Annotated in this window: 52 protein-coding genes, 1 tRNA gene and 1 pseudogene (1 of these 54 only partly in view); 33 read left to right on the top strand and 21 right to left on the bottom strand. The window is 63.5% G+C overall.

Annotated elements, in window-relative coordinates; all coding sequences use genetic code 11:
* The 3 genes from AC0L28_RS07055 to AC0L28_RS07045 form a co-directional block, all read left to right on the top strand.
* Positions 1-733, top strand: partial view of a LacI family DNA-binding transcriptional regulator gene (locus AC0L28_RS07055; protein ID WP_287072773.1) — the 3' portion only. Its footprint begins 290 nt before the window's first position; the window shows 733 of its 1,023 coding nt (coding positions 291-1,023); the start codon falls outside the window, past its left edge; its stop codon occupies positions 731-733.
* Positions 730-1,713, top strand: a complete 984-nt coding sequence (locus AC0L28_RS07050) for a 2-hydroxyacid dehydrogenase (RefSeq protein ID WP_287343644.1) — start codon at positions 730-732, stop codon at positions 1,711-1,713. Before AC0L28_RS07055 ends, AC0L28_RS07050 begins: the two co-directional genes overlap by 4 nt.
* A gap of 82 nt (positions 1,714-1,795) precedes the next feature.
* On the top strand, positions 1,796-2,191 hold the full coding sequence (locus tag AC0L28_RS07045; RefSeq protein ID WP_473476415.1) for a hypothetical protein: 396 nt from the start codon (positions 1,796-1,798) through the stop codon (positions 2,189-2,191).
* Between the two features lie 17 nt (positions 2,192-2,208).
* Here AC0L28_RS07045 and AC0L28_RS07040 read toward each other — a convergent pair whose 3' ends face one another.
* Positions 2,209-2,982, bottom strand: coding sequence for a gamma-glutamyl-gamma-aminobutyrate hydrolase family protein (locus AC0L28_RS07040; protein WP_473476412.1), 774 nt, complete (start codon positions 2,980-2,982; stop codon positions 2,209-2,211).
* 290 nt (positions 2,983-3,272) lie between these two features.
* Between AC0L28_RS07040 and AC0L28_RS07035 the strand changes: the two genes are divergently transcribed.
* Positions 3,273-4,382 (top strand): TRAP transporter substrate-binding protein, encoded by a 1,110-nt coding sequence (locus AC0L28_RS07035; protein ID WP_023796809.1) that lies wholly within the window; start codon positions 3,273-3,275, stop codon positions 4,380-4,382.
* Between the two features lie 61 nt (positions 4,383-4,443).
* Here the strand turns inward: AC0L28_RS07035 and AC0L28_RS07030 are convergent, their stop codons facing one another.
* The 4 genes and pseudogenes from AC0L28_RS07030 to AC0L28_RS07015 all read right to left on the bottom strand — a co-directional run bounded on the left by AC0L28_RS07030 (position 4,444) and on the right by AC0L28_RS07015 (position 9,018).
* Positions 4,444-5,466 (bottom strand): zinc-dependent alcohol dehydrogenase family protein, encoded by a 1,023-nt coding sequence (locus tag AC0L28_RS07030; protein WP_473476408.1) that lies wholly within the window; start codon positions 5,464-5,466, stop codon positions 4,444-4,446.
* A 19-nt stretch (positions 5,467-5,485) separates the two neighbouring features.
* Positions 5,486-7,258: a TRAP transporter large permease gene (locus AC0L28_RS07025; RefSeq protein WP_473476405.1), complete on the bottom strand. Its 1,773-nt coding sequence runs from the start codon at positions 7,256-7,258 to the stop codon at positions 5,486-5,488.
* Positions 7,255-7,838: pseudogene (locus AC0L28_RS07020) on the bottom strand (TRAP transporter small permease subunit). The gene AC0L28_RS07025 and the pseudogene AC0L28_RS07020 overlap by 4 nt, the downstream one beginning before the upstream one ends.
* Before the next feature lie 274 nt (positions 7,839-8,112).
* Positions 8,113-9,018 carry a branched-chain amino acid ABC transporter permease gene (locus tag AC0L28_RS07015; RefSeq protein WP_473476402.1) on the bottom strand — a complete coding sequence of 302 codons (906 nt, stop codon included), beginning with the start codon at positions 9,016-9,018 and terminating at the stop codon, positions 8,113-8,115.
* Positions 9,019-9,118: 100 nt separating this feature from the next.
* Here AC0L28_RS07015 and AC0L28_RS07010 point away from each other — a divergent pair, with 100 nt between their 5' ends.
* The 10 genes from AC0L28_RS07010 to AC0L28_RS06965 all read left to right on the top strand — a co-directional run bounded on the left by AC0L28_RS07010 (position 9,119) and on the right by AC0L28_RS06965 (position 21,219).
* Complete coding sequence (locus AC0L28_RS07010) at positions 9,119-9,727, top strand: CGNR zinc finger domain-containing protein (protein WP_473476398.1); 609 nt, start codon at positions 9,119-9,121, stop codon at positions 9,725-9,727.
* Positions 9,720-10,259 carry a hypothetical protein gene (locus AC0L28_RS07005; RefSeq protein WP_091592717.1) on the top strand — a complete coding sequence of 180 codons (540 nt, stop codon included), beginning with the start codon at positions 9,720-9,722 and terminating at the stop codon, positions 10,257-10,259. Before AC0L28_RS07010 ends, AC0L28_RS07005 begins: the two co-directional genes overlap by 8 nt.
* Positions 10,260-10,479: 220 nt before the next feature.
* Positions 10,480-13,959: an indolepyruvate ferredoxin oxidoreductase family protein gene (locus AC0L28_RS07000; RefSeq protein ID WP_473476395.1), complete on the top strand. Its 3,480-nt coding sequence runs from the start codon at positions 10,480-10,482 to the stop codon at positions 13,957-13,959.
* 132 nt (positions 13,960-14,091) lie between these two features.
* Entirely contained in the window at positions 14,092-16,404 is a 2,313-nt protein-coding gene (locus AC0L28_RS06995) for a putative bifunctional diguanylate cyclase/phosphodiesterase (RefSeq protein ID WP_128168379.1), read from the top strand.
* A 146-nt stretch (positions 16,405-16,550) separates the two neighbouring features.
* On the top strand, positions 16,551-17,330 hold the full coding sequence (locus tag AC0L28_RS06990; protein ID WP_023796800.1) for an N-acyl amino acid synthase FeeM domain-containing protein: 780 nt from the start codon (positions 16,551-16,553) through the stop codon (positions 17,328-17,330).
* A 128-nt stretch (positions 17,331-17,458) separates the two neighbouring features.
* Positions 17,459-17,608: a DUF3096 domain-containing protein gene (locus tag AC0L28_RS06985; protein WP_473476392.1), complete on the top strand. Its 150-nt coding sequence runs from the start codon at positions 17,459-17,461 to the stop codon at positions 17,606-17,608.
* A 199-nt stretch (positions 17,609-17,807) separates the two neighbouring features.
* Positions 17,808-18,032 carry an aa3-type cytochrome c oxidase subunit IV gene (locus AC0L28_RS06980; RefSeq protein ID WP_023796798.1) on the top strand — a complete coding sequence of 75 codons (225 nt, stop codon included), beginning with the start codon at positions 17,808-17,810 and terminating at the stop codon, positions 18,030-18,032.
* A gap of 86 nt (positions 18,033-18,118) precedes the next feature.
* The gene (locus AC0L28_RS06975; protein ID WP_473476389.1) at positions 18,119-19,390 is read left to right on the top strand and encodes a Re/Si-specific NAD(P)(+) transhydrogenase subunit alpha; all 1,272 of its coding nucleotides are present in this window, start codon (positions 18,119-18,121) and stop codon (positions 19,388-19,390) included.
* The gene (locus AC0L28_RS06970; protein WP_029347614.1) at positions 19,390-19,815 is read left to right on the top strand and encodes an NAD(P) transhydrogenase subunit alpha part 2; all 426 of its coding nucleotides are present in this window, start codon (positions 19,390-19,392) and stop codon (positions 19,813-19,815) included. Before AC0L28_RS06975 ends, AC0L28_RS06970 begins: the two co-directional genes overlap by 1 nt.
* Before the next feature lie 6 nt (positions 19,816-19,821).
* Positions 19,822-21,219 carry an NAD(P)(+) transhydrogenase (Re/Si-specific) subunit beta gene (locus AC0L28_RS06965; RefSeq protein ID WP_473476387.1) on the top strand — a complete coding sequence of 466 codons (1,398 nt, stop codon included), beginning with the start codon at positions 19,822-19,824 and terminating at the stop codon, positions 21,217-21,219.
* A gap of 46 nt (positions 21,220-21,265) precedes the next feature.
* Here AC0L28_RS06965 and AC0L28_RS06960 read toward each other — a convergent pair whose 3' ends face one another.
* From AC0L28_RS06960 to AC0L28_RS06950, 3 genes are read right to left on the bottom strand one after another with little or no spacing between them, the layout of a single operon-like run.
* Positions 21,266-21,685, bottom strand: coding sequence for a DUF1284 domain-containing protein (locus AC0L28_RS06960; protein ID WP_473476385.1), 420 nt, complete (start codon positions 21,683-21,685; stop codon positions 21,266-21,268).
* The gene (locus AC0L28_RS06955; RefSeq protein ID WP_419695755.1) at positions 21,682-22,260 is read right to left on the bottom strand and encodes a biotin transporter BioY; all 579 of its coding nucleotides are present in this window, start codon (positions 22,258-22,260) and stop codon (positions 21,682-21,684) included. The genes AC0L28_RS06960 and AC0L28_RS06955 overlap by 4 nt, the downstream gene beginning before the upstream one ends.
* Positions 22,261-22,295: 35 nt before the next feature.
* Positions 22,296-22,598: a hypothetical protein gene (locus AC0L28_RS06950; RefSeq protein ID WP_419695756.1), complete on the bottom strand. Its 303-nt coding sequence runs from the start codon at positions 22,596-22,598 to the stop codon at positions 22,296-22,298.
* Between the two features lie 11 nt (positions 22,599-22,609).
* On the opposite strand from AC0L28_RS06950, the gene AC0L28_RS06945 reads away from it, so the two are divergent.
* Together AC0L28_RS06945 and AC0L28_RS06940 are read left to right on the top strand one after the other, a co-directional pair.
* Positions 22,610-22,849, top strand: a complete 240-nt coding sequence (locus tag AC0L28_RS06945; RefSeq protein ID WP_473476383.1) for a hypothetical protein — start codon at positions 22,610-22,612, stop codon at positions 22,847-22,849.
* A 162-nt stretch (positions 22,850-23,011) separates the two neighbouring features.
* On the top strand, positions 23,012-24,133 hold the full coding sequence (locus tag AC0L28_RS06940) for a hypothetical protein (protein WP_473476381.1): 1,122 nt from the start codon (positions 23,012-23,014) through the stop codon (positions 24,131-24,133).
* A gap of 86 nt (positions 24,134-24,219) precedes the next feature.
* On the opposite strand, the gene AC0L28_RS06935 is transcribed toward AC0L28_RS06940, so the two are convergent.
* Together AC0L28_RS06935 and gyrB are read right to left on the bottom strand one after the other, a co-directional pair.
* Positions 24,220-25,137, bottom strand: coding sequence for a hypothetical protein (locus tag AC0L28_RS06935; protein ID WP_473476378.1), 918 nt, complete (start codon positions 25,135-25,137; stop codon positions 24,220-24,222).
* A 245-nt stretch (positions 25,138-25,382) separates the two neighbouring features.
* Positions 25,383-27,854, bottom strand: a complete 2,472-nt coding sequence (gene gyrB, locus AC0L28_RS06930) for a DNA topoisomerase (ATP-hydrolyzing) subunit B (RefSeq protein ID WP_091592734.1) — start codon at positions 27,852-27,854, stop codon at positions 25,383-25,385.
* Between gyrB and AC0L28_RS06925 the strand changes: the two genes are divergently transcribed.
* Complete coding sequence (locus tag AC0L28_RS06925) at positions 27,853-28,107, top strand: hypothetical protein (RefSeq protein ID WP_128244511.1); 255 nt, start codon at positions 27,853-27,855, stop codon at positions 28,105-28,107. The two genes, gyrB and AC0L28_RS06925, sit on opposite strands and share 2 nt — an antisense overlap.
* Positions 28,108-28,201: 94 nt before the next feature.
* Positions 28,202-29,572 (top strand): cytochrome P450, encoded by a 1,371-nt coding sequence (locus AC0L28_RS06920; RefSeq protein ID WP_473476374.1) that lies wholly within the window; start codon positions 28,202-28,204, stop codon positions 29,570-29,572.
* A gap of 144 nt (positions 29,573-29,716) precedes the next feature.
* Here the strand turns inward: AC0L28_RS06920 and AC0L28_RS06915 are convergent, their stop codons facing one another.
* From AC0L28_RS06915 to AC0L28_RS06885, 7 genes are all read right to left on the bottom strand, one after another.
* A complete protein-coding gene (locus AC0L28_RS06915; protein WP_473476372.1) occupies positions 29,717-30,691 on the bottom strand; it encodes a complex I NDUFA9 subunit family protein in 975 nt (324 codons plus the stop codon).
* A 117-nt stretch (positions 30,692-30,808) separates the two neighbouring features.
* The gene (locus AC0L28_RS06910) at positions 30,809-31,261 is read right to left on the bottom strand and encodes a DoxX family protein (protein ID WP_128172920.1); all 453 of its coding nucleotides are present in this window, start codon (positions 31,259-31,261) and stop codon (positions 30,809-30,811) included.
* A gap of 219 nt (positions 31,262-31,480) precedes the next feature.
* Positions 31,481-32,479, bottom strand: coding sequence for an Ldh family oxidoreductase (locus AC0L28_RS06905; RefSeq protein WP_128168368.1), 999 nt, complete (start codon positions 32,477-32,479; stop codon positions 31,481-31,483).
* Positions 32,480-32,571: 92 nt separating this feature from the next.
* Positions 32,572-33,381, bottom strand: a complete 810-nt coding sequence (locus AC0L28_RS06900) for an ABC transporter permease (RefSeq protein ID WP_128172921.1) — start codon at positions 33,379-33,381, stop codon at positions 32,572-32,574.
* Positions 33,381-34,103 carry an ABC transporter permease gene (locus tag AC0L28_RS06895; RefSeq protein WP_473476369.1) on the bottom strand — a complete coding sequence of 241 codons (723 nt, stop codon included), beginning with the start codon at positions 34,101-34,103 and terminating at the stop codon, positions 33,381-33,383. The genes AC0L28_RS06900 and AC0L28_RS06895 overlap by 1 nt, the downstream gene beginning before the upstream one ends.
* A gap of 159 nt (positions 34,104-34,262) precedes the next feature.
* Complete coding sequence (locus tag AC0L28_RS06890; RefSeq protein WP_473476367.1) at positions 34,263-35,057, bottom strand: transporter substrate-binding domain-containing protein; 795 nt, start codon at positions 35,055-35,057, stop codon at positions 34,263-34,265.
* Positions 35,058-35,106: 49 nt separating this feature from the next.
* Positions 35,107-35,919: an ABC transporter ATP-binding protein gene (locus AC0L28_RS06885; protein WP_036261459.1), complete on the bottom strand. Its 813-nt coding sequence runs from the start codon at positions 35,917-35,919 to the stop codon at positions 35,107-35,109.
* Positions 35,920-36,137: 218 nt separating this feature from the next.
* Here AC0L28_RS06885 and AC0L28_RS06880 point away from each other — a divergent pair, with 218 nt between their 5' ends.
* The 3 genes from AC0L28_RS06880 to AC0L28_RS06870 all read left to right on the top strand — a co-directional run bounded on the left by AC0L28_RS06880 (position 36,138) and on the right by AC0L28_RS06870 (position 39,432).
* Positions 36,138-36,986: a dimethylarginine dimethylaminohydrolase family protein gene (locus tag AC0L28_RS06880; RefSeq protein ID WP_128244757.1), complete on the top strand. Its 849-nt coding sequence runs from the start codon at positions 36,138-36,140 to the stop codon at positions 36,984-36,986.
* A complete protein-coding gene (locus AC0L28_RS06875; RefSeq protein WP_473476365.1) occupies positions 36,983-38,563 on the top strand; it encodes a 5-guanidino-2-oxopentanoate decarboxylase in 1,581 nt (526 codons plus the stop codon). Before AC0L28_RS06880 ends, AC0L28_RS06875 begins: the two co-directional genes overlap by 4 nt.
* Positions 38,564-38,724: 161 nt before the next feature.
* Positions 38,725-39,432: an SDR family NAD(P)-dependent oxidoreductase gene (locus tag AC0L28_RS06870; RefSeq protein ID WP_091592748.1), complete on the top strand. Its 708-nt coding sequence runs from the start codon at positions 38,725-38,727 to the stop codon at positions 39,430-39,432.
* Positions 39,433-39,579: 147 nt separating this feature from the next.
* On the opposite strand, the gene rpsA is transcribed toward AC0L28_RS06870, so the two are convergent.
* From rpsA to aroA, 4 genes are all read right to left on the bottom strand, one after another.
* Positions 39,580-41,277: a 30S ribosomal protein S1 gene (gene rpsA / locus AC0L28_RS06865; RefSeq protein ID WP_473476363.1), complete on the bottom strand. Its 1,698-nt coding sequence runs from the start codon at positions 41,275-41,277 to the stop codon at positions 39,580-39,582.
* Positions 41,278-41,480: 203 nt separating this feature from the next.
* The gene (gene cmk, locus AC0L28_RS06860) at positions 41,481-42,131 is read right to left on the bottom strand and encodes a (d)CMP kinase (RefSeq protein WP_287344923.1); all 651 of its coding nucleotides are present in this window, start codon (positions 42,129-42,131) and stop codon (positions 41,481-41,483) included.
* Positions 42,128-42,454 carry a hypothetical protein gene (locus AC0L28_RS06855; protein WP_473476359.1) on the bottom strand — a complete coding sequence of 109 codons (327 nt, stop codon included), beginning with the start codon at positions 42,452-42,454 and terminating at the stop codon, positions 42,128-42,130. Before AC0L28_RS06855 ends, cmk begins: the two co-directional genes overlap by 4 nt.
* Positions 42,454-43,812, bottom strand: coding sequence for a 3-phosphoshikimate 1-carboxyvinyltransferase (aroA, locus tag AC0L28_RS06850; protein ID WP_473476357.1), 1,359 nt, complete (start codon positions 43,810-43,812; stop codon positions 42,454-42,456). The genes AC0L28_RS06855 and aroA overlap by 1 nt, the downstream gene beginning before the upstream one ends.
* 196 nt (positions 43,813-44,008) lie before the next feature.
* Between aroA and AC0L28_RS06845 the strand changes: the two genes are divergently transcribed.
* The 12 genes from AC0L28_RS06845 to AC0L28_RS06790 all read left to right on the top strand — a co-directional run.
* Positions 44,009-44,395, top strand: coding sequence for a TIGR02300 family protein (locus AC0L28_RS06845; protein WP_023796772.1), 387 nt, complete (start codon positions 44,009-44,011; stop codon positions 44,393-44,395).
* 170 nt (positions 44,396-44,565) lie between these two features.
* Positions 44,566-44,641, top strand: a tRNA-Ala gene (locus AC0L28_RS06840).
* Between the two features lie 663 nt (positions 44,642-45,304).
* Positions 45,305-45,904, top strand: coding sequence for an ANTAR domain-containing response regulator (locus AC0L28_RS06835; protein ID WP_023796771.1), 600 nt, complete (start codon positions 45,305-45,307; stop codon positions 45,902-45,904).
* 2 nt (positions 45,905-45,906) lie between these two features.
* The gene (locus tag AC0L28_RS06830) at positions 45,907-47,145 is read left to right on the top strand and encodes a CmpA/NrtA family ABC transporter substrate-binding protein (RefSeq protein WP_287180502.1); all 1,239 of its coding nucleotides are present in this window, start codon (positions 45,907-45,909) and stop codon (positions 47,143-47,145) included.
* A gap of 360 nt (positions 47,146-47,505) precedes the next feature.
* Positions 47,506-48,822, top strand: coding sequence for a CmpA/NrtA family ABC transporter substrate-binding protein (locus tag AC0L28_RS06825; protein ID WP_473476354.1), 1,317 nt, complete (start codon positions 47,506-47,508; stop codon positions 48,820-48,822).
* A gap of 60 nt (positions 48,823-48,882) precedes the next feature.
* Positions 48,883-49,779: a nitrate ABC transporter permease gene (gene ntrB / locus AC0L28_RS06820; RefSeq protein ID WP_128172929.1), complete on the top strand. Its 897-nt coding sequence runs from the start codon at positions 48,883-48,885 to the stop codon at positions 49,777-49,779.
* Positions 49,780-49,790: 11 nt separating this feature from the next.
* A complete protein-coding gene (locus tag AC0L28_RS06815; protein ID WP_023796767.1) occupies positions 49,791-50,588 on the top strand; it encodes an ABC transporter ATP-binding protein in 798 nt (265 codons plus the stop codon).
* 397 nt (positions 50,589-50,985) lie between these two features.
* Positions 50,986-51,177 carry a hypothetical protein gene (locus AC0L28_RS06810; protein WP_128168358.1) on the top strand — a complete coding sequence of 64 codons (192 nt, stop codon included), beginning with the start codon at positions 50,986-50,988 and terminating at the stop codon, positions 51,175-51,177.
* Between the two features lie 115 nt (positions 51,178-51,292).
* Positions 51,293-52,534 (top strand): MFS transporter, encoded by a 1,242-nt coding sequence (locus AC0L28_RS06805; RefSeq protein ID WP_473476685.1) that lies wholly within the window; start codon positions 51,293-51,295, stop codon positions 52,532-52,534.
* Between the two features lie 19 nt (positions 52,535-52,553).
* Positions 52,554-55,004: a nitrite reductase large subunit NirB gene (gene nirB, locus AC0L28_RS06800; RefSeq protein WP_473476349.1), complete on the top strand. Its 2,451-nt coding sequence runs from the start codon at positions 52,554-52,556 to the stop codon at positions 55,002-55,004.
* Positions 55,004-55,339, top strand: coding sequence for a nitrite reductase small subunit NirD (gene nirD / locus AC0L28_RS06795; protein WP_208602492.1), 336 nt, complete (start codon positions 55,004-55,006; stop codon positions 55,337-55,339). The genes nirB and nirD overlap by 1 nt, the downstream gene beginning before the upstream one ends.
* Positions 55,340-55,342: 3 nt before the next feature.
* A partial coding sequence (locus AC0L28_RS06790) for a molybdopterin-dependent oxidoreductase (RefSeq protein WP_473476346.1) occupies positions 55,343-57,084 on the top strand: 1,742 nt, incomplete at its 3' end.

Below are 57,084 nucleotides of genomic sequence, written 5' to 3'. Positions count from 1 at the left end.
GTCGAACCATTACGACCAGCTCGAAAAGCAGCGCACCTTCATAGACACGCTTTTGCAGCTTGGCGCCGACGGCGTCATCATGTCGCCGGCCATCGGGACGCCGCCCGAAGACATCTTCATGGCCGAGGAAAACGGTCTGCCGGCGGTGCTGATCGCACGCACCGTCGAAGGCGCTGACGTGCCGGTGTTTCGTGGCGACGATGCCTATGGCACCGGGCTAGCGACCAACCATCTGATCTCGCTCGGCCATAAACGCATCGCCATGATCGGCGGCACCGACCAGACCTCGACCGGCCGCGACCGCTACCAGGGCTATCTCAACGCCATGGAGGCGGCAGGGCTGGAGGTCAGACCGTCCTGGCGCATCCCCGGGCCGCGCACCAAACAGGCTGGCTTCGAGGCCGCCGGGCAGTTCCTGGCGCTGAAGGACAAGCCAACCGCGGCCTGCTGCTGGAACGACCTCGTCGCCATCGGCCTGATGAACGGCATTGCACGCGCTGGGCTGGTGCCGGGCATTGACATATCCGTGACCGGCTATGACGATCTCGAGGAAGCGGCGATCGCGACGCCGGCGCTGACCACCGTGTGGAATGGCCAGCGTGAAGTCGGTCGCCGCGCCGCCAGCGCGCTGCTCGACAAGCTCAATGGGCAGATGGTGCGACCATCGCAGGAACTGATCAAGCCGGAGCTGCATGTGCGCCAGTCAACCGGCAAACCAGTGGAACGTGCATGACGAAAGCCGAACAGCAGCAAGCAGTCGCCATTCTGGTGCCGGGCCAATTCAACGACCACGCGGTCGGCCGCATCGACCGGACGTTCAGCCGCGCCTGGATCGAACGGCCTGATGCGTCGCTGGTCACCGACGAGATGCGCCGGACGGTGCGCGGCATTGCCGCCTTTGGCGGGATCAACGCAGCCCTCATCGACGCGCTGCCGAACCTCGAGATCATCGCCAATTTCGGCGTTGGCTATGATTCGGTCGATGCCCGTCACGCAGCGCAGCGCGGCGTCATGGTCACCAACACGCCGGATGTGCTGACCGAGGAGGTCGCCGATACGGCGATCGGGCTTTTGATCAACGCCGTCCGCGAGCTGCCGCGCGCCGAGACCTGGCTGCGCGACGGCAGTTGGGCACGCAACGGCAACTATCCGCTAAGCCGGCTGACCTTGCGCGGCCGTCGTGTCGGTATTTTCGGCATGGGCCGCATCGGTCTCGCCATTGCGCGCCGGCTGGAGGCCTTTGGGCTGCCGATCGCCTATCACAACCGACGCCAGGTCGAAGGTTTGCCCTACGAATACCACGGCACGCTGAAAGGCCTTGCCGAGGCGGTCGATACGCTGATCTCGGTGGCGCCCGGCGGCGCCTCGACGGAAAAGGCGGTCAACGCCGAGATCCTGTCGGCGCTCGGCCCGAATGGCGTCTTCGTCAACATCGGTCGCGGCAGCACGGTCGACGAGGCAGCTCTTGCCGCGGCGCTTGCCGGCGGCACCATCGCCGCTGCCGGGCTCGACGTCTTCGCTGACGAGCCGAACGTGCCGCCGGCGCTGCTCGCCGCCCCCAACACTTCACTTTTGCCGCATGTCGGCTCGGCTTCGGAACATACCCGCCGTGCCATGGCCGATCTGTGCGTCGACAATCTGATTTCCTGGTTTTCGAAAGGGAGGGCGTTGACGCCGGTGCCGGAAACGGAAAAGCTCAAGGCGCGCAGCTGAGCGGCACGCTTTCCTATTTGTTAACCACGGTTTAACGCTTTGAAATCATCTTTATCTATCGCCAAACACCCGGAGAACGCAGATGAAAGCACTTGCTGCATTGATAGCGGTGGTCGCGCTGTTCGGCAGCGTTCAGCTGTTTCACAGCGGCCGAGGCGAAGGCCGCACAGCCGATGAGTCAGCGCAGTCGCCCGGCGACTACCGGCTGGTGGCCAATGGCGACGAAGCGTCCTGCGCGGTCAAGCGCGGCACTGAGGTTGCGCATGGCCTGTCGTTGTTGACGGTCACTGCGAATTGCCACCGTGTCTTGCCCGGCATCGAGCGCGCGAAATTCTGGCGTGAGCAGGATGACGGCACGGTCACCTTCAGCGCGAACGGCATCGACCCGATCGTCACTTTCGGCGTCGCCGACGGCGACGGGTATGAATCCTACGCACCAGCCCTGCCGCTGCTGTCGCTGGCGGCCGGCAGCGATTGACGTTGACGTCCGACGAACTATTCCGCGGCGGCCCACGCGCCGGATTTCGCCGCGGCGTGCAGGCGCACCGCGTCGCCGAAGGCGCGGAATATCCTTGCTGAGACGCTGTCCGACTTGACCCAGTATTCGGGATGCCACTGGACGCCGACGGCGAAAGCGCGGGCGTCGCGCACCGAAGCCGCCTCGACCGTGCCGTCGCTGGCGACCGCCTCTATCTGCAGCTTCGGGCCGAGCCGGTCGATGGCCTGGCGGTGCACCGAATTGACCATGATGTCGCCTGCCCCGAACACGTCGGCGAGGCAGCTTCCGGGCTTGATCGAAATGGTCTGGCGGATGGCGAAGCGTTCGTCTTGATTGTCGCTCGCCGGTGCCCGATGGTCCAGCGATCCCTCGCGCTCCTGGATTTCTGTGGCCAGCGTGCCGCCCAGCGCCACATTCATCTCCTGGATGCCGCGGCAGATGGCGAGCAGCGGCACGCCGCGCTCCACTGCCTTGCGGATCAGCGGCAGCGTCGTGGCGTCGCGGGCAGGATCGTAGGGGCCGTTGGCTTCGCTGGCATCGCCGCCATAGAGCGAGGGATGAACATTGGACTTCGAGCCGGTGATCATGACGCCGTCGACCGATGACAGGAGCTCATCGAAATCGAGCCGGTCGCCGAAGGACGGCACCAGCACCGGGAACACGCCGGCCGCCGAAAGCGCCGCCTCCAGATATTGCTGCGGAGCGGCATGCCAGGTGTAGTTGTCGAACTGGCGGACATCGGTCGATATGGCGACTAGCGGCTGCTGCATTTTTGATCCGGGTCCATTCAGTGCAAGGATATGTTCTGCCTTTTAAAATAGGCGATCCGACGGCGCTTTGCCATGACAAGTTCGGCATCTCGCATGAGCCACGGAAAGGGCGTTAGACTTAAGTTGCAGGAGGCGTGTTCGCGCCCGCGTATTTCGCGAAAACGCCGCCGGCAAAACCGGCTCCCATGGCTGGACTCGACTTCTTGCCCGTGTATTGTTTGCCGCGAAGCCGATCCGGGGCACAGAGCATCTCCCGAACGTCGGTCTGTTGATCCAATAGGGAGGACTTCATGGATCGTCGATCATTCATCCGCAAGGCCGGCGTCACCAGTGTCGGCGCTGCGGCGGCTACGGCGGCGCTTGCCGCGCCGGCTATCGCCCAAACCAACCCGAAAGTGACATGGCGCCTGGCGTCGTCCTTCCCGAAGTCTCTCGATACGATCTATGGCGGCGCCGAGGTCTTTTCCAGGATGCTCTCGGAGGCGACCGACGGCAACTTCCAGGTGCAGGTCTTCGCTGCCGGTGAACTGGTGCCCGGCCTGCAGGCCGCGGACGCCACCACCGCCGGCACCGTCGAGGCCTGCCATACGGTGGCATATTATTATTGGGGCAAGGACCCGACATGGGCACTAGGTGCCGCGGTTCCGTTCTCGCTCAACGCGCGCGGCATCAATGCCTGGCATTACCACGGCGGCGGCATCGACCTGTTCAACGAGTTTCTCGCCACGCAGGGCCTTTTTGGCCTGCCTGGCGGCAATACGGGCGTGCAGATGGGCGGCTGGTTCCGCAAGGAGATCAACACCGTCGCCGACCTTTCGGGCCTCAAGATGCGCATCGGTGGCTTTGCCGGCAAAGTGGTGGAAAGGCTCGGCGTCGTGCCGCAGCAGATCGCCGGCGGCGACATCTATCCGGCGCTGGAAAAAGGCACCATCGACGCTGCCGAATGGGTCGGCCCTTATGACGATGAGAAGCTCGGCTTCTACAAGGTCGCGCCCAATTACTATTATCCCGGCTGGTGGGAAGGCGGGCCGACCGTCCATCTGATGTTCAACAAGGCGAAATACGAGGAGCTTTCGCCGGCCTACAAGGCGCTGGTGCGCACCGCCGCGCAGGCCGCCGACGCCAACATGCTGCAGAAATACGACTTTCTGAATCCGGCGGCCGTGAGGCGACTGGTGTCCGCGGGCGCCAAATTGCGCCCGTTCAGCCCGGAAATCCTGGCAGCCTGCTCCGAAAAGGCAAACGAGGTCTATGCCGAGATGGAAGCCTCGAACGCGCCGTTCAAGAAGATATGGGACTCGATCAAGGCGTTCCGCAAGGAGCACTATCTCTGGGCGCAGGTGGCCGAGTACAACTACGACACCTTCATGATGGTCCAGCAGCGCAGCGGCAAACTCTGACAACAGTTTCGGCGCCACGCGTTCTTCGGACGCGTGACGCCGAAGCGATTCTATTTTCTGATCAGCCCGGTACCACCAGCACCTTGACCTCGCCTGGCGCAGGCGGATTGGCGATCACCGCAGCCGCATCCTCAAGCGTCACCTGCCGGGAGATGAGCTTGTCGATCTCGATCGCACCCGAGGCGATGAGATCGGCAGCCCGGCGATGCGTAAACGGATTGAGGAACGACCCCAGCACCCTCAATTCCCGGAACAACAGGTCGAAAGGCTCGAATTCGGCCTTCATGCCTTGAGGCATCACGCCGACGACGACAACCGTGCCACCGGCCCTGGCGAGCCGCATCGATTGCTCGACCGTGTCCCTTACGCCGGCACATTCGAACACCACATCGACACCACCCGGCAGGAGGCCCGACGGACCGACGACCGTGTCGATGATGTCGCAAGCGGTTGGATCGACCGTCGCTGTTGCGCCCAATTCTTCTGCAAGGGCACGCCGCGAGGCCTGGCGCGTCGACAGGATGATTGTCGTCGCGCCGGCAAGCCTCGCCAGTTGCACGGTGAGCAGGCCGATCACGCCGCCGCCAAGCACGGCGACCGAGGAGCCGGGTCTGATCTGCGCCAGGTCCACGCCATGCAGGCAGCAGCCAAGCGGCTCGCAGAACGCGCCATGCGTCGGCCTCAGGTCTTTCGGGAGGAGGAAGGCCTGCTTGTGAGGCAGCACGACATATTCGGCGAAGCCGCCGTCGCGGCGGATGCCGACGGCAACCAGATTATGGCACAGATTGATGCGACCGGCGTGGCAGTGCGGACAGTGCCCGCAGGCGATGTTGGGATCGCCGGTGACGCGATCGCCGACCGAAAAGCCGGACACGGCGGTTCCAATCGCCTCGACGATCCCGGAGAATTCATGTCCGAGCGTCACCGGCGGCGTACAGGGAAATTCGCCATGGAAAAGATGCCGGTCGGTGCCGCAGACGCCGCAGGCCTCGATCCGTACCAGGAGATCGTCCGGCCCGGCCACGGGCTTGTCGACCTCCCGAAGGGCGATGCTGCCGACGCCCTCCAGCCGCACCGCTTTCATGTCTGTAGAGCCTCCGGCGTCAATTGAAACTCGGTGGTTGGGACAGATTGGGCGCTGGCGCTGCCGGCTTGGCAGCCGGCGTTTCACCGAAATTCGGCGGCTGCGACAGATCCGGTGCAGGCGCAGTCGGCGCCGTGCCGCCATCCGCAGGCGGAACGCCGAGCGGCGACAGGCTCGGCGTTTCCGGCACCTGGTAGTCGATCGTGCCCGGGTCCGCTGCCGTGCCCTTGTAGTGCATCACCATTTGCGGGAAGGCGATGGTCAAGCCGATCATGATCACCTGGATGCAAACGAAGGGCACCGCCCCCCAATAGATCTGGCCGGTGGTTACCGGCGCGATCTTTTTGCCGGTGAGGCGATCGAGATAGGGCACCCGGGCGGCGACCGAACGCAGGTAGAACAGCGCGAAGCCGAATGGCGGGTGCATGAAGCTGGTCTGCATGTTGACGCCGAGCAGCACGCCGAACCAGATCAGGTCGATTCCGAGCTTGTCGGCGGCCGGCGCCAAAAGCGGCACGATGATGAAGGCGAGCTCGAAGAAATCGAGGAAGAAGGCGAGCAGGAAGACGAGGATGTTGACGCCGATCAGGAAACCGATCTCGCCGCCCGGCAGCGATGTCAGGAGGTGTTCGACCCAGATATGGCCGTTGACACCGTAGAAAGTGAGCGAGAACACTCGCGCGCCGATCAGGATGAACAGCACGAAGGAGGATAGCCGCGTCGTCGACGCCAGCGCCTGCTTGATCACGTCCAGCGACAGCCGTCCCTTCATCGCTGCCATGATCAGCGCGCCGACAGCGCCCATGGCGCCGCCTTCGGTCGGCGTGGCGATGCCGAGGAAGATGGTGCCCAACACCAGGAAGATCAGCGCCAGTGGCGGGATCAGCACGATGATCACCTGCTGAGCCAGCCGCGACATCATGTTGATCTTCAGGCGCTGGTCGGCGATTGCCACGACATAGATGGAGATCACGCCGATGGTGGCGCCGAGGATGTCGGCGTTTTGGCCCTGCGAGGGCGCCAGATAGCGATAGGCCGCGTAGGAAACCACGATTGCCGCCAGCACCGCGACCAGCAGCGACAGGACACCGTGGCCGAGGGTGCGGGCCTCAAGTGGCAGCGCCGGCATCGACTTCGGCCGAATGATCGACATGATCACGATATACATCGTATAAAGGCCGGTCAGAACCATCCCCGGGATCAGCGCACCCGCATACATGTCGCCGACCGAGCGGCCGAGCTGGTCGGCCAGAACGATCAGCACCAGCGACGGCGGAATGATCTGGGCGAGCGTGCCCGACGCGGCGATGACGCCGGATGCCACACGGCGGTCATAGCCGTAGCGCAGCATGATCGGCAGCGAGATCAGGCCCATGGCGATGACGGAGGCAGCCACCACGCCCGTGGTTGCGGCAAGCAGCGCGCCGACGAAGATCACGGCATAGGCGAGGCCGCCGCGGATCGGCCCGAACAATTGGCCGATCGTATCGAGCAGGTCCTCGGCCATACCCGATCGTTCGAGCACGATGCCCATGAAGGTGAAGAACGGGATGGCCAGCAGCGTGTCGTTCGACATTACCCGACTGCCGTAGAAATTGTCCGGCAGCGCGTGCAGCAGCGGCCAAGCGAGATTGATCGATCCGCCCGAATAGGGTGACAGCACAACACCGATGAAGAAGAACAGCAGGCCGTTGGCGGCGAGTGAGAAGGCGACCGGGTAGCCGATCAGCAGGAAGATGACCAGCGAGGCGAACATGATCGGCGCCATGTTCTGGGCGATGAACTCGATCACGAGCGCACCTCTTCGGCAAGCGCCTTGGCTTCGAGTTCGGCCTGCTCATGCACCGATATGAACGGGGTGGGATCGTCCATGTCGCCGCGCATGATGGCGATCTTCTTGATGATCTCCGAGACGCCCTGCAGCGCGAGCAGGAAAAAGCCGGCCAGCAGGATCGCCTTCGCCGGCCAGATGATCAGCCCGCCCGAATTGTTCGACATTTCGCCGCTGCGAAACGACAGCGACACATAGGGAACGAAATAGATCACCATCAGCGTGACGAACGGCATCAGGAAAAAGAGGTGACCGAAGAGGTCGATCCAGTGCTGCACGCGGCGCGAGAACATGCCGTAGACGACGTCGATGCGGATATGGTCGTTCTGCTTGAGCGTGTAGGCGGCGGCCAGCATGAAGGCGGCGCCGAACAAATACCACTGCAGTTCCAGCCAGGCGTTCGACGACATGTCGAACGTCTTTCGGATGACCGCATTGCGGCACTGACCAGCACTGCCAGCAGGATCAGCCACGACACCCATTTGCCGATGAACTCGTTCACACGGTCAATGGTTCTGGATAGAGTGAGAAGCCCTGCCATACATTCCTCCCTTTACGCATCGGCCCGAAAATCGGTCTCGATTTTCGGAAAGCACGGTGCGTGACTCAAAGAATTAGCGGCGCGCCGATTCCCGCTTGTTTTCCGCCGCTTTGATGTGGCCCAACGGTATGCCGTGCGTGGCCCGACGGGTCAACACAGGGCAGACCGAGTAAAACAATCTTGTGGGATGGGGAAGGGGCGAAACAGCCGCGGAAGGGGTCATGCGCAAAAATCAAAGTGATGTCTGCAGCCAACGCTACCCAGGTTGGCGCAGTCAGACGATCTTGCTTTGGTCTCGCCCGGCGCCGATCAGCACCAGTATGGCGACGAGGAACAGATACATCCAGGCGTCGCGCCACTCGACCGGGAAATAGCCGGCCCACAGCGATTCGGCCATGCCGAAAGCGGCAGCGCCAAGTGCTGCCCGCAACGGCGAGAGATAGCCGCCCACCGCCGTCACGAACAGGATTTTCAGCCCGTAGACAAGGCCGGAGCCGAAGCTGATGTTGCCATAGTAGAGGCCGGCGAGGACACCGGCCAGCGCCGCGCAAAGGCCGCCGGCGAGCACCGCGTGCCGAAACACCGCGCGCACGTCGACGCCGCACATGGCGGCGGCTTTGGGGTCGTCGGACACGGCGCGCCAGCGCCGGCCGAAACTCGAGCGGGCGAACGCCCAGGAGGCGAGCACAATGGTTGCCACGACGATCCCGCAGTCGAGCAATTGGATAAGCGTCAGGGTGGCATTGAAGTTGGCCCCGTTCGCAAAAATGATGGGCTGGGCCAGCATTGGCGGCAGCCACAGATCATGCGTGTCAGCGGCGATGCGGCTTGCCTCCGACAGCAGCATCAATATGCCCAGCGTCGTCACCACGATCGCATTGGGCGTGCGGTCGGCCAGCGGTTCGAAGATGCTGCGCGACAGGACATGGCTGATCAGCCCCGCATACAGGAACGCCGCGACAATACCGAGCGCGACGGCCGCGAACAGGGTCAGCCACAGGGCCTGATAGCCGAAGGCCGCGGTGAGGATCATCGTCTGTCCGCAAAAGGCGAACAGCGCCCCATAGGCGAGGTTCGTCCGGTGCAGGATGCCGTTGATCAGCACATAGCCGAAGGCGAGCAGGGCATAGAGCGCGCCGGAATGCAGCCCGTTCAGCACCTGCTGGAAGAAATAGAGCATGCCAATGTCCTTGGATCGCGGAGAACCGCGTCCGTGCGGAGCAGATTTGCATCGGCAATCTAACTTGTCAAACGCAGCTTATCGGTTAGAAATGGCGCCCATGACGGTTTCCTGGACCCCGCACCGCTTCACTGGCGGCCTTCTTGCGCTCGACACGGCGAACACCGTCGTGCTGCGCGGCGATCCCCGGAAAACCTTCGACCGATTCAAAGATCCGGCGGAGATCGCCCGTTTCGCCGACGCGGCGAGCGTCTTTCGCGCCGCCGAGCTTGGCGGCAGGCGGCTCGAAGCGCCGTTCCCGGACAAGATCGCGCCGGTCGTGCTGGCGATCCGCGAGACGACCGACCGGCTGTTTCGTCGTGCGGTGTCGAAGGGCGCGGTCACTACAGGCGATCTACCGGGCTTCCTGAAGGCCTGCGCCGACGGTCTCGCGGACGGCCGCACCGAGATCGGTGCGCCGGGACGGCCGTTCGGCGAGCCGGCGACGCCCATCGCCTTCGAGGCGGCACTGGCGGTTTCCGCACTGTCGCTGCTGCAGGCTGACACCGTCGCAAGGCTGAGGATCTGCCCCAATTGCAGCTGGTTGTTTCTCGACCGAAGCCGCAATTCCAGCCGTCGTTGGTGCGACATGGCGGTGTGCGGCAACCGCCAGAAGGCAAGTCGCCACTATCGCCGCCGAACGGCAGCCAGAGGGACCGCCAATGTCTAGGAAAATCTTGCGCCTGATCGTTGTCGGCGCCATGCTCGTGGCCGCGGCAACGCTCGGCGCCTGCCGCGATACCGGCAAGGACGGCGAAGGCAGATTGTTCGAGATTTCCGGCAGGCTGGTCGTCTTCAATTATCGCCTCGCAAGGGCAACCTTTGTCGTCACGCTGAGGCCGCTGCAGCCTATGGAGGAAGGACAGGTTGCGGTCGCCAGCTTCCAGAACCCAGCAGGCGGCGAGCCACTGATCGTCGAACAGAAAATCTGGCCGAAGCTCGGCAAGGTGTCGCTGGAGAGCCCGGCGCTTTCCTGCATCGTCAAGGACAAGCCCTATGCGATCTCGATCAGCATCAAGGATGCCAACGGTGCAATCCTCCAGAAGATCGACACCACGCTGATGTCGACGCAGGACCAATCGGTCCTGCCCGACCGGCCGCTGGTCATCGATCAGCTCTATACGCCCAATCCAGAGCTTGCCGGCCATCCGGACGGCAAGCTGCCGGGCGCTCCCAAGCCCGACTGCTCGAAGGCCGGCTGACGCAACATCGCCGGTATCGGTCGCGGCCGGAATTTTCTTGGCGCTGACGGACCAATTGGCGCGCGTTTCTTACAGCATCGGGCGTGGAACGGATCGTTTGTTGCGCTTCGCCTGGCATCTTCGATTTTGTTTGACCTGCCCGGCAAGGGGAGAAACACTGCAGCCTCCAACTCCGACGTTGGCTGCGCTCGAACTGCGGCCTCCGCAGAGGAAATGCCTGATGACGCTGCATGATGTCGCGCTCGACGACAAGTTCGACCTGCGAAAGGAGCGCATCTTCCTTTCCGGCGCGCAGGCGGTCATTCGCATGCTTTTGATGCAGCGCGAGCGCGACCGCCGGGCTGGCCTGAACACCGCCGGCTTCGTCTCCGGCTATCGCGGCTCGCCGCTCGGCGGCCTTGACATGCAGCTTTGGAAGGCCAGGAAGCAGCTCGCCCAGTCGGACATCGTCTTCCAGCCCGGCCTCAACGAGGAACTCGCAGCCACCGCCTGCTGGGGATCGCAGCAGGCCGAATTGCTGGGTGAGGGCACGCATGACGGCGTCTTTTCGGTTTGGTACGGCAAGGGACCGGGCGTCGACCGCTCCGGCGACGTCTTCCGCCATGCCAATCTCGCCGGCTCGTCAAGACATGGCGGCGTGCTCGCCCTGATGGGCGACGACCACATGGCCGAATCCTCGACCAACGCGCACGCGACCGAGTTCCTGTTTGTCGACACCATGGTGCCGATCCTCAATCCGGCCGGGGTCCAGGAGATCATCGACTATGGGCTCTACGGCTTTGCCATGTCGCGCTTCGCCGGCACCTGGGCGGCGATCAAATGCGTCAAGGACAACATCGAATCGACGGCTTCGGTCGATGCCGCGCTCGAACGGCTTGATATCGTCGTCCCGGACTTCGACATGCCGCCCGGCGGCCTCAACATCCGCAACGAGATCGACATGCTCGGCCAGGAGGAGCGACTGCATGAATACAAACGCGCCGCCGCTTCGGCCTTTATCCACGCCAACGGGCTGAATCGGATCGTCTATTCCGGCGGCAGTGGCCCGAAGCTTGGTATCGTCACCGTCGGCAAGAGCTATCTCGACGTTCGCCAGGCGCTGGAAGACATCGGCGTCGACGAAGCCGCCGCCAACCGCATCGGCATCAGGCTGTTCAAGGTTGGTTGCCCGTGGCCGCTCGACCTGCAGCACATCACCGACTTCGCTCGCGGCCTCGACACCATCGTCGTTGTCGAGGAGAAACGCTCGCTGATCGAGGTGCAACTGCGCGAGAACCTTTACGGCACCGCCATGCAGCCGATCATCGTCGGCAAGAAGGACGAGCGCGGCGACGGGCTGTTCCCGGCCAAGGGCGCGCTCGATCCCAACGACATCGCCATCGCGCTCGGCGAGAGAATCTTGCGGACAATCGGTCCGTCGGACGAGATCGCCGCGCGGGTGGCGAAACTTCGCCAGTTCCAGGCGATGCTCGCTGAGACAACAGACATTGCCTCGCGCACGCCCTTCTTCTGCTCCGGCTGTCCGCACAATTCCTCGACCAAGGTGCCCGACGGCTCGCTCGCCGCCGCTGGCATCGGCTGCCATTTCATGGCGCTGTGGATGGATCGCGACACCGTAGGTTTCACCGCCATGGGCGGTGAGGGCGCGCAATGGGTCGGCCAGGCGCCGTTCTCGAAGCGCGACCACATCTTCCAGAATCTCGGCGACGGCACCTACAACCACTCCGGCGCGCTGGCGATCCGCTTCGCGCTGTCGACCGACGCCAACATCACCTACAAGATCCTCTACAACGACGCCGTCGCCATGACCGGCGGCCAGCCGCACGAGGGTGGCCTGACCGTGGACATGATCGCCAGGCAGGTGCGGGCCGAGGGCGTCGAGCGGATCGCCATCGTCACCGACGAACCGGCCAAATATACCGGCAAGGTCGAATTCCCCGCCGGCGCCACCATCCATCACCGCGACGACCTCGACCTCGTGCAGCGCGAATTGCGCGCGGTCAGAGGCACATCCGTGCTGATCTACGACCAGACCTGCGCCGCCGAAAAGCGCCGCCGCCGCAAGCGCGGCACCTTCCCCGATCCCGACAAGCGCGTCTTCATCAACGAACTGGTCTGCGAAGGCTGCGGCGATTGTGGGGTGCAGTCGAATTGTGTGTCGATCCAGCCGGTCGAGACCGAATTCGGCCGCAAGCGCAAGATCGATCAGTCGAGCTGCAACAAGGATTTCTCCTGCATCAACGGCTTCTGTCCGTCCTTCGTCACCGTGCATGGCGCCAAGATCAGGAAGGCCGAGGGTATGGCCGGCACCACCGATCCGCTCGACGGCGTGCCCGCGCCCGCGGAATTCCCGCTCGGCGACCAAGGCTGGGCGGCGATCATCGACGGCGTCGGCGGCACCGGCGTCGTCACCATCGGCGCGGTGCTTGGCATGGCGGCTCATCTCGAAGACAAAGGCTGCGGCATGATCGACATGGCCGGCCTTGCCCAGAAGGGCGGCTCGGTGTTCACCCATGTCCGCATCGCGCGCAGCCCGGACGATATCCATGCCATCCGCGTTTCGGCCGGCAAGGCAGACCTTGTGCTTGGCTGCGACCTCGTCGTGTCGGGCGCCCAAAAGGTGCTCGCCGCGGTGCGCGAAGGCCACACGATCTTCCTCGCCAACACCGCGGAGATCATGCCCGGCGAGTTTACCCGGTCGGCCGATTTCTCGCTGCCCGTTGAGCGGCTGAAAAAGGCGATCCGCACTGCCGCCGGCGACGACAAGGCGCATTTTTTCGATGCCACCCGCACCGCCACCGCGCTGTTCGGCAGCTCGCTCGGCGCCAACATGTTCATGCTCGGCTTCGCCTTTCAGCATGGTGGCTTGCCGCTGTCTGCCGAGGCAGTCGAAAAGGCGATCGAGCTCAACGGCCAGTCGGTGGCGATGAACGTCTCAGCCTTCCGCTGGGGCCGCCGCGCCTCCCACCAGCCGGATTTCGTGAGCGCCCTCGTCGTCCAGCCGGGCACGGCTGCACAGAACACCGCTGTCGCCGAGACGCTCGATGACGTCATCGCCCGCCGCGTCGCCTTCCTCACCGCCTATCAGAACGCCGCTTATGGCAAGCGCTATGCCGACAGAGTGGCCGTGCTGCGCAAGGCCGAAGCCAGCGTGGCGCCCGATTCGACTGATGTGACCGAAGCCGCCGCGAGGAACCTGTTCAAGCTGATGGCGATCAAGGACGAATACGAGGTGGCAAGGCTCTACACCGATGGCTCCTTTGCCGCTGAACTGGGCAAGCAGTTCCAGAGCTACGATAAACTCGAATTCCATCTCGCGCCGCCGATCATGGCCAGGCGCGGCAAGGACGGCAAGCCGAGGAAGTCGAGCTTCGGTCCCTGGATGATGAAGGGATTCCGCCTGCTGGCAGCGATGAAAGGCTTGCGCGGCACGTTCTTTGATGTGTTCGGCTACAGCTCCGAAAGGCGTATGGAACGGCAGCTTCTTGCGCAGTACGAGGCCGACCTGGAGCTTGTCGCCGGCGCGCTGGCGCCAGGCAAGGTCGAGGCCGCGGCAGCGCTTGCCTCGGTGCCGGCACTCATTCGCGGCTATGGTCACGTCAGGCGGGCCAGCGCCGAAAAGGCCGCCGGCGAGCGCCTGAGGCTGCTCGATCGCCTGGCGAAGACACCGGCTCGGCCGGAACTCCAGGCCGCCGAGTGATCGATGTCTTGTTTACCTGAAGGGTAGCTTCCCTGGCGTTAGCCGACCTGATGGTGAGGCCCGGAACCGCCTCTCTAAATCTTTCTTAAGGCTGATGTGACACAGCTTGCCTCCCCAGGGTGGGACTCAGGCGTGAATCTGAAAAGAAAAAACGAGATCCCGGTCGACGTCTACATTCCGTTCGTGGAAACTCTGTTCCGCGACAGCCTGACGCTTTCGATTGGATTCTTTGCCCAAACCCTGCTGGTCGCCCTGGTCTACTGGAAGACCAGGGATCCGATCTACATTGCGGTGGTCGCCGGATTTCTGATCGTCGCATTTCTGCGCCTGCGTAACATCAGAAAATACCGCCACGCCCCGTCACCCAGGAATTGGGAGGAGGCGCGCCGCCGCGAAAATGATTACATTTTCTACGGCTCCATGCATGGTTTCATGCTGGGCGCCTTCTGTTTCGCCGGCATCTACTTGGCGCATGACAACTATGCCGAAATCGCCGCTGTCTGCGTTACGCTGGCGTCCGCCACGGCGATCGCCGGCCGCAATTACGGCTCCCCGAGGATGGTCATGATCTTCATCATGACCATGACGTGGTCGATCTCGCTGGGCTTTATCCTGCGTGGCGATGTCTACCATGTGATCCTCGGTCTGATGTCGGCTCCCTTCCTATTCGCGATCAAACGCTTCGCCGATGTGGTCAGGGAGGTGCTTTTCGCCGCTTTGTCCGAAGAGAAGAAGGCGAACCGCCTCGCCCAGCGCTTCAATCGGGCGCTGAACACCATGTCGCACGGGCTTGTCATGCTCGGCCCTGACGGCCGGGTGGTGGTGGCCAACGCCGAAGCCGCGCATCTGATGTCGCTCAAGTCGCCCGACGCGCTGCTCGGGCGATCGATCCACGGCCTGCTGATGCGCGGCGTTGCCGGCGGCATGCTGGCGCCGAAGGACTGCCGCTACATCGAAGCCCAGCTTACGCGCGCCCTGCGCGAGGGCCGCGACCGCAAGGTTCTCGTCTCGCTCGCGAACGGGCAGCACTATGAGTTCTCGGCGCGTGAGGGCAGCCAGGAACTGGGCGTCATCACCTTCGAGGATGTGACGGCCCGCGTCGAGGCAGAAGGCAAGATCCGTTTCATGGCGCGCTACGACAGCCTCACCGGCCTGCCCAACCGCGCCTATTTCCACGAGCTGATCGGAGAGGCCATGGCATCCGGTGACCTCGAGCGTCTCTGCGGGCTCGCCGTGCTCGACCTCGACGACTTCAAGAGCGTCAACGACACGCTTGGCCACCCGGTCGGCGACGGATTGATCTACGCCGTCGCGGAGCGGCTGGCAGCGATCGCCGGACCAGGCGTCACCATCAGCCGTTTCGGCGGCGACGAGTTCATGGCCTTCTTCGACCGCGTTGAGGACGAGAGCCACCTGACCAGCCAAATCGACGGGATTTTCATTGAACTGCAGGGCGAGGTCGACGTCGCCGGCCACGGACTGCGTATCCAGGCCAGCGGTGGCGCGGTGCTGTCGCGGGTCAGGGATACCGATGTCGACGCCATGATCGTCAAGGCGGACCTGGCGCTCTACAAAGCCAAGGAACTCGGCAAGAACACCTGGCGGCTGTTCGAGGCATCGATGGATGCCGCTTTCCGCAACCGTCAGCTGATGAAGGCGGATCTGCGCACTGCGGTGGAAAGCAAGGGGTTGCGGGTGGTTTACCAGCCGATCGTGGCGATGAGCACGATGCGCATAGCCAGCTGCGAGGCGCTGTGCCGTTGGGATCACCCCGATCTCGGACCGATCTCGCCCAGCATCTTCATTCCGCTGGCGGAGGAAATGGGCATCATCTCCGAGATCAGCACCTTCGTCCTGCATGCGGCGTGCGTCGAATGCGCCAAATGGCCAGCACGGACCAGTGTCTCGGTCAATCTCTCGGCCAAGGACTTTCGCAACCGCGACGTTGTGCAAAAGGTTCGCGATGCGCTCGCCAGCTCCGGCCTCGCCGCCGGCCGCCTGGAGATCGAGGTCACCGAGACGGCGCTGCTCGACGACAAGTCGCTGACGCGTCAGTATATCGAGGAATTGAAGCGGCTTGGCGTGCGCATCGCGCTCGACGATTTCGGCACCGGCTATTCGAGCCTGAGTTATCTCCACAAACTGCCGCTCGACAAGATCAAGATCGACCGTTCATTCCTGATGGACGTCACCCAGAACAGCCGTTCGCTCGAACTGCTCAAGGGCATCGTCAATCTGTCACGGCCGCTGGGGCTTTCGGTGACAGTCGAGGGCGTCGAGACTTTCGAGCAGCTCAAGATCCTGGCCTTGCAGGTCAAGCCGGACCTGGTCCAGGGATTCCTGTTCGGCTCGGCGCTCAGCGCATCCGGTATCGAAACGATGGCGAGCACGGTCTGGCCATTCGCCAAGGACATCAAGACGGCCAGCAAGGCGACGCATCGCTGATTTCGCCGGAAGACCTGGTACTTTAGTATAATTCTGCCGATTATTAACCTTAATAGCCGGTAAATGATTTCTATCTTGTTTTCATCTTTACATCATACGGCCCTGCCGTAGTGTTGATCGCGGCGGCAGTTGCGGGGAACGAGTTGATGATTGTCGAGTTGACTTCACCTCGCCAAGCGGCGGGTGCGGACGGGACTAATGCGTCTGACGATATGTCCGGCTTTGCCAGGAACGTCTCGGCGATGCTCGAGCGGACGGAATATCGCCGCTGCGACAAGGGCGAAGATCTCGAAGACATTTACAGGTTGCGCTACAAATCTTACCGTCTGAGCGATATGGTCCCGGAGAATCCCGACCATATTGTGCATGACGAGCTCGACGAAGCGGCCAATTGTTCCAAGTTCGGAATCTATATCGACGGCGTTCTGGTCAGTACGCTGCGTATTCACCATGCCTGCAGCGCCACGCCGCAGTCGCCTTCCACGACGGTTTATGGCGACATATTGCGCCCTATGCTGGCGTCTGGTCTGCATTTTGCCGATCCCAGCCGCTTTGCCGCCGATCCGGACTGGTCGCGGGTCTATCCGCAAATTCCGTATCTGACGCTGCGCCTCGCTGGCATGGCATGCTTCTACTTCGACGCGCCTTATTGTCTCTCCACCATCCGCCCGGAACATGCAGGCTTCTATCGTCGCATTTACTGTTCCGAGCAAATTGGCGAGTTACGCAATTATCCGGGCCTGAATTACAAGGTCGTGCTCTACCGAGCCGACGTCAGCGCCATTCGCGAACGGTCTTTCTCCCGGTTCCCATTCTTTCGGTCGACGCCGATGGAGCAGCGCATGCTGTTTGAGACACCCAGTGCCGGTGAACTCGCGCCGCTGACCATTCTGCCGACCGCCAAATACTACCGCGAAGCCGCCTGACAATTGGCAAATTTAGAGCGCGGCTGGAGCTTTCAGGCCGCTTCGGCGTTCTGGGAGGCGCGCCGGTGGTGCGCGGACGACGTCAATCTGGATCGCTTCGGCGGAAATTCTACCGAAAGGAACCCGACATGACCATTCCCACGCTCGCACTCACTCCGTTGATCTCGCTGATTGCCGGCGTGCTGATCCTGGCGATGCCGCGACTCCTCAACTACATCGTCGCGCTCTACCTGATCGTCGTCGGCCTGCTTGGGCTGTTTCCGCAACTCGCCGGCTGAAAATGTCGGCAGGCGCGGCGCGTTAGCCGGAAAGCAAGCGCGAGGCGGCAGCCGCGAGCGCCTCCGAAACGACATCCTGCATCTGGCGGCTCCAATTTTCTTTTGAGGCTGTTGTCTCCAGCGATGCGGCAATAGCGCCATTGCCCTCGGCCTGGCTTTTCGCTATGTGCCTGAAAGATGTCTTCGAAGGGGTATTCCTATGGCTGATCACTCGCCGACCGGTCCTGTCGAACTAGGCGCGAAGATGGACTATGCCGAGCACGACCGCACCTATGCCGGCTTTATCATGCTCGCCAAATACGGGTCGCTGTTTTGCGCCGCCGTGCTTCTGGCAATGGCTTTCGGTTTCTTTGCGGGCGGCTTCTTCTCGGGCTTTGTCCTGTTCGTTCTGATCCTCGCCGTCGGCGCTTTCATTCTCCGGTAAATTCTTCAAAACCCCCTTGCCCGCGACATCGCCGGAAGTTCGGTCGGCGTCTTGCGCAGACAGGTTCCAGCCGAAAGGATCATGCGGTGGGACAGACGGTTTTCATCCCTCGTGAGCTCGATGCGAACGAGCCGCGCGTTGCTGCCTCGCCCGACACGGTGAAGCGGCTGGCGGGGCTGGGGTTTGACGTCATCGTCGAAAGCGGCGCCGGCACGGCATCGCGCATTCCCGACGAGGAGTTCGCCAAGGCCGGCGCTGCGATCGGTAAGGCCGGCGATGTCGCCAAGGCTGATGTGGTGCTGAAGGTGCGCCGGCCTGATGAGGCGGAGCTGAAGGCCTATCGCCCGGGCAGTGCCGTCATCGCCATCATCGATCCCTATGGCAACGATGCTGCGGTCGATGCTCTGGCAAGGGCCGGCGTCACGGCCTTCTCGATGGAGTTCATGCCGCGCATCACGCGCGCCCAATCGATGGATGTCCTGTCCAGCCAGGCCAACCTCGCCGGCTATCAGGCGGTGATCGACGCGGCTGCCGAATATGACCGGGCGCTGCCGATGATGATGACGGCGGCGGGCACGGTGCCGGCGGCGAAAGCTTTCGTCATGGGCGTCGGCGTCGCCGGCCTGCAGGCGATCGCTACTGCGCGTCGTCTCGGTGCCGTGGTCACCGCCACAGACGTGCGTCCCGCCGCCAAGGAACAGGTCGCCTCGCTCGGCGCAAAGTTCCTGGCAGTCGAGGATGAGGAGTTCAAGGCGGCCGAGACGGCTGGCGGCTACGCCAAGGAAATGTCTAGGGAATACCAGGCCAAGCAAGCCGCGCTGACTGCCGAGCACATCGCCAAGCAGGACATCGTCATCACCACGGCGCTGATTCCCGGCCGTCCGGCGCCGAAGCTCGTTTCGGCCGCGATGGTCGCCTCGATGAAGCCGGGCTCGGTGATCGTCGACCTGGCGGTCGAGCGCGGCGGCAACGTCGAGGGCGCCGTGCCCGGGCAGGTGGTGACCACGGTCAACGGCGTGAAAATCGTCGGCCATATCAACGTGCCGGGCCGCGTCGCTGCCTCCGCCTCGCTGCTCTATGCCAGGAACCTGTTTGCGTTCCTCGAGACGCTGGTCGACAAGACCACCAAGACGCTTGCCATCAACCGCGACGACGAATTGGCCAAGGCGACGATGCTGACCGATGGCGGCCAGGTCGTGCATCCGGCCTTCGCCGGCAAGCCGGCGGTGATGATCGCCTCGGCCGAGCCTGCGAAGCCCGCCGCTGCAAAAAATCCAGCCCTGCCAAAGAAAGCTGCCGCATCCAGGAAAGCTGCCGCACCCAAATCGCCCGCTAATAAGTCGAAAGGGATCGCGTGATGGACCAGACCTTGCAGAAAGCCCTCGACCAGCTCGACCAGGCTACCGCCGCCGTCCGGCTCGCTGTGCAGGATCTGGCCACAGCTCCAGGCGGCACCGATGCGGCGGGCGACGCCGCGCACGCGCTGTCCGGCGGGGCAATCGATCCGTTCGTCTTCCGCTTCGCCATTTTCGTGCTGGCGATCTTTGTCGGCTATTACGTCGTCTGGTCGGTGACGCCGGCGCTGCACACGCCGCTGATGGCCGTCACCAACGCCATTTCCTCGGTCATCGTCGTCGGCGCGCTGCTTGCCGTCGGCATCTCGGCGTCCGGCATCGCCACCGGCTTCGGTTTCGTCGCGCTGATGCTGGTCTCGGTCAACATCTTCGGCGGCTTTCTCGTCACCCAGCGCATGCTGGCGATGTACAAGAAGAAGGACAAGTAGAGCGCCATGAACGCCAACTTCGCCTCCTTCCTCTATCTGGTCTCCGGCATCCTGTTCATCCTGGCATTGCGCGGCCTGTCGCACCCGACCACGAGCCGCCAGGGCAACATGTACGGCATGATCGGCATGGGCATCGCCATTGCCACCACGCTGGCGCTGGCGACCCCTTCGGCGGGAGGCTTCGGCCTCATCGTGCTCGGCCTTTTGATCGGCGGCTCGGTCGGCGCGGTCACCGCACGGCGCATCGCCATGACCTCGATGCCGCAGCTGGTCGCCGCCTTCCATTCGCTGGTTGGCCTTGCCGCCGTCATGGTGGCGGCTGCCGCCGTCTATGCGCCGGAAAGTTTTGACATCGGCACGGTCGCCGACATCCACGCCCAGGCGCTGATCGAGATGAGCCTCGGCGTCGCCATCGGCGCCATCACCTTCACCGGCTCGGTCATCGCCTTCCTCAAGCTCGACGGCCGCATGTCGGGCAAGCCGATCATGATCGGCGGCCGTCATTCCATCAACGCCGCCCTCGGCATCGGACTGATCGTGCTGATCGTGCTGCTCGTCACCACCGAGTCCAAGCTGGTGTTCTGGCTGATCGTGGCGGCATCGCTTGTCCTTGGCGTCCTTCTCATCATCCCGATCGGCGGCGCCGACATGCCGGTGGTCGTCTCGATGCTGAATTCCTATTCGGGCTGGGCGGCTGCGGCACTCGGCTTCACGCTCGGCAATCTGGCTCTGATCATCACCGGCGCGCTGGTCGGCTCGTCCGGAGCGATCCTGTCCTACATCATGTGCAAGGGCATGAACCGGTCGTTCATCTCGGTCATCCTCGGCGGCTTCGGCGGCGAGACGTCCGCCACTGCCGACGACGGCATCGAGCGCACGGTCAAGCAGGGTTCGGCCGACGATGCCGCCTATCTGATGATGAACGCGCAGAAGGTCGTCATCGTGCCTGGTTACGGCATGGCGGTCGCCCAGGCGCAGCACGCGCTGCGCGAGATGGCCGACAAGCTCAAGGCCAATGGCGTCGACGTGAAATACGCCATTCATCCGGTCGCCGGCCGCATGCCCGGCCACATGAACGTGCTCCTGGCCGAAGCCAACGTGCCTTACGACGAAGTGTTTGAGCTCGAGGACATCAACTCCGAATTCGCGCAGGCCGACGTCGCCTATGTCATCGGCGCCAACGACGTCACCAACCCGTCCGCCCGCGACGACAAGTCGTCGCCGATCTACGGCATGCCGATCCTCGATGTCGACAAGGCTCGCACCTGTCTGTTCGTCAAGCGCTCGCTCGGCTCCGGCTATGCCGGCATTGACAACACGCTGTTCTACAAGGACGGCACCATGATGCTGCTCGGCGACGCCAAGAAGATGACCGAAGAGATCGTCAAGGCCATGGATCACTGATCCGGGTTGGCGACCCCGACAATCGTCCCACTGCGAGCGTTGCCTTTCACCGGAGTGCCACCGTTCCATAGTCTGAAGCGGCGATTGAACTGCAAAGGTCAAACCACTCGCACCCGCCGCAAGCACCCCGGGTGCGGCCCGAAGAGAACGCATCGCGCATACTTCGCAGAAGCGAGGGATGGAGCTGAAGTTCCATGTCCTCGGCAATCGAGTACCCCAGAAGCGTACCAACACTGGCCGCCGCCTGACGGTCGCGCTCCGTCACGCTGTCGCGAAGGCAGTGCGGCTCCGCCTCACCGAGCAGGGGCGCGCAAATATTGTCAGGCCCGGAGACGATCAGGATGTGTTCGCCTGCGGAGAGCCGAGCCGCGATCGCGTCGAAATTGGCGACGAACGCAGCGCTGTAACCCTTGCCTGCGTAAGTCAGCAGGCAAAGGAGATGGTGCGGCCGCAGCCGGACGGTCATTTTTGCGCGCGGGTCATGAGCTTGAGCGTCACCGCGGCCAATGCCGACTTGAGCGCCCCGCCGATCAGGAACGGCGCGACGCCGTGGACAATTGCCTGTTCGATGCCAATGGCGACGGAAAGCCATGCCGCGCCCAGCACGAGGCAAAGCGCGTTGCCCAGGAGCATAGAGACGAACGCCAGCCAGGGGCGGTTGCCGTTCCAGCCGCGCTCCGCCAGCCATCCCGTGAGCGCGCCGACCACGGGGAAGGCAAAGAGGTATCCGGCGGTCGGGCCGACAAAGTGACGCGCACCGGCAGCGCCCCCAGATAGAACCGGCAACCCGATCGCGCCTTCGACCAACCATGCAACGATCGTGGCCGCGCCGAGTCTCCAGCCATAGACCGCGCCGATCAGGGTGACCGCAAAGGTCTGCATGGTCACGGGCACCGGAACCATAGGCACTTCGATGTAAGACGCCAGCGCCAGAAATACGGTTCCCAGGACGACCGCCCCGATCTGCCAGGACAGCGACCAGTCGCGGATGCGCGGCGCGCTTGAAGCCGCGTGGCTGGCGGAGGTGGGGTTATGAGGCATATGTGTTCTCTTTCGTACTGGCTGTGAAGCAGGCGCTATGCCTGACTTGCGGGATTGAACGACGTGCTGCCCGGGAGGACGGAGTAGCGGATCAGGCGGCTGTCGGCAACGGCGGCTTGCCGATGCTTCATGGCGGCGCGACAAACGGCACCGGAAGTCACAGTCCTAAGTTTCGCGACAAAATCGTCAGCGTTGAACTCTTCAACAAATTCCTGTCGCAAAACCCTCCCGCAAAAAGTCGGCGATTTGCGACAGATATCTGCGACGCTTTTTGCACTTGCTTCGGATTCAGCACTACGATGGGCAAGTTCTGTTCCGATGGACAGATTTGTCACCAACGGAGGCACCGGTGTCTGGCCCCCAGCCTGTCGCTTCGCCGACCAAGTCCGGCTCGCCCGCGAAGGCCAGCCTGCCGGCCCCCGGAAAGGCGCCGCGCAAGCTCAGCCAGGCCGTGGTCGTCGTGCATGGCATGGGCGAACAGCGACCGATGGGCACGCTGAGGGGATTTGTTCAGGCTGTTTGGAGCCATGATCCCGCCCGCGCGCCGTTTTATGCCCAAGTCGCCGATCCGGGCGGTCCCGCCGGCTAGAAGATCAACCGGAGCTGGATCACGCCCGACAGCCGGACGAATTCGCACGAGCTTCGCCGGATCACCACCCCTTACGATGTCGATGGCCGCCGCACTGATTTCTACGAGCTTTACTGGGCCGACATCACGCAAGGCACGACGCGGGGCCGGCTTGCGGCATGGGTGACAAATCTGCTCTGGCGCAAGCCCGCCGACATTCCGCGCGACGCCCGCGGGCTCTATGTCGTTACGCTTCTGGCAGTCATAACAGTCTTGGTCGCGGCGTTCGTGCTCGCGACGTCGGCCTTGCAAGGGCATATTTCCTGGACCACGGGCATGCTCGTCACGGTCCTGGCCTCGTTGGTCGTCTGGTCGGTGGACCGGTTCGGTCTTCCTTATTTCGGTGATGTGGCCGCCTATGTGCGGGCTGAAGCGGCAACGGTCGAGAAGCGCGCGCTTGTCCGCGACCGTGGCCTGACGCTGTTGAGGCGCCTCATGACGGACGATGGCTACGACCGCATCGTGCTGGTCTCGCACAGCCTGGGATCGATTATCGCCTACGATCTGCTGCAGATATTGTGGGCCGATTTCAGGCCCCGAAAGCTGGAAGCCCTCCGCGACAAGTCGAGACTGAAAGCGATCCGCGCCGTCGACAAGGCTACGCTCAAGTCAGATGGTTCTGCGTGGCCCGAAAATTTGGTTGATTTTGCCGGATTCCGGCGCGCCCAATGGGAGCTCTACCGCCACCTCCGCGCCGGCGACGCCGATCATCCATTGCCTTGGAAGATCAGCGATTTCGTCACGCTCGGCAGTCCGCTGACCCACAGCGAATTTCTGGTGACCTACAATCTCGCCGAATTCAGACGCGGCATCGCTGAGCGGCTGTTCTCGGCATGTCCGCCGATCGCCGAGACGGTGGCCGGTGGAACCGTCCTCTATCAGGAAGGGCGCAGCCGTTCGGGCAAGCCGCAGCGGGCGGTGCATCACGGTGCGGTGTTTGCCGCGACGCGCTGGACCAACATCTTCGACAGGGGTAATGGCTGGCTGACGGGGGACCCGATCTCCGGACCGATGGCGGAAAATTTCGGCCCCGGCGTGGAGAACATTCAGGTCGAGCTGCGCAGTTCGCTTGGCCGCATCTTCACCCACAGGCTCTACTGGTCGCTGAAGGCGACCGGCGCCGAGGTCGCGGCAGCCGCCAGCACGCCGCCGCGCTCGCATATCGGCGTGCTGCGTGACGCCGTCGATCTCGGCCGCAAACTGGAGCCAAGCCAGGCGGCGCCGACGACTTCTGCCGGAAGATAGGACCCGCTCGTTTGGCCGTTCCAGCGCGCAGACCATGGCGATGACGTCGTCAAGGCCCGGCGTCGATGGAACCCCTCAAGCACCGATCAACGGTCGGTCAGGAAGACCGCCTCCTCGTCGTCGCGCTGCCTGCCCCCAAGTGCTGCCGCGGCGCTTGCGATGAAAGCGCCGACGACCAGGGACAGAGCGCCAAGCAGCGCGAAGGTGGCACCGGCTTTCCTGGCGGTATCGGCAGCCTGCTGGGCCTGGACCTTCGCCTCTTCGACCCTGGCAAGCACGGCATCGACACGGGCCCTGGCATCGGGTTCCGACAGCCCGGTGCGGGCGGCTACCAACTGCGACAGATAGGTCTTGTCGTCGGGTGACACTTCGCCTGCTGCTGCGCTCGCGATCAAAATGCGCGAGGCCTGCGCCGTCGCCGCCGCATCGCTCTCCGGGTTGGCGGCAGCAAGCCTGGCCGCATCGGCCGGGCGGAACAACGCATCGACGAGGTACGACGTTGCGTTGTCGGTCGCGGCGTCTCCGGCGTTTGCAGTAGCACCTGCCGAAGCGCCCATTGCCGCGCCCGACGCGACTGTCGAAGCGGCGTGGACGCCGGTTCCGACGGCTGCGGAGAGCGCCGAGCCGAGCACACCGGCGACGAGCAACGTTGCAAGCGCCCAGGCGAGGAAGCCGTGTGCGGTATCGCGGAAAAAGACCTCATCGGTGTGGACGCCGACCCATTTGGTGCGTAGGCGCCCGGCAAGATAACCGCCTACGGCCGACGACAGCCACTGCACGATGATCAGCCACGCAGCCGTGGAGGCCGCAAAAGTTGTGACTGAGGTGCTCAAGCCGGACCACGGCGAAACCATCGTCAGCCCGAGCCCGGAGCCGAGCAGCATCAGGATCAATGTTAGCGTCGAGGCAGCAAAGGCGCCGGCCACGATTGGCCCCCAGCTGACAGCGGTAGAAGAGGGTTCCGTCGGTGCGGAAACGTCGACAGCCGTTAGGGTTGACCGCATGTCAGCCCCCTAACGTGCGAAAAGCATGATGAGAATAATAATCGGAATCGGGACTCCGAGAAGCCAGAGCAAAATGCCACGTCCCATGAGTGCCTCCTGCGGCGATTGTGATCGATTACAATGCCTTGGATGCTCTTCCGTTCCGACCGGCCCTCATGATCCTTTGTTGCGACGCAGCAGGGATCGTTGGTGGGCCTGGGCCTACCAATACCTTAAGTGTCCGAAGCTGAGCAGCTGCTTGGGCTTTAAATATCCAGGTTGGCGACCGACAGCGCGTTTTCTTGGATGAACTCGCGCCTGGGCTCGACTTCGTCGCCCATCAGCCGCGAGAACAGACTGTCCGCATCGGTGGCGTCATTGACCTTGACTTGTAAAAGCGAGCGCACATTCGGGTCGAGCGTGGTCTCCCAGAGCTGCTCGGCGTTCATTTCGCCGAGGCCCTTGTAGCGCTGCATGGTCAGGCCCTTGCGGCCGGTGGCAAACACGGCATTGAGCAGCGCCAGCGGTCCCGAGATGGTTTCGGATACATCCTTGCGGCGCAGCACCGGCGGCTCGCCATAGACTTCTGCGAGGCGCGGCGCATAGCGGTCGAGTTGGCGGGCGTCGGCCGAATTGATCAGCGCCAGATCGAGATGCGCGAACTCCTTGACGCTGCGCACAGTGCGCTCGAACACGTAGCCGCCGACCCCTTCGTTTGAGGTCGACATGCGGCCGGTCCAGCCGCGTTCGGTGTCCTCGGCGATGATGTCGAGGCGCCGGGCGACACGCTCGGCCATAGCGTTGGCCCGGCCGAGATCGACGAAGACGTCCGGATTGAGCGCGCCGGCGATCGCCGCCTGCTCGACTACGCCTCTGTTATACCGGGTGTGCAGCCCGTTGATGAGCTGGCGCACCGCCAGCGCATCGTCGATGGCGCTGCGCAGGTCCTGCCCGGCCCGCACCTCGCCGGTGCTGAGCGCAAGCGACGCCTCTTCCAGCCCTGAGCCGATCAGGAATTCCTCGAAGGCGCTTTCGTCCTTGATGTATTGCGAGCTCTTGCCGCGCGTCACCTTGTAGAGCGGCGGCTGGGCGATGTAGAGATGCCCGCGCTCGATCAGCTCCGGCATCTGTCGGAAGAAGAAGGTCAGCAGCAAGGTGCGGATGTGGGCGCCGTCGACGTCGGCGTCGGTCATCAGGATGATCTTGTGGTAGCGCAATTTGTCTGCGTTGAACTCGTCCTTGCCGATCGAGGTGCCGAGCGCGGTGATCAGCGTGCCGATCATGTCGGAGCCGAGCATACGGTCGAACCGGGCCCGCTCGACGTTGAGGATCTTGCCGCGCAGCGGAAGAATGGCCTGGTTCTGGCGCGAACGGCCGCCCTTGGCCGAGCCGCCGGCGCTGTCGCCCTCGACGATGAAGATTTCCGACTTCGCCGGGTCGCGTTCCTGGCAGTCGGCCAGCTTGCCGGGCAGCGAAGTGACGCCGAGCGAGCTCTTGCGGGTGATGTCGCGCGCCTTGCGCGCGGCTTCGCGCGCCGCTGCCGCCTGGATGACCTTTTCGATGACCACCTTGCCCTCTGTCGGGTGCTCTTCGAGCCAGGTGCCGAGCGCCTCGTTGACGAGCCCTTCCACCACCGGGCGGACTTCGGACGAGACCAGCTTGTCCTTGGTCTGCGAGGAGAACTTCGGGTCGGGAACCTTGACCGACAGCACGGCCGTCAGCCCTTCGCGGCAATCGTCGCCGATCAGCGCCACCTTCTCCTTTTTGGTGAGGCCGGTGGATTCGCCATAGCCGGTAATCTGGCGCGTCAGCGCGCCGCGGAAACCGGCAAGATGCGTGCCGCCGTCGCGCTGCGGAATGTTGTTGGTGAAGGCCAGCACGTTCTCGTGGTAGCTGTCGTTCCACCACATGGCGACTTCGACGGTGATACCGTCGCGCTCGGCCTTGATCGCAATCGGCTTGTCGATCAGCGGCTTCTTGACGCGGTCGAGATATCTGACGAACTCCTCGAGCCCGCCATCATAGTGCAGCTCATGGCGCACGACGTCGGCATGGCGGGCATCGGTCAAAATGATGCGCACGCCGGAATTCAGGAAGGCGAGTTCGCGCAGCCGGTGCTCCAGCGTGCCGAAGTCGAACTCGACCATGGTGAAGGTCTCGGTCGACGGAAAGAAGGTGATCTCGCTGCCGCTGCGCCCCTCATAGGTGCCGGCAACCTTGCGCTGCTCATAGCTGCCGGTGACCCTCAGCGGTCCGTCGGCATTGCCATGCGAGAAGCTCATCTCGTAGATCTGGCCGTTGCGGCGGATTTTCAGCTTCAGCCAGGCCGACAGCGCGTTGACGACCGAGACGCCGACGCCGTGGAGGCCACCGGACACCTTGTAGGAGTTCTGGTCGAACTTGCCGCCGGCATGCAGCTGCGTCATGATCACTTCGGCCGCCGAAATGCCTTCGCCGGTGTGGATATCGGTCGGAATGCCGCGGCCATTGTCGATGACCGTCACCGAACCGTCGGGATTGAGCGTCACCGTGACCAGGTCGGCATGGCCGGCCAGCGCCTCGTCGATGGCGTTGTCGACGACCTCATAGACCATGTGATGCAGGCCCGAGCCGTCGTCGGTATCGCCGATATACATGCCGGGCCGCTTGCGGACGGCATCCAAGCCCTTCAAAACCTTGATGGAATCGGCGCCGTACTCGGCCTCAGCGCCGTTGGCGTTGTCGATCTGATCGCTCATGAAAACCTGTCTGATTGATGCCGCACATCCAGCGCAAAAAATCGGCTCCGAATCGCGCGTCCTTGATGGCCCAGATATAGGTGCAAAAGGCGGTTTTTCCAAGGTTTGCAAGCATTTCCGAATGGAAGAAGAGCACGCCTGGCGGGCCACGGCATCGGACCCAAAAAGTGGAACCGGTTTTGGGAACAGAGCGGCCGCACAAGAGCGGGCCGACCTGTTCCCGACGATCATCTACTCTCCGGTGCCCTGGTGACATTTCCGGAGAGCGGGCGCTTCGCCCTTGCCGTTCAGCGACATGGACGCTTGGCTTGCCAGCCACTACATTGAGTTCACCAGCGGAGCACGCCATGGACAGTCAGCCCGCCCCCTTTGTCCCGCCGGCGCCGAAGCCGCGCACGTCGCCGCCTTCGACGCTGGAGATGATCCGCATCGTCTATCGCAATCCGCTCGAACTGTGGGGCGAGCCGACCTACAACCAGCCCTGGATTTCGGTGACCGGCATCGGCGGGCCGCTGGTCATCGCCAACGATCCCGGCCTCATTCGCCACGTGCTGGTCGACAATGCCAAAAACTACAAGATGGCGACGGTGCGCCAGTTGATCCTGCGGCCGATCCTGCGCGACGGCCTGCTGACCGCCGAGGGTGAGGTCTGGAGGCGTTCACGCAAGGCGATGGCGCCGGTGTTCACGCCGCGCCACATATTCGGTTTTGCCGAGCCGATGCTGAGGCGTACGCGGGAGTTCGTCACCCGCTACGAGGGCGGCGGCACGTCGGACATCGCGCACGACATGACGCTGCTTACCTTTGACATCCTGGCCGAGACACTGTTTTCCGGTGAGATATCGGGTGAGCCGGGCAGCTTCGCCAAGGAGATCGACCGGCTGTTCGAAACCATGGGCCGCGTCGATCCGCTCGACCTGTTGCGGGCGCCAGACTGGCTGCCGCGCCTGACCCGCATCCGCGGCCGCAAAACCATGGCCTACTTCCGCAAGATCGTCACCGACACCGTCAAGATGCGCGAAGAGCGGGTCAAGCACGATCCGGACAAGGTGCCGCAGGATTTCCTCACGCTTTTGCTCAAGGCGGAGGGACCGGACGGGCTGACGCGCGCCGAGGTCGAGGACAACATCATCACCTTCATCGGCGCCGGTCACGAGACGACGGCGCGTGCGCTCGGCTGGACGCTCTATTGCCTGGCCGAAGCACCTTGGGAGCGCGAAAAGGTCGAGCGCGAGATCGACGCCGTGCTGGCGCGCGAGCCCGACCCGACAAAGTGGCTCGACGCCATGCCGTTCACCCGCGCCGCCTTCGACGAGGCGCTCAGGCTCTATCCGCCGGCGCCGTCGATCAACCGCGAGCCGATCGAGCCCGAAACCTGGAACGGCCTCTACATACCGAGGCGTGCCGCGGTGCTGGTCATGCCCTGGGTCGTCCACCGCCATCGCAAGTTGTGGGACAGGCCCGACGCCTTCATGCCCGAACGTTTCCATCCGGGAAATCGCGAGAAGATCGACCGTTTTCAGTATTTGCCGTTCGGCGCCGGTCCTCGCGTCTGCATCGGCGCCAGCTTTGCCATGCAGGAGGCGATCATCGCTCTGGCGATCATGCTGTCGCGCTTCCGCTTCGATACCACCGCCGAGACCAAACCGTGGCCGGTGCAGAAACTGACGACGCAACCACAGGGCGGCTTGCCGATGCAGGTCACGCGGCGGCTTTAATGCATGTCGCGCAAAAGCATGCCCTCGGGCCTGACCCGAGGGTGTGCAGCGGTTTTGCGATAACGACATGCATGAGACAACAACCTAAAGCGCGTCGCATGAGGCCGGTCAAACGCGACGCGCTTTAGCGAGCCGCCTGATTGGCTATTCCGCCGTCTTGCGCTGGAACTGGCCGGCGGGCCGGTAGCGCCAGAGATAGCTCGGAAGGATGCTGCCGATCGACTGTGGCTGGATATCGAGACCGGCGAGCGTCCGGTTTTCCCTGATGGCCGCTTCCGAGACGATGTTGTCCCCGCGCAACTGCAGGACCTGATCCTTGGTCAGCAGCGGATTGGGCAAAAGCCCGAGGATCGAAGCCTGCATGTTCGCCACCCACCACGGCACCGACACCAGGAGCCGCTTGCGGTCGATCATGGCGAGCATTTCCTGCATGCATTGCTTGAAGGTGAGCACCTGAGGTCCGCCAAGCTCGTAGATCCGGCCACCCTGGACTTTGCCGTCGACCGAGCGCGCCACCGCTTCGGCGACATCGCCGACATAGACCGGCTGGAATTTGGTCCGCCCGCCGCCGATCAGTGGCAGGACCGGCGAATAGCGCGCCATGCTGGCGAAGCGGTTGAAGAAACTGTCCTCCGGGCCGAAATTGATCGAGGGCCGCAAGATGACCGCATCCTCGATCGTTTCCAGGACCGCTTTTTCACCGAGCGCCTTGGTGCGCGCATACTCGGATTGCGCGTTCAGATCGGTGCCCAGCGCCGAGATATGGGTGAGCCCGGCGCCGATGGCGCGCGCCGCTTCGGCGACCGCGTGGGCGCCGAACTCGTGGACGGGCGTGAACTTCTGCCGGCCGCTCTCATGCAGGATGGCTACCAAATTGACGACATGGTCGGCGCCCTGCACGGCGCGGTCGACCGACCAGCGCACGCGAATATTGGCCTGCACCGGCTGGATCTGGCCGACATTGCCGAGCGGCTGCAGATGGCCGGCGAGATCGGGCCGGCGGCAGGCGACCCTGATGCGATAGCCACGCCGGGCCAGCGCCCGCACCACATGGCGGCCGACAAAGCCGGAGCCGCCGAACACGACGACGAGCTTTGGGGTCTGCAGGATTTCGGTCATGGCTGGCTCCGGCGCGCTTTCCAGATCTACTGGGCTTGGCTGAAGCCGTTCATAATCCGTTTCGCGCCGAAGGCAAAGGGCGATCCTTTGTCGCCGTTTGCCGCAGTGTCGGCTGGTTCAGAACGCCTTGCCGATGCGCGCGTCGACCGATTGGCGGTTGCCGCCGCGGATGACGAAGAAGAACAGTATGGCCGCCCACAGCAGCGATTTTTCGGCACCCGAAAAGCCCTCGCCCAGGGTGACCCAGTGGAACCAGACGGTGACCAGGAGCACGAACATTCCGGCGAAGGCGGCCGGGCGGGTCAAGAGACCGATGGCGATGAAGATGCCGCCGAAGAACTCGGTGCAGGCCAGCAGCACCGACCAGAACGCGCCAGGATAGAAGCCGAGGCCTTCGACCATCTCGGCGGCGCCGAGCGGGTCGATGATCTTGCCAGAGCCATGAATGGTGAGGAAGATGCCGGCCACGGCGCGCAGGATGGTTTCAGAGGTAGTGTTCAGCGCCGCATAGAGGCTGCCAAGGGCCGGAACGACAAGATTGGTGCTGGGATTGTGGGTGCTTGCGGCCATTGGGGTTCCTCTCCTGCTGCTCCGCGCAAACAGCCGCCACCCCAGCCAAAGTCAAATGAACAAAAGTTGACCGGGAAATGCATGTTACTGGTCGGGAAAGCGCGGAAAACCCAGCCGACGCGAGGGTTTCCGGCTGTTTCCGAAACGTGGTTCGACGAGGCAGCCTGGGCGTAACGGCAAGTACGCCCGCTGTCGACGATCCGAAAGGTGTGGCCGTCTTCAGGAAGAATACCGGGCGGCGAATTCGGAGATGCGCTGCACCACGGCTTTCGGAGCCGTTATGCCCCGTGCCGCTGCCTTCTCCGCCGCTTCGGCCCGGGCACGGCCGGGGACATGCACGCCGTAGCGGCGGCGCAACCGGTCGAGTTGATCTTTCATGCGCTTCTCGAAATTTGGATCGAGCAGCTTGGGCTCGACGGCCAGCACGAAGAGCCCGGTTCCGGGACTGTCCGGCCCGTCGGTGAACCATGGCGCATCGAGTGACCAGTTGGCGCCCGACAGGCCCGCCGCCAGCACTTCGACCATCAGCGCGATGTTGGCGCCACGCTGGCCGCCGAATGCAAGCATCGCGCCTTTCATGGCGGCGGCCGGATCGGTGGTCGGGTTGCCGCTCGCGTCCAAGGCCCAGCCTTCTGGAATTCTCTTGCCGTCCTCTGCCGCCCTGCGGATGTTGACAAAGGCGGTGGCGCTCGACGACTGGTCGATCACCAGCGGCGCTCCGTCGGCGGGCGCGGCGAAGGACATCGGGTTGGTGCAGTAGACAGGCTTGACCGAGCCGGAGCCGGCAAGCACGGCCGGTCCGTTGGTCGCGGCGAAGGACACCAGTCCCTGCGCGGCTAGCCGCCCGGTGAAATAGCCGAGCGCGCCGCATGTATAGGCGTTCTTCTGCGAAAAGATGGCAACGCCGAACAGGCGCGCCGCCTTGGCGAGATCGTCGATGGTGCGGTCGAAGCCGGTATGCGCCAGACCGCCGCGCGCGTCGGAGAGATAGATCGCCAAAGCCGGCCTGGTGATGACCGGCTCGGCCTTGCCATCGATGCGGCCGGCCTCCAGCGCTTCGAGATAGTCGATGAAATGCGACAGTCCGACCGTCGACAGACCTTCTGCCTCGGCCGCCACCACGGAGGCTGCAAGCGACTGCGCCGCTTCCTCATTGGCGCCGGCGCCGAGCGCCGCCATCCGGCACAGCCCTGTCGCCTGGTCGAGACTGAGTTGCATCTTTAGCTGCCCTGAAGCTCTAGCGAGTAGCGAATAGGGAGTATAGGAAATCAGCGAACTATTCGCTATTCGCTACTCCTATTCGCTCCTCACTAACCAATCTTGTTCGGGATCCGCGCCTCGATCTTGCCGAGGGCGAAGACCAGGATGCCGGTGATCGCCATATAGATCAACGCCAGGAGCAGCAAGGGTTCATAGGTGAGGAAAGTGCTCTGCCGCACCTTTGACGAGACGGCGAATATGTCGATCACGCTGATGGTCGCCACCAGCGGCGTCGATTTCAGTTGCAGCACGGTTTCGCCGGTCAGCGTCGGCAGCGCCCGGTAGAAGGCTTGTGGCAGCCAGATCCGCCGCAGGATCTTCCAGCGGCTCATGCCGAAGGCGCGCGCCGCTTCCAACTGTCCTTTCGGCACCCCGGCGAAGGCACCCCGCATCACTTCCCCCTCGTAACCGGCGAAGGACAAGGTCAGCGCCAGGACGCCGTAGGGCCATGCTTGCCTGAGATACGGCCACATCCAGGACTCGCGTACCCATGGGTACTGTGGAAACAGCGAGCCGAGCCCATAGTAGAGCAGCCAGAGCTGCAGCAGCAGTGGCGTTCCCCTGATGACGGTGCAGAAGGCCTTTGCAGGCGCCGCGAGCCAGAACGGGCCGGCAGCCTGCGCCAATCCGAGCGGCACGGCGAGCAGGAAGCCCAGTGTGCAGGTGACGGCGAGGATCCAGAGCGTGCGCCAGAGGCCGTCAAGCGCCATTTCGTAATATTGCGGCAGCCAGTCCCAGCGCATGAAAAAAGCGGCCGCGAAAACCAGCGCCAGTCCAGTCACAATCAGCACGATGCGGTGCGGCTGCAACCACAGCGACGCGCGGGCGGCTACGTTGACGATGGTCGTTTCGACAGCCATCAACGCGCCTCCTTGAGCGAGGGCATGCCGCGCCGAGCCCAGACCTCGATGCGGCCGATGATTAGATTGGAGACCAGCGTCAACAGAAGATAGATCACGCCCGCGGCGAGGAAGAAGGTAAGATAGGCTTTGGTTACGCCCGCCGCTTGCCGCGTCGCCAATGTCAGTTCGAAGAAGCCGACGACCGCCAGCAGGGCGGTGTCCTTGGTGGCGATCAGCCAGAGATTGGCAAGGCCCGGTATGGCGAAAGGCAGCATCGCCGGCAGCGTGATGCGTCGCAGCAGCAGGCCGGGAGACATGCCATAGGCGCGCGCGGCTTCGATCTGTCCCTGCGGGATGGCAAGGATCGCGCCGCGCATCACCTCTGTCGAATAAGCGCCCTGGACGAAGCCGAGCACGGCAATGCCGGCCATCAGCCCGCTGATATCGATGCGCTGATATCCCATTGCCGTCAGCAACTGGTTGATCAAATCGGTGCCGGCATAATAGAGCAGCAGGATCAGCACTAGCTCCGGCACGGCGCGGACGATCGTCGTATAGACTGCCAGCAGATCGCGCACCACAGGCCCGCCATAGAGCTTGCCATACGCACCGCAAATGCCGATGACGAGGCCGAGACCGAACGCACCGGCAGCGATCTCGACCGAGTGGAGCAGTCCGACCAGAAGCGTTCCGCCCCAACCGGGTGGCGTCGGCGAAAGCAGTTCGATGATGCGGGCCACAGAGGCCGGAAGAAATGCGTCGATCAGCGTCGCCCCCGAATTGCTGGCGCCAAAACCACCGGAGATGCCGTCAGCGGAAAGCTTGCATAGGTAGAGTTCGACGAAGCCACACGGCGCGCTGTCTGCGCCGCGTGGTTGTTCGCTCGGGGATGCACGCCGTCAATTCGACTGTGGGTCGGCGCCATAGATGTCGAAATCGAAGTATTTCTTCGAAATCTCGTCATATTTGCCGTTGGCGCGGATCGCCTTGATGCCGGCGTTGATCTTCTCCTTCAACTCGGTGTCCTCCTTGCGGACACCGGCGCCGACGCCGGGCCCGAGGATCGCCAGATCCGGCGCGACCGTGCCCTTCAGATCGCAGCATTGCTTGCCCTGATCCGATTTCAGGAAGGCATCGAGCGCGATGGAATCGGCCTGCACGGCATCGACACGGCCGGCGGCAAGATCCTGATTGGCTTCGTCCTGGGTCTGATATTCCTTGATTTCCGCGGCTTCGGTGAAGTGCTTCTTGACGTAGTCGGCATGCACGGTCGAAACTTGCACGCCGATGATCTTGCCCTTGAGATCTTCCGGGATAGCGCCGAACTTCTGGTCCTTCGGTCCGATGATAGCTGTCGGGGTGTTGTAATATTTGTCGGAGAAGTCGATCGTCTTCTTGCGCTCGTCGGTGATCGACATGGAACTGGCGATGACGTCGATCTTCTTGGTCGTCAGCGCCGGGATGATTCCGTCCCAGGCGACGGGGGTGATGACGCAATCGAGTTTCTGCTCGGCGCAGACCGCGTCGATGAATTCGATCTCCCAGCCAACCCATTTGCCGGAAGCATCCGGCGAGGTGAACGGCGGATAGGGTTCGGCAGCGACGCCGATCTTGACCGGCTCGGCCTTTGCCATGCTCATCGCGGCGACGCCGAGCAGAAGTGCTGCGGCAAATGTTTTCAGAACGGTCTTCATGCCAAAAACTCCCAGTTTGTTGTTGTTCCCGTTTTTCGTCCGCCTCGGCTTAACCGATGTTGCGGATGAATTGCTTCAGCCTTTCGGATTTCGGTGCGCCGAAGATCTGCTCCGGCGGCCCTTCTTCCTCGACCAGTCCGTTGTAGAGGTAGACGACATGCGTCGCGACCTCGCGGGCGAACTTCATCTCATGGGTGACCAGCACCATGGTGCGGCCTTCGCGTGCCAGGTCGCCGATCACCTTCAGCACCTCGCCGATCAGTTCCGGATCGAGCGCCGAGGTCGGCTCGTCGAACAGCATGACGCGCGGATTGATGGCCAGCGCCCGGGCGATGGCCGCACGCTGCTGCTGGCCGCCTGACAGATAGGCCGGATAGACATCGCGCTTTTCGGCCAGGCCGACGCGGGCAAGCAGCTTTTCCGCCTCGGCGATGGCCACATCGCGCTTGACGCCCAGAACATGCACCGGAACCTCGATGACGTTCTCGATCAGCGTCATGTGGCTCCACAGATTGAAATTCTGGAAGACCATGCCGAGCTTGGAGCGGATGCGCTCGATCTGCTTGCGGTCGGCGGGAACGGTGTGGCCATGACTGTCGGCCTTCATCCGGATCTCCTCGCCATTGACGCGGACGATTCCGCTGGTCGGGTTCTCCAGGCAATTGATGCAGCGCAGCAGGGTCGACTTGCCCGAGCCGCTGCCACCGATGATGGCGATGACCTCGCCGTCGCGCGCCGACAGCGAAACGCCTTTCAGCACATGCAGTTCGCCGAATCGTTTATGCAGGTTCTCGACATGGATGGCTTCGGCGGCGTCGTTCTGCGCCGTGTACTTCAGGGCGGGGGCGGTGCCTTGCGCTATCACCTTTGCGGTGCCTCACGAAATGGCCGGACCCGCCGCTGCTGGAATTTTTTACCCATTACCATCACTGGACAGACTTCTCATTCTCAAGATGTACCGTTCCGCTTGCCTCCGTCAACCATGCTTTTTGGACCATTGATCACTGCTCGCTGAGTGGCTATTGGCTGGATGGGATGGTTCAGGAGCACTTGGTGGGTAAAGCATACGGGTCGCAGTCCATGGCCGGGCCCCTGCAGCGCGTGCTGATGCGGTCCGCCGCAAGCGCTATGGCCCGCGCCAAAACATCGGAATGGCACTATGGTGCGGGCTTCGATCCGCAAAAGGCCGCCGCCCAGCATGAGGCGCTGACGACGCTGGTTCTGGCATCCGGCGCCGCGATCGAATGGCTGACCGACGCTGATGACGGGCTTGCCGATTCGGTCTTCACGCATGATCCTTCGTTGATGACCGACCACGGCGCCATCATCCTTGCCATGGGCAAGGCGCTGCGCCGGGCCGAGCCCGGCCTGCACGAGGCGGCCTACAAGCGCATGGGCGTACCTATCCTCGGCCGCATCGAGCCTCCCGGACAGGTCGAGGGCGGTGATTGCGTCTGGGTGGATTCACTGACCCTGGCCGTCGGCCGCGGCGTGCGCACCAACCAGGACGGCATCCAGCAACTCGCCAACCTGCTCACCCCCAGGGGTATCCAGGTCTATGGCTACGACCTGCCGCTCTGGCATGGCGAGGACGCCTGCCTGCATCTGATGTCGGTGATCAGTCCGCTGGCCGACGATCTGGCGCTGGTCTATGCACCGCTTTTGCCGGCTGCCTTCTACCAGATGCTGCGGGCGCGAGGCATTCGCCTGGTCGAAGGCGACGCCGGGGAGTTCTTCGCCTCCAACGGCCTCAGCCTCAATGTGCTGCCGACCGCGCCGCGCGAGGTGATCGCCGTTGCCGGCTTCCCGAAGACGGCGGCGGCCATGGCGGCCGCCGGCTGCAGGGTTTCAACCTTCGAGGCGGACGCACTGTGCATCGCCTGCGAGGGCGGACCGACCTGCCTCACACGTCCGGTGCTCAGGCAATGACGACAGTCGGCGAAGCGCTCATCACTTTGCTCGAAGCCCATGATGTCGATACGGTTTTCGGCATTCCGGGTGTGCATACGGTCGAACTCTATCGCGGCTTGGCGCGCTCGAAGATTCGCCACGTCACCCCGCGTCATGAACAGGGCGCCGGGTTCATGGCCGACGGCTATGCGCGCGCCGGCGGCAGGCCGGGCATCGCCTTCGTCATCACCGGACCGGGGCTGACCAACACCATCACCGCGATGGGCCAGGCCCGTGCCGATTCGGTTCCGATGCTGGTGATCTCGGGCGTCAACGCCACGCCGACACTGGGCAAGGGCCTTGGCCATCTGCACGAACTGCCCGACCAGCGCGGCATGATGGAAAAGGTCGCGCTGTTTTCGCACCGTGTCACCGACGCCGACGAACTGCCGGGCGTTCTTGCCCGCGCCTTCGCCCTGTTTTCGTCGTCGCGTCCGGGCCCGGTGCACATCGAGATCCCGACCGATATCATGGTCAAGCCGGCCGGCGGCATCGCCGCTTTGCTGACGAATGTCGCGCCGCCCGAGCCGAATCCGGCGGCGATAGCAGAGGCGGCAAAACTTTGCGCGGCTGCCCGCCGCCCGCTGGTCCTTGCCGGCGGCGGCGCCAAGAGAGCCGAAGCGCCGTTACAGCGCCTTGCCGAAAGGCTGGGAGCGCCGGTTGTCCAGACGGCCAATGCCCGCGGCCTGCTGCACCGCCATCCGCTCGGCGTGCCGGCCAGCCCCAGTCTGAAGGTGGTGCGTGCATTGATGGCCGAGGCCGATCTGGTCATTGCCGCCGGCACCGAATTCGGCCCGACCGACTACGACGGATATGGCGACGGTGGCTTTGTCCTGCCGTCCAATCTGATCCGCATCGACATCGGCGCCGACCAGCTTGCCCGCCGGCCCGCCCGGATTTCGATCCATGCCGATTGCGGCGCAGCACTCGAGGCGCTGCTTGTCGAGATTGGTACGGACCAGCCGGCATCGGGCGACGGCCAGTCTCGCGCCGCTGCGACAAGGCAAGCAGCCTTTGCCGAAATGGCCCCGGCCCTCCAGGCGCAAACCCGCGCCGTCGAGATGATCCGCGATGCATTGCCGGGTTCGATCATCGTCGGCGATTCGACCCAGCCGGTCTATGCCGCCAACCTCTATTACGATCACGACCGTCCGGGCGGCTGGTTCAACGCCGCCACCGGCTTCGGCGCGCTGGGCTATGGTCCGCCGGCGGCGATCGGCGCAGCCCTTGCCGTGCCTGATGCGCCGGTCGTTTGTCTCACCGGCGACGGTGGTTTCCAGTTCACGCTGCCGGAACTGGGCGCCGCGCTCGACGCTGCGGCGCCGGTGATCTTCGTCGTCTGGAACAATCTCGGCTATCGCGAAATCGAAACCTCGATGCTCGATGTCGGCGTCGAGCCGGTCGGCGTCTCGCCGGCGCCGCCTGATTTCTGCAAGTTGGCCGAGGCCTATGGCATTGCCGCCGAGCGGCTCGCCGGCATCGGTCATCTGGCAGACGCACTCAAGCGCGCGCGGGCGACCGGACTGCCGTATGTCATCGAGATCACCATCGATTGAGTGCTGTGGCAGCGTCTGCCTGGGGATGCGATCCGCGTCGGATGGCCGACGTTCTGACGCGCACAAGCGGCGCTGCGTCATCAAGATTTCGGTTGAGTGATTGCGCGAAAGGCGCGACCTTCGGCGGCGGTGCGGCATAAGAGTGACAGGAGCGGTCGTAGATGACGGATACACTGGACGGCAGGCATGTTGTGGTGACCGGCGGCACCGGAGCGCTCGGTGGCGCGGTTGTCGGCAAACTGCTGGAGCAGGGCGCGATCTGCCATGTGCCGAACGCCCATGCCGCCGCGCCCGCGCATTTTCCCTTCCCGGCACATGAGCGTGTCAGGCTGGCGCACAATGTCGATCTCGCCGATCCCGCCAAGGTCGATGCGTTCTTCGCCAGCGTTACGGATTTGTGGGCATCCATCCATCTGGCCGGCGGCTTCACCGCCGCGCCGGTCGAGAAGATCGAGCCCGCGTCTTTTGCCGAAATGATGGACACCAACGCGCGCACCACCTTCCTGTGCTGCCGCGCGGCGATCCGCTCAATGCTGGAATCTTCCGTGTCGGGCCGCATCGTCAATATCACGGCGCGTGCCGGGCTCGACCTGCGGCGCGGTTCCGGCATGATCGCCTATGCCGCCAGCAAGGCAGCGGTCGCGGCAATGACGGTGGCGATGGCGGAAGAACTCAAGGGCAAGGGCATCCTGGTCAATGCGGTCGCGCCCTCGACCCTCGATACGCCGGCCAACCGGGCTGACATGCCGGCCGCCGATTTCGGCAAATGGGTCAGCCTCGAAGCGGCGGCGGAAGCGATCGCCTACCTCGCTTCGCCGGCCAATCTGGCGATGAGCGGCACACTGGTGCCGCTTTACGGCAGGGCCTGATCTATCTCTTTGTTTGAGCGCGGATTTCCCAAAACCGGTTTGCCAGGTTTGGGGTTACGATGCTCTGACCATGGTCAAACAAAAACCCCGCCGGATCGCTCCGGCGGGGTTTTTTAACAGGCCGCGCGAGGCGCGGCGTTAGTGGACCTAGCTACCCTGCTTCTTCAGCGCGGCGCCCAGGATGTCGCCCAGCGAAGCGCCGGAGTCGGTCGAGCCGTACTGGGCGACCGCTTCCTTCTCTTCGGCGATTTCCAGCGCCTTGATCGAGACCTGCAGCTTGCGGGTCTTCTTGTCGAAGGCGATGACGCGGGCATCGACCTTCTGGCCGACCGTGAAGCGCTCGGGGCGCTGCTCGTCGCGGTCACGGCTGAGGTCGGAGCGCTTGATGAAGGTCTCGATGCCGCTGTCGACCAGCCGCACTTCCAGGCCGCCATCCTTGACGCCGGTAACCTCGCAGGTGACGACCGCGTTCTTGCGCAGTTCGCCTGAAGTCGCCGCCTCGCTGGCCGTATCCTTGGCCAGCTGCTTGATGCCGAGCGAGATGCGCTCCTTGTCGATGTCGACGTCGAGCACCTGCGCCTTGACGGTGTCGCCGCGATTGTACTCCTCGATCACCTGCTCGCCCGGACGCGTCCAGTCGAGGTCGGAAAGATGGACCATGCCGTCGACATCGCCTTCGAGGCCGATGAACAGGCCGAACTCGGTCTTGTTCTTGACCTCGCCCTCGACCTGGCTGCCGACCGGATGGCTGCTGGCGAAAGCCTGCCACGGGTTCTCGAGCGTCTGCTTGAGGCCGAGCGAGATGCGGCGCTTGGCCGGATCGACCTCGAGCACCACCACGTCGACTTCCTGCGTCGTCGACAGGATCTTGCCGGGATGTACATTCTTCTTCGTCCACGACATTTCCGAAACGTGGATGAGACCCTCGATGCCCGGCTCCAGCTCGACGAACGCGCCGTAGTCGGTGATGTTGGTGACGGTGCCCTTGATCTTCTTGCCGATAGGGAATTTCGTTCCGATCTCGGACCACGGATCGCTCTCGAGCTGCTTCATGCCGAGCGAGATGCGGTGGGTTTCCTGGTTGATGCGGATGATCTGCACCTTGACCGTCTGGCCGATGTTGAGGATTTCGGTCGGATGGTTGACGCGGCGCCATGCCATATCGGTGACATGCAACAGGCCGTCGATGCCGCCGAGGTCGACGAACGCACCATAGTCGGTGATGTTCTTGACGACGCCTTCGACCACCTGGCCCTCTTCGAGGTTCTGCACGATTTCCGAACGCTGTTCGGCGCGGCTCTCCTCGAGCACGGTGCGGCGCGACACCACGATGTTGCCGCGGCGGCGATCCATCTTGAGGATCTCGAAAGGCTGCGGATTGTGCATCAGCGGCGAGACGTCGCGGATCGGACGGATGTCGACCTGGCTGCGCGGCAGGAAGGCCACGGCGCCGTCGAGATCGACGGTGAAGCCGCCCTTGACCTGGTTGAAGATGACGCCTTCGACGCGCTCGCCCTTGGTGAACTTCTCTTCGAGACGGACCCAACTCTCTTCGCGGCGGGCCTTCTCACGCGAAAGCATCGCTTCGCCAAGCGCGTTTTCGATGCGCTCGACATAGACCTCGACCGTGTCGCCGACCTTAAGCGTCGAATCCTTGCCCTTGACGCCGAATTCCTTCAGCGGCACGCGACCTTCGACCTTGAGGCCGACGTCGATGATTGCCATGTCCTTTTCGATCGCAGTGATCGTGCCCTTGACGACTTGGCCTTCGCCGGAATGGCCGGCGGAAAAAGATTCTTCGAGCAGGCTCGCGAAATCATCGCGAGTGGGATTTGCAACTGACATAGTTTCTCCTGGAATGCCCGCATCTCAAGCGGGGCGGGCGCCGTGGGTTAGCGTTGCGTTGGCCTGCCGGCGTTCCGGGCCTCAAAAAAGCCCTTGGCCGCCTAAGCGGCAATTCCGGCGCATGAAGAATGCTGGCAGGCTGGTTCGTGCCCGATATGGGTATCTTTTCGCCGCCGGCAATCGGCAACGGCAGGAAACCCGGCTCAGGCTTTGTTTCTCTTGGCCAGAACGTCGTCGATGATCGCCTTGGCCGCCAGGAACGCGGCTTCTATAGCCATTTCCGACGTGTCGAGCAAGTGCGCGTCGGCGGCCGGCTTCAGCGGCGAGTCGGCGCGACCCATGTCGCGCTCGTCGCGGCGCAGGATATCGGCGAGGATATCGTCGAAATCGGCGGTGCCGCCGATGCTCTCGATCTCGGCCAGCCTGCGTTGTGCCCGCACCTCGGCGCTCGCCGTCACATAGAGTTTTATGTCGGCGTCGGGACAGACCACTGTGCCGATGTCGCGGCCGTCGAGCACGGCGCCCGGCGGCGCCTTGGCGAATTCGCGCTGCTTTTCGACCAGTATGCGCCGCACCGAAGGGATGACAGCCACTTTCGAAGCCGCTTCGCCGACCGCATGCGCCGTCAGCACCGACCGGTCGAGCTTGGCCAGGTCGACCTGCCGGGCAGCGGTCTCGGCGGCCGAGACATTGTCGAGCGGCAGGCCGAGCCGAAGCAGCGCATGCGCCACCGCGCGATAGGTGAGGCCGGTGTCGAGCAGGTTCAGCCGGTAATGGTCGGCCAGTCGGCGGGCAAGGGTGCCTTTGCCCGCGCCTGCTGGGCCGTCGATGGCGATGGTGAAGGTTGGACTCATCTAGCTTGCCTAAACAGACGGAACGCCAGTACCGCCAAGGCGATCAAAACCGATAATGGCAACGCAATGAAAGGTATTACGCCAATTGTCATAAAGGCCATTGCTCCAAACGCTTTGAAAATTACTGCAAGAAAGACCCAGTCGTTATTTTCTAGAAACTCGCCTGCATAGGCGAACAGGTACATGGTCAAAAATTGCAGGGCCAAAAGCCAAAAAAGAACAGCAAAAATGCCGACACGCTTTTTGAAAACGACGCGTTCGATCAGATAAGGGACCAACGCGGCCCCAAGACAGCCCGCTAACACTGGCCAGTCTCGCAGCATCAATCAATCTCCGCGCCCAGCCCCTTCATCAACCCCATGAACTCCGGAAAGCTGGTCGCGATCATCGCCTGGTCGTCGATGGTGACAGGCTTTTCCGTTGCCAGTCCCATGACGAGAAAGCTCATGGCAATGCGGTGGTCGAGATGGGTCTGGACGATGGTGCTCTTTCCGTTCGGATGTTGGCCAAGCCCCTTGCCGCCGGGTTTTCCACGCACCGCCAGTGTGGCTTCGCCCTCGGTACAGTCGACGCCATTGAGCTTCAGCCCTTCGGCGACCGCCGACAGCCGGTCCGATTCCTTCACCCGCAGCTCTTCCAGTCCCTGCATCAGCGTCTCGCCCTCGGCAAAGCTCGCCGCGACAGCAAGCACCGGATATTCATCGATCATCGTCGGCGCCCGTTCGGGCGGCACGGTGACGCCCTTCAGCTCGGAGTAGCGCACCCGCAGATCGGCGACATCCTCGCCGCCTTCATTGCGCGGCTCGAGAACGTCGATCCGGGCGCCCATTTCCTGTAGCGTCAACAAAAGACCGGTGCGGGTCGGGTTCATCAGCACGTTTTCGATTGTAACGTCCGAGCCCGGCACGATCAGCGCCGCCACCAGCGGGAATCCGGCCGATGACGGGTCGCCCGGCACAGCGATTGTCTGGCCGGTGAGCTTGCCCTGGCCCTCGATGAAGATGTGGCGCACGCCGCGCTCGTCGGTCTCGACCGACAGATTGGCGCCGAATCCCTGCAGCATCTTTTCGGTGTGGTCGCGCGTCATCACTGGCTCGATGACGGTGGTGATGCCGGGCGTGTTCAGCCCGGCGAGCAGCACCGCCGACTTCACCTGGGCCGAGGCCATCGGCACGCGGTAGGTGATCGGCGCGGCGTGTTTTGGGCCGCGCAGCGTGATCGGCATGCGGTCGCCGGGCGTCGCCTTCAGCACCTGCACGCCCATCTGGCGCAGCGGCTCGAGCACGCGGCCCATCGGCCGGCCGGACAGCGAGGCGTCGCCGATGAAGGTCGTCTCCATGTCGTAGGTGCCGACCAGGCCCATGGTGAGGCGCGAGCCGGTGCCGGCGTTGCCGAAATCGAGCGGGCCTTCCGGCTGCAGCAGCGCGCCGTTGCCGGTGCCGCGGATCACCCATTCAGCGCCGCGCTTCTCTATATGCGCGCCCATTGCCTTCATCGCGGCGCCCGTGCGCATCACGTCCTCGCCTTCCAGCAGGCCGGTGATGCGGGTTTCGCCGGAGGCGAGGCCGCCGAACATGAACGAGCGGTGCGAGATCGACTTGTCGCCGGGCACCCGTGCTGTGCCTGAAAGCACTGGCGATTTGCGGGCGGTGGCCGGTTTCGGGGCGGCAGTATGCGACATGGGTTTTCCTTGGGTGAAAAAAGCCGGTGGCTGGCCTTTTTCTTCTGGTTTGCGCGGTCTCGTATCACGGCGGGCGGAAATGGTCATCCCCTTGCAAGAGGTCGCTCAACGCGGGGATTTGTGACGCTGGCTTTAGGCTTTGACAGCGCCGTAAACTGTGGTTATGGGGACCAAACTTTCATCGACGAGGCTTGCTGTGGCAAAACCCGAACTTGGCACCAAACGCATCGACCCCGAGACGGGTCAAAAATTCTACGATCTGAACAAGGATCCGATCGTCTCGCCCTATACCGGCAAGAATTATCCCCGCTCTTATTTCGAGGAAGGCAAGATTGCCGCCCTTGAGGAGGAAGAGGAAGTTGCCGAGAAGGAAGTCGACGCCGAGGAGGAAGAGGGCGTCGAGGTCGTCTCGCTCGAAGAGGCGGACGAGGATACGAAGCCCGACGATCTTCCCGATCTCGGCGATGACGAGGACGATGTGGACCTCGGCGACGACGACGATACCTTCCTCGCCGACGAAGAGGAAGAGGACGACGATGTCGCCGACATGATCGGCGTCGGCGATGACGACGACGAAGTCTGATCCGGCCTCTCACACAGCGCCCGCCGACTTTCGCGGGTTCTTGATAAAAAGCGGCTCTTAAAGGCTTGATATTGACGGAAGGCGGGGTTAGAAGCCGCCTGCACTAACGGCGCGGTCTCAACCCGCGCCGGATCTCTTCGCCGGCAACGGCGCCGGTTGACTGCCGGAGTGGGGCCATAGCTCAGTTGGGAGAGCGCTTGAATGGCATTCAAGAGGTCGTCGGTTCGATTCCGATTGGCTCCACCAGTTTCCTCTTTGGGAAAATCAGTCTGATTTTGGCCTGCCTATAACTGGCAGGCCCGACAACTCGCGCGGATCCCTGAAAGTTCGCCGTATTCGGCTAGTCTGAGACTGAAAACCCCGGCAACCACCGGGGTTTTCAGCACACTAACTGCTAATAATACCAGCCCCAGACCCAAACACGCCTGCGAAAACACCGTCTGCGCAGACGGCCATATCGCCAGGCACGACGACAGGCCCTTCTCCAAGCCCGCCGCCGGCGCCGCCGCCTGCGGTGCCAGCTCCGATGTCGGACCGGCTCCGCCTGAGTATCCTCATCTTCGAACGGCTCTGTCTCCAGCGCGTCGAGTTCATCGAGGATGCCACTTCTGGCGCTCGGTACGCCGGCCACCGCGTTGATTGGCCGAACTGCGCTCGCAAGGGCTGCTGCCCCAGCAACGCCCAACACTCCTGTCAAAAATAATCGCCGATCCATGGAACCTCCAATTCAAAGCCAGCGAGACAAGGTCGCAATTGGGAAATAGCGCGGTGGATACAAAAGCAAAGTCAGATGCGTTTAGAGAGGCTTAACGGTCGGTTCCGCGAACATGTTACGGTCCCCGAAGCGATGACTTCGTCAATTCTCGCCATGCCGCATTGCACAATCACGCTGCGTGCGCAAAATGCGGCATGATCCGGAAATCCCTCACCGTCCTGGTGATCGACGAAAACCACATCCGCGCCTCCATCATCGAGGCGGGATTGCGGGAGGCCGGGCATGAGCAGGTCACGGTCGTTCACGATGTTGCGGGAATAGCGCGGCGCATTGCCGAGATCGAACCGGACGTAATCGTCATCGATCTCGAAAATCCCAACCGCGATATGCTTGAAAACATGTTCCAGCTTTCGCGCGTGGTGAAGCGGCCGATCGCCATGTTCGTGGACCGGTCGGATCAGGCTTCAATCGAAGCTGCGGTGGAAGCGGGGGTCTCCGCCTATGTCGTCGACGGGCTGCGCCAGGAGCGCGTCAAGCCGATCCTCGACATGGCGATCAGCCGCTTCAACGCGTTCTCGCGGATGGCGCGCGAACTTGAGGAAGCCCGCAGTGAATTGGAGGACCGCAAGGTCATCGACCGCGCCAAGGGCATCCTGATGCGATCACGCGGCCTGTCGGAGGACGCGGCCTATACGCTTCTGCGCAAGACCGCCATGAACCAGAACCGCAAGATCAGCGAAATCGCGCAGAGCCTGGTGACGGCGGCAGGCCTTCTGGATCCCGGAGAGAGTTGAGCATGGCGGCCGAACACCAGATCAACGCAGGTTTCATACCGCTCTTCGACAGCGCCGTCCTTGTCGCAGCGAGGGAGATCGGCTTTGCCGCACGCGAAGGCGTCGACCTGACGCTCAGCCGCGAAACCTCTTGGGCCAACATCCGCGACCGCATCGCGATCGGGCATTTCGATTTGGCGCATATGCTGGGGCCGATGCCGATCGCCTGCAATCTGGGGCTCACCCCGCTCGCCTCCGACACGATCGTGCCGTTCTCGCTGGGACTGGGCGGTAACTGCGTAACGGTTTCGAACACGCTCTGGGCGGGCATGGCCGCGCACGGCGCCTTGCCCGATCTCAATCCGGCGCGGGCCGGCAAGGCCTTGGGAGCGCTGATCCGTGAACGGGCAAATGCCGGTCGCGACCCCCTGCGCTTTGCGGTCGTGCATCCGCACTCCGGACACAATTACGAACTGCGCTACTGGCTCGCCGCCTGCGGCATCGATCCGTCGCGCGAAATAGAAATCGTCATCGTGCCGCCGCCCTTCATGGCCGACGCACTCGCCGCCGGCAGGATCGACGGCTACTGCGCCGGCGAACCGTGGAACAGCGCCTCGGTCGTCGCCGGCACCGGCCATATCGCCACGGTCAAGGCCACCATCTGGAAGACCAGCCCCGAGAAAGTCGTCGGCGTGCGCAAGGCCTGGGCCGAAAAACACCCGCAAGCGCTTTCGGCGCTGCTGCGCGCGCTCCATCACGCCGCGCGCTGGTGCCAGGATCCGGCAAACCGCGGCGAACTGGCCGCCCTGATGGCGCAGCCTTCCTTCCTCGGCCTTTCGCCGGCGCTACAGATGCCGATCCTGACCGGACATCTTGCGCTGGGCGGCGGCGCGGAACTGACCGTCGAGGACTTCTTTCTGGCTTTCGGCAAGGCGGCAAATTTTCCGTGGAAAAGCCACGCGCTGTGGTTCTACACGCAGATGGTCCGTTGGGGGCAGGTCAAGCACAGCGCTGCCCACATGGCGCTCGCGCGGGACACCTACCGGCCCGACCTCTATCGCGCAGCGCTGAAGCCGCTCGGCGTCGCACTTCCCGGCGCCAATTCTAAGGTGGAGGGCGCGCTGGCGTCTGCCACACCTGTCGGCTCCGCCGGCGCCAGTCTGGTGCTCGGCCCCGATGGTTTCTTCGATGGCCAGATATTCGATCCCGACGAGGTCGACGCCTACATTGCCGGGCAGAAATTGGCGCGCGCCGAAGCCTGATCATTTTCGCGCCATTCTTGTGCATTGCACAAAAATTATGCGTGCAACGGCGCTAATGAACAATCTTTGGCTTGCTCGCCCAACGGGCCAGCGCGCCGATGATTGTGGCATGCCGTTGATCTCATTGATGTTTGTCATCCATTCCGAAACTGGCACGGTTCCTGCTTTGCAATAAGCAGACTCTTTTCGGGTCACGGAACAGGCGTCCAATGGCGGGCGCTACAGGCAAAGCTGCCGCTCAGGTCAACACGCGATCCCGGATGGACGGACGCGCGCGGCCTGGCCGGCGGCTTTTTTTGTTTTGACCGAGCACGGCAATCGACGGCGCTGATCCCAAGCAGTGCCCAACGGGAGACGACGATGACGAAACGCATCAAGACTGAAGCCCTTCTCGAGGGCATGACCCGCCGCAATTTTCTGATGGCAAGTGCTGCCACCGCGGCAACCCTGGCAGCGGCACGCGCGCTGCTGCCGTCTGGCGCCTATGCGGCGCCCGCGGCACCGGAAGTCACCGGCGCCAAGCTCGGCTTCATCGCGCTGACCGACGCGGCGCCGCTGATGATCGCCAAGGAGAAGGGCCTGTTCGAGAAATTCGGCATGCCCGATGTCGAGGTGCTCAAGCAGGCCTCCTGGGGCGCGACGCGCGACAATCTGATGCTCGGCGGCGAAGCCAACGGCATCGACGGCGCCCATATCCTGACGCCGATGCCTTACCTGATGCATACCGGCAAGGTGACGCAGAACAACCAGCCGATGCCGATGGCGATCGTCGCGCGGCTGAATTACGACTGCCAGGCGATTTCCGTCGCGCAGGAATATGCCGGCACCGGCGTCGGCCTCGACGCCTCCAAGCTGAAGGACGCCTTCGCGGCCAAGAAGGCCGAAGGCAAGGAGGTGAAGGCCGCCATGACCTTCCCGGGCGGCACTCATGATCTCTGGTTGCGCTATTGGCTGGCCGCTGGCGGCATCGATCCCAACAAGGATGTCTCGACCATCGTCGTGCCGCCACCGCAGATGGTCGCCAACATGAAGGTCGGCAACATGGACGTGTTCTGCGTCGGCGAGCCATGGAACGAGCAACTCGTCCATCAGGGCGTCGGCTTTACCGCCGCCACCACGGGCGAGTTGTGGAAAGGCCATCCGGAAAAGGCGCTCGGCCTGCGCGCCGCCTTCATCGACAAGAACCCGAACGCCACCAAGGCGATCCTGATGGCCGTCATGGAAGCCCAGCAATGGTGCGAAGCCATGGAAAACAAGGACGAGATGGCGGCCATCATCGGCAAGCGGCAATGGATGAACGTGCCGACAGCCGACATCATAGGCCGCCTCAAGGGCGACATCAATTACGGCAATGACCGCGTCGCCATCGGCACCGACCTCTACATGAAGTTCTGGAAGGGCGGTGTGTCCTATCCGTTCAAGAGCCACGACAGCTGGTTCCTCGCCGAAAACATCCGCTGGGGCAAATTCGCGGCGACCACCGACATCAAGGCGCTGGTCGATCAAGTCAACCGCGAAGATCTGTGGCGCGAGGCGGCCAAGGATCTTGGCGTTGCTGCGGCCGATATCCCGGCGTCTCCATCGCGCGGCGTCGAGACCTTCTTTGACGGCAAGATTTTCGATCCGGCCAACCCGTCCGCCTATCTCGACAGCCTCAAGATCAAGGCATCGGCCTGACGTCGACGGCAAGCGCCGCCGCTGCGCCGCTTGCCAGTGCTCAAGGAGCTTTTTGCGAAAATGTCTATTCAAGCCATCGAGGACACCAAGGTGAAGGCGTTCCCCGCGCCTGCCAAGCCTGCAGAGGTCATAGCTTTCACCGCCAAGGTGAGGCGCCGCTTCGATCCCGCCGCGATCGCCGGCAAGCTGGCGAGCACGCTGGTGCCGCCGGCCGTAGTCATCATCGTCATGCTCGTCGTCTGGCAGGTCGCCTGCTCGTCGCCCAATGCCAGCTTGCCGCCACCTAGCCAGGTATGGAACGAGGCCTACGATCTGATCGCCCATCCGTTCTTCGACTATGGTCCGCAGGATATCGGACTGGCCTGGCGGGTGCTGATCTCGCTGCAGCGGGTCGCCATCGGCTTCGGCCTGGCTGCCATCGTCGGCGTCGCGCTCGGTGCGCTGGTCGGCCAGTCGATCTGGGCGATGCGCGGCCTCGATCCGGTGTTCCAGATTCTGCGCACCGTGCCGCCGCTCGCCTGGCTGCCGCTGTCGCTGGCTGCCTTCCGCGATTCCAGCCCGTCGGCGATCTTCGTCATCTTCATCACCTCGATCTGGCCGGTGATCATCAACACTGCCGTCGGCGTCCGCAACATTCCAGAGGATTATCGAAACGTCTCCCGCATCCTCAGGCTCAACCAGCTCGAATTCTTCGTAAAGATCATGGTGCCGGCCGCGGCACCTTACATCTTCACCGGCCTGCGCATCGGCATCGGCCTGTCCTGGCTCGCCATCGTCGCCGCCGAAATGCTGACAGGCGGCGTCGGCATCGGCTTCTTCATCTGGGACGCCTGGAACTCGTCGCGGCTGCCCGACATCATCGTCGCGCTCGCCTATATCGGCGTCACCGGCTTCTGCCTCGACCGCTTGGTCGCGGCGGTCGGCGCCTTCGTCACCCGCGGCACAACGGCAAAGTGAGGAGAGGGGCGATGACGGCCTACCTGAAACTCGACCATATCGACAAATCCTTTGCCCGCGGCGGCCAGGTCAGCGAGGTGCTGAAAGACATCCGGCTGACCATCGACAAAGGCGAATTCGTCTCCATCATCGGCCATTCCGGCTGCGGCAAGTCGACCTTGCTCAACCTGATCGCCGGGCTGACCAGAGTCTCCGCCGGCGCGGTCCTGCTCGAGGACAAGGAGGTCGACAGCCCCGGACCCGAGCGCGCCGTGGTATTCCAGAACCACAGCCTTTTGCCGTGGCTCACCGTCTACGAGAACATCAATCTGGCGGTGTCGAAGGTGTTCGGTTCGACCAGGACCAAGGCCGAGCGGCATGACTGGATCATGCGCAATCTCGACCTCGTGCAGATGGCGCATGCCAGGGACAAGCGGCCCGCCGAGATATCGGGCGGCATGAAGCAGCGCGTCGGCATCGCCCGCGCGCTGGCCATGGAGCCGAAGATCCTGCTGCTCGACGAGCCCTTCGGTGCGCTGGACGCTCTGACGCGCGCCCATCTGCAGGATGCGGTGATGGATATCCATTCGAGGCTTGGCTCGACGACGATCATGATCACGCACGATGTCGACGAGGCGGTGCTGTTGTCCGATCGCATCGTCATGATGACCAACGGTCCAGCGGCGACCATCGGCGAGGTGCTTGCGGTGCCGCTGGCCCGGCCGCGCCGGCGCATCGAGCTTTCCTCCGACCGGACCTTCCTGCGCTGCCGCGAGGCGGTGCTGAAGTTCCTCTACGAACGCCACCGCTTCGTGGAAGCCGCGGAGTAAGGCCATGACCGAAAAACGCGTCATCATCTACAATTGGCAATCTGCATCGGCAATGAGCAATCTACCGCATTGCACAAATATTATGCTGCTGTGCAAGGCATTCTGACTAATCTTTGATCCGCTGCCGGGCTTGGTCAAAAATCGCGCGGCTGCGGTTCACATTGATTTAATTCGATAATCTGGAGCGCTGTCGAATTGGCACGCTTCCTGCTTTTCAAATTGTAGGTCCGAAAGGGCCAAGTGACACGGCGTCCAATGGCGGGCGCCACAGGCAAAGCTGCCGCTCAGGTCAATACGCGATCCCGGATGGACGGACGCGCAAAGACCTGACCGGCGGCTTTTTTGTTTTTACGCGATCGACGGCGCTGGTCCCAAGCGGCGCCCACCGGAGACGACGATGACGAAACGGATCGGAACTGGCGCGTCCCTCGCGGACTTCACGCGCCGCGATTTTCTGGCCAGCAGCGCGCTGACGGCGGCACTGTTCACCGCCGCGCTCCTGCTGTTTCCCGTCGGCGCCAAGACGGAAAACAAGGACCTGGCCGTGGCGAGCCCCGTCTCGTTGCACGCACTAATGCCGCGCCGCTGATCATTCACCCACAAACATCCGCGGTGCCTCCCACGCCGCAAACCGGAGCCAGACGTTGACCGCCAATCTCCCAGCCGCGCCCAGCCAGGACAATGCTCCCCGCCAGGCGCTTGTGATGTCCACCATCGCCTTCACCGTCTGCTTCGCGGTGTGGACGATATTTTCAATCATCGGCGTGCGCATAAAGCAGGACCTTGGGCTGAACGAGACGGAGTTCGGCCTGCTGGTCGGCACGCCGATCCTCACCGGTTCGCTCGTGCGCATGGTGCTCGGTGTCTGGACCGACCGTTTTGGCGGGCGGCTGGTATACACCGCGACCATGCTTGCGGCGGCGGTCGCGACGTTCCTGCTCGCTTTTGCGCATACCTACGGACAGATGCTGGTCGCCGCGTTAGGCGTTGGGCTCGCCGGTGGTTCCTTCGCCGTCGGTGTCGCCTATGTCTCGCGCTTCTTCCCGACCGGCAAGCAGGGCACGGCGCTTGGCATTTTCGGTGTCGGCAATGTCGGCGCCGCGGTCACCAAGTTCCTGGCACCGTTCGTGCTTCTCTCCTGGGGCTGGCAGTCGGTCGCGCTGATCTGGGCGGCAGCACTCGTCGTCATGGCCGCCGTCTTCTGGTTCACGACCGGCGACGATCCGGTCATCCGCGAGCGCCGCGCCGGCAAGGCAGCGCCTGCAAGAAGCTTCTTGCAGGAATTCGCGCCGCTCAAGAACCTGCAGGTCTGGCGCTTCGCCTTCTATTATTTCTTCGCCTTCGGAGCATTCGTGGCGCTGTCGCTGTGGTTGCCGCGCTACCTGATCGGCGTCTACGGCTTTGGCATCGCGACCGCCGGCATGATCGGCGCGGCCTATTCGATCCCTGCAAGTATCTTCCGCGCCTATGGCGGCGTGCTTTCCGACCGGATCGGCGCCCGCACCGTGCTCTACTGGACCTTCGCGGTCAGTGCCGTCGCGACTCTCGTTCTGTCTCTCCCCTCGGCAGACTACGTCGTGCACGGCATCAGCGGGCCGATCGCCTTCCATTTCGAGATCGGCCCGCTCGCCTTCATAGCCGTTGCCTGCGTGCTCGGCTTCTTCATGAGCCTTGGCAAGGCCGCCGTCTACAAGCACATCCCGGCTTACTACCCGCAGAGTGTCGGCGCGGTCGGCGGTGTCGTCGGCATGATTGGCGGGCTCGGCGGCTTTGTCCTGCCAATCGCCTTCGGCGCACTCAACGACCTCACCGGCGTCTGGTCGAGCTGCTTCATGCTGCTCTTCGTCATCGTCGCCACCTGCTTTGCCTGGATGCACTTCAGCATCCGGCGGATGGAGCGCGCGGCCGCCGCCGAAGCTTCAGGCCTTTCCTACGCGGCTGAGTGAGACCGGAGTGGATCAGGACATGACCGAAAAACTCGTCATCATCGGCAACGGCATGGCTCCCGGGCGCATGCTGGAGCACCTGCTGGAAAAGGCGCCGGACCTCTACCAGGTCACGATCTTCAATGCCGAGCCGCGCGTGAACTACGACCGCATCATGCTGTCGCCGGTTCTGTCCGGCGAAAAGGATTATGAAGAGATCATCATTCATGGCGATGGCTGGTACATCAAGCACGGGATCACCCTCTACAAGGGCCACAAGATCGTCGCCATCGACCGGCAGGCAAAGACCGTCACCTCCGACCACGGCGTCACCGAGCCCTACGACAAGCTCGTCATCGCCACCGGCTCGGTGCCGTTCATCATCCCGGTGCCCGGCCACGATCTGCCGGGCGTGCTGACCTATCGCGATCTCGACGACGTTCGGGCGATGATGCTGGCAGCGCAGTCACGGGCCAAGGCCGTGGTCATCGGCGGCGGCCTGCTAGGGCTGGAGGCGGCTGCGGGCCTGAACGCGCAGGGCATGGACGTCACCGTGCTGCATGTCATGCCGACGCTGATGGAACGACAGCTCGATCCGGCCGCCGGCTATCTCCTGCAGCGGGCCGTCGAGCAGCGCGGCATCAAGGTCATCACCAAGGCCAGCACCCAGGCGATCACAGGCAAGGGTAAGGTCGAGCAGGTGGAACTCGCCGACGGAACCATCATCCCGGCGACGCTTGTGGTGATGGCGGTCGGCATCAGGCCGAACGCCGCTCTCGCCAAAGAGGCCGGTATTGCCGTCAATCGCGGCATCGTCGTCGATGCCGGCATGCGCAGCAACGACCCCGACATCTTCGCGCTCGGCGAATGCGCCGAGGTCAACGGCATGGTCTACGGCCTGGTCGCACCGCTCTATGAGATGGCGCGTGTCGCCGCCAGCCAGTTGGCCGGCGACGAGGCCGCCGCCTTCGTCCATTCGGACACGCCGACCAAGCTCAAGGTTACCGGCATCGAGCTGTTCTCGCTTGGCGACTTTGCCGAGGGCGAGGACCGCCAGGAGATCGTGCTGCGCGATGCCGCGGCCGGCGTCTACAAGCGCCTGGTGCTCAGGGATGACCGCATCATCGGTACCGTGCTTTACGGCGAGACGGCGGACGGCGCCTGGTTCAACGACCTCAAGAAGAAGCAGACCGACATATCGGAAATGCGCGACACGCTTATCTTCGGCCAGTCATACCAGGGAGGCGCCTCCTTGGACCCTATGGCGGCCGTTGCAGCCTTGCCGGATGATGCGGAAATCTGCGGCTGCAACGGCGTTTGCAAGGGAAAGATCACTGGCGCGATCACGGCCAAAAGCCTGACCTCGCTCGACGACGTGCGCGCTCACACCAAGGCGTCCGCCTCCTGCGGCTCCTGCACCGGGCTGGTCGAGAAGCTGATGGTACTCACCATCGGCGACAAATATAATCCGGCGGCGGTGCAGCCGATGTGCGGCTGCACCACGCTCGGCCATGATGAGGTCCGCCGGCTGATCAAGGCCAAGGGCCTGAAGACCATTCCCGCCGTCATGCAGGAACTGGAATGGACCACCTCCTGCGGCTGCGCCAAATGCCGGCCGGCGCTCAATTACTATCTCGTCTGCGACTGGCCGGACGAGTATGCAGACGACTACCAGTCGCGCTTCATCAACGAACGCGTACACGCCAACATCCAGAAGGACGGCACCTATTCGGTGGTGCCGCGCATGTGGGGCGGCGTCACCAATGCCGCCGAACTGCGCGCCATTGCCGACGTCGTCGACAAATTCGAAATTCCAATGGTCAAGGTCACCGGTGGCCAGCGCATCGACATGCTCGGCATCCGCAAGGAGGATCTGCCGGCGGTGTGGGCCGATCTCGGCCAGGCCGGCTTCGTCTCCGGCCACGCCTATGCCAAGGGACTGCGCACCGTAAAGACCTGCGTCGGTTCGGACTGGTGCCGCTTCGGCACGCAGGATTCTACGGGGTTCGGCGTCCGCATCGAGAAATTCATGTGGGGCTCGTGGACGCCGGCCAAGGTCAAGATGGCGGTGTCGGGCTGCCCGCGGAACTGCGCCGAGGCAACCTGCAAGGATGTCGGCGTGATCTGCGTCGATTCAGGCTACGAGATCCATTTCGCCGGGGCAGCCGGCCTCGACATCAAGGGCACCGAGGTACTCGGCCTGGTCAAGACCGAGGACGAGGCACTGGAGCATATCGTGGCGTTGACGCAGATGTATCGCGAGCAGGGCCGCTATCTCGAGCGCATCTACAAATGGGCCAAGCGCATCGGCATCGCCGAGATCAAGCGCCAGATCATGGACGATGGCGAGAAGCGCAAGGCTTATTTCGACCGCTTCGTCTTTTCGCAGAAATTCGCCCAGGTCGACCCGTGGTCGGAACGCGTTTCCGGCAAGGACAAGCACGAATTCCGGCCGATGGCTTCGGTCGGCTTCGCGCAGGCGGCGGAGTGATGATGATGAATTGGATTGCTGTCGGCACGCTCTCAGACATTCCGCGCCGCGGCGCGCGCTGCGTCGCCACGCCTCAAGGCAAGATTGCTGTCTTCCGCACCGCTGACGATCAGGTCTTCGCCATCGAGGACCATTGCCCGCACAAGGGCGGGCCGCTCTCGCAGGGGATCGTCCATGGCGCGGCGGTGACCTGCCCTCTGCACAATTGGGTGATCTCGCTGGAAACCGGCAAGGCGCTCGGCGCCGATGAAGGTGCGGTGCGCACCATTCCGGTGCGGATCGAGGGCGAGCGCCTGTTCATTGCGCTGGAAGCGCTGGCCAGTCGCGCGGCTTGAATCATGAAGATCGACGAAGCGCGCGAGGTGAGGACCACCTGCCCCTACTGCGGGGTGGGCTGCGGCGTGCTGGCGAAGGTCGCCGCGAACGGTGAGGTAACCGTTCGCGGCGACCCTGACCATCCGGCGAATTTCGGCCGGCTCTGTTCCAAGGGCTCGGCGCTGGCCGAGACGATCGACCTCGACGGACGGCTGCTCTATCCGGAGATCCACGGTCGTCGCACCGACTGGGACGAAGCGCTCGACCTCGTCGCCTCGACCTTCACGCGGACCATCGCCGAGCACGGTCGCGATTCGGTCGCCTTCTACGTCTCCGGTCAGTTGCTGACCGAGGACTATTATGTCGCCAACAAGCTGATGAAAGGCTTCATCGGCTCGGCCAATATCGACACCAACTCGCGCCTGTGCATGGCCTCGTCGGTTGCCGGCCACCGCCGCGCCTTCGGTTCTGACACGGTGCCGGGCAGCTACGAGGATCTGGAACTCGCCGACCTGATCGTGCTGGTCGGCTCCAATCTCGCCTGGTGCCATCCGGTGCTCTACCAGCGCATTGCCGCTGCTCGGGAAAAACGGCCCGACATGAAGGTGGTGCTGATCGACCCGCGCCGCACGATGACATCAGACATTGCCGACATGCATCTGGCGATCGCGCCGGATGGCGACGTCGCGCTGTTCACAGGGCTGCTCGCCTATCTCGGCCAGCACAACGCGCTGGACCGCACCTATATCACGGCGCACACAACCGGCTTCGGGCAAGCCCTTTTTGCCGCTTCCGCGCTCGACCTTGCCGGCATCGCCGCTGCCACGGACCTCGGCGAGGACGAGCTTGTCCGCTTCTACAGCCTGTTCGCCGCGACGGCGAATACGGTGACCGTCTACAGCCAGGGCGTTAACCAGTCGTCCTCGGGCACCGACAAGGTCAACGCCATCATCAACTGTCATCTCGCTACCGGCCGCATCGGCAAGCCCGGCGCCGGACCGTTTTCGGTGACCGGCCAGCCCAACGCCATGGGCGGTCGGGAGGTCGGCGGCCTGGCCAACATGCTGGCCGCCCATATGGAGATCGAAAACCCCGAGCACCGCGACCGCGTGCAGCGGTTCTGGAGTGCGCCGGCCGTCGCCGAAAAGCCCGGCCTGAAGGCGGTCGAGATGTTTCAGGCGGTAGCCGATGGGCGCATCAAGGCGCTGTGGATCATGGCTACCAACCCGGTCGACTCGATGCCGGACGCCGATGCCGTCGAGGCGGCGATCAAGGCCTGCCCGTTTGTCGTGGTGTCGGACGTGTTGGCCAAGACCGACACGGTCCGCCACGCCCACGTCCGGCTGCCCGCCGCCGCATGGGGCGAGAAGGACGGCTCGGTCACCAATTCGGAGCGCCGCATCTCGCGCCAGCGCGCCTTTTTGGCCACGCCCGGAGAGGCAAGGGCCGACTGGTGGATCGTCGCCGAAGTCGCCAAGCGGATGGGTTTTGACGAAGCGTTTTCGCATCCGTCGCCAGCCGATATCTTCGCCGAGCACGCCGCGCTGTCGGCGTTCGAGAATGACGGCGCCCGCGATTTCGACATCGGTGCGTATGCCGGGGTCGATGCAGAGACCTATGAGGAGTTGGCGCCATTCCAATGGCCTGCGCCGAGCCAAGGCACCCCCCACGGGGGGGGGGGGGGGGGCGCCCCCGGGGCGCGGGGGGGGGGGGGGGGGGGCGGGGGGGCGCCCGGCCCCGGGGGGGGGGGCCCCGCCCGCGGGAG

It is taken from the genome of Mesorhizobium sp. WSM4847, from assembly GCF_055811335.1.
The sequence above is the reverse complement of the archived record's forward strand: the minus strand, read 5'-3'. Positions and strand labels throughout refer to the sequence as shown.

Bases quoted from the DNA above. Each gene is read 5' to 3' on its own strand.
- AC0L28_RS06815 (WP_023796767.1), top strand. From the start codon at position 49,791: ATGACGGCCTACCTGAAACTCGACCATATCGACAAATCCTTTGCCCGC.
- AC0L28_RS07045 (WP_473476415.1), top strand. From the start codon at position 1,796: ATGAAAGCACTTGCTGCATTGATAGCGGTGGTCGCGCTGTTCGGCAGC.
- rpsA (WP_473476363.1), bottom strand. From the start codon at position 41,277: ATGTCAGTTGCAAATCCCACTCGCGATGATTTCGCGAGCCTGCTCGAA.
- AC0L28_RS06915 (WP_473476372.1), bottom strand. From the start codon at position 30,691: ATGACCGAAATCCTGCAGACCCCAAAGCTCGTCGTCGTGTTCGGCGGC.
- AC0L28_RS06955 (WP_419695755.1), bottom strand. From the start codon at position 22,260: ATGCCTCATAACCCCACCTCCGCCAGCCACGCGGCTTCAAGCGCGCCG.
- AC0L28_RS07050 (WP_287343644.1), top strand. From the start codon at position 730: ATGACGAAAGCCGAACAGCAGCAAGCAGTCGCCATTCTGGTGCCGGGC.
- AC0L28_RS06920 (WP_473476374.1), top strand. From the start codon at position 28,202: ATGGACAGTCAGCCCGCCCCCTTTGTCCCGCCGGCGCCGAAGCCGCGC.
- AC0L28_RS06880 (WP_128244757.1), top strand. From the start codon at position 36,138: ATGGCCGGGCCCCTGCAGCGCGTGCTGATGCGGTCCGCCGCAAGCGCT.
- AC0L28_RS06910 (WP_128172920.1), bottom strand. From the start codon at position 31,261: ATGGCCGCAAGCACCCACAATCCCAGCACCAATCTTGTCGTTCCGGCC.
- AC0L28_RS07015 (WP_473476402.1), bottom strand. From the start codon at position 9,018: ATGCTCTATTTCTTCCAGCAGGTGCTGAACGGGCTGCATTCCGGCGCG.
- gyrB (WP_091592734.1), bottom strand. From the start codon at position 27,854: ATGAGCGATCAGATCGACAACGCCAACGGCGCTGAGGCCGAGTACGGC.
- AC0L28_RS06835 (WP_023796771.1), top strand. From the start codon at position 45,305: ATGATCCGGAAATCCCTCACCGTCCTGGTGATCGACGAAAACCACATC.
- AC0L28_RS06935 (WP_473476378.1), bottom strand. From the start codon at position 25,137: ATGCGGTCAACCCTAACGGCTGTCGACGTTTCCGCACCGACGGAACCC.
- AC0L28_RS06825 (WP_473476354.1), top strand. From the start codon at position 47,506: ATGACGAAACGCATCAAGACTGAAGCCCTTCTCGAGGGCATGACCCGC.
- ntrB (WP_128172929.1), top strand. From the start codon at position 48,883: ATGTCTATTCAAGCCATCGAGGACACCAAGGTGAAGGCGTTCCCCGCG.
- aroA (WP_473476357.1), bottom strand. From the start codon at position 43,812: ATGTCGCATACTGCCGCCCCGAAACCGGCCACCGCCCGCAAATCGCCA.
- AC0L28_RS06980 (WP_023796798.1), top strand. From the start codon at position 17,808: ATGGCTGATCACTCGCCGACCGGTCCTGTCGAACTAGGCGCGAAGATG.
- AC0L28_RS06805 (WP_473476685.1), top strand. From the start codon at position 51,293: ATGTCCACCATCGCCTTCACCGTCTGCTTCGCGGTGTGGACGATATTT.
- AC0L28_RS07005 (WP_091592717.1), top strand. From the start codon at position 9,720: ATGTCTAGGAAAATCTTGCGCCTGATCGTTGTCGGCGCCATGCTCGTG.
- AC0L28_RS07035 (WP_023796809.1), top strand. From the start codon at position 3,273: ATGGATCGTCGATCATTCATCCGCAAGGCCGGCGTCACCAGTGTCGGC.
- AC0L28_RS06970 (WP_029347614.1), top strand. From the start codon at position 19,390: ATGGACCAGACCTTGCAGAAAGCCCTCGACCAGCTCGACCAGGCTACC.
- AC0L28_RS07030 (WP_473476408.1), bottom strand. From the start codon at position 5,466: ATGAAAGCGGTGCGGCTGGAGGGCGTCGGCAGCATCGCCCTTCGGGAG.
- AC0L28_RS06965 (WP_473476387.1), top strand. From the start codon at position 19,822: ATGAACGCCAACTTCGCCTCCTTCCTCTATCTGGTCTCCGGCATCCTG.
- AC0L28_RS06810 (WP_128168358.1), top strand. From the start codon at position 50,986: ATGACGAAACGGATCGGAACTGGCGCGTCCCTCGCGGACTTCACGCGC.
- AC0L28_RS06985 (WP_473476392.1), top strand. From the start codon at position 17,459: ATGACCATTCCCACGCTCGCACTCACTCCGTTGATCTCGCTGATTGCC.
- AC0L28_RS06830 (WP_287180502.1), top strand. From the start codon at position 45,907: ATGGCGGCCGAACACCAGATCAACGCAGGTTTCATACCGCTCTTCGAC.
- AC0L28_RS06870 (WP_091592748.1), top strand. From the start codon at position 38,725: ATGACGGATACACTGGACGGCAGGCATGTTGTGGTGACCGGCGGCACC.
- AC0L28_RS06890 (WP_473476367.1), bottom strand. From the start codon at position 35,057: ATGAAGACCGTTCTGAAAACATTTGCCGCAGCACTTCTGCTCGGCGTC.
- cmk (WP_287344923.1), bottom strand. From the start codon at position 42,131: ATGAGTCCAACCTTCACCATCGCCATCGACGGCCCAGCAGGCGCGGGC.
- AC0L28_RS06905 (WP_128168368.1), bottom strand. From the start codon at position 32,479: ATGCAACTCAGTCTCGACCAGGCGACAGGGCTGTGCCGGATGGCGGCG.
- AC0L28_RS06925 (WP_128244511.1), top strand. From the start codon at position 27,853: ATGAAAACCTGTCTGATTGATGCCGCACATCCAGCGCAAAAAATCGGC.
- AC0L28_RS07000 (WP_473476395.1), top strand. From the start codon at position 10,480: ATGACGCTGCATGATGTCGCGCTCGACGACAAGTTCGACCTGCGAAAG.
- AC0L28_RS06875 (WP_473476365.1), top strand. From the start codon at position 36,983: ATGACGACAGTCGGCGAAGCGCTCATCACTTTGCTCGAAGCCCATGAT.
- AC0L28_RS07040 (WP_473476412.1), bottom strand. From the start codon at position 2,982: ATGCAGCAGCCGCTAGTCGCCATATCGACCGATGTCCGCCAGTTCGAC.
- AC0L28_RS07010 (WP_473476398.1), top strand. From the start codon at position 9,119: ATGACGGTTTCCTGGACCCCGCACCGCTTCACTGGCGGCCTTCTTGCG.
- nirB (WP_473476349.1), top strand. From the start codon at position 52,554: ATGACCGAAAAACTCGTCATCATCGGCAACGGCATGGCTCCCGGGCGC.
- AC0L28_RS06990 (WP_023796800.1), top strand. From the start codon at position 16,551: ATGATTGTCGAGTTGACTTCACCTCGCCAAGCGGCGGGTGCGGACGGG.
- AC0L28_RS06855 (WP_473476359.1), bottom strand. From the start codon at position 42,454: ATGCTGCGAGACTGGCCAGTGTTAGCGGGCTGTCTTGGGGCCGCGTTG.
- AC0L28_RS06960 (WP_473476385.1), bottom strand. From the start codon at position 21,685: ATGACCGTCCGGCTGCGGCCGCACCATCTCCTTTGCCTGCTGACTTAC.
- AC0L28_RS06900 (WP_128172921.1), bottom strand. From the start codon at position 33,381: ATGGCTGTCGAAACGACCATCGTCAACGTAGCCGCCCGCGCGTCGCTG.
- nirD (WP_208602492.1), top strand. From the start codon at position 55,004: ATGATGATGAATTGGATTGCTGTCGGCACGCTCTCAGACATTCCGCGC.